The sequence below is a fragment of the Chryseobacterium oranimense genome (assembly GCF_900129755.1).
Classification (GTDB): Bacteria; Bacteroidota; Bacteroidia; order Flavobacteriales; family Weeksellaceae; genus Chryseobacterium; species Chryseobacterium oranimense.
Map to the genome: position 1 here is coordinate 1 of NZ_FQWT01000007.1, position 57,671 is coordinate 57,671.

Annotated in this window: 50 protein-coding genes, 2 tRNA genes and 1 riboswitch (1 of these 53 running past the window's edge); of the genes, 32 read left to right on the top strand and 20 right to left on the bottom strand. The window is 38.5% G+C overall.

Features of this window, described 5'->3' with window-relative positions; genetic code table 11:
• The first annotated feature begins 458 nt into the window (after nt 1-458).
• Nucleotides 459-626, top strand: coding sequence for a bacteriocin-like protein (locus BUB03_RS21715; protein ID WP_139258921.1), 168 nt, complete (start codon nt 459-461; stop codon nt 624-626).
• A gap of 165 nt (nt 627-791) precedes the next feature.
• Here BUB03_RS21715 and BUB03_RS17985 read toward each other — a convergent pair whose 3' ends face one another.
• From BUB03_RS17985 to BUB03_RS18040, 11 genes are all read right to left on the bottom strand, one after another.
• On the bottom strand, nt 792-3,239 hold the full coding sequence (locus BUB03_RS17985; RefSeq protein WP_228417930.1) for a DUF5686 family protein: 2,448 nt from the start codon (nt 3,237-3,239) through the stop codon (nt 792-794).
• 734 nt (nt 3,240-3,973) lie between these two features.
• Nucleotides 3,974-4,711, bottom strand: coding sequence for an ester cyclase (locus BUB03_RS21610; protein WP_175547513.1), 738 nt, complete (start codon nt 4,709-4,711; stop codon nt 3,974-3,976).
• A gap of 167 nt (nt 4,712-4,878) precedes the next feature.
• On the bottom strand, nt 4,879-5,649 hold the full coding sequence (locus BUB03_RS18000) for a helix-turn-helix domain-containing protein (protein ID WP_073065793.1): 771 nt from the start codon (nt 5,647-5,649) through the stop codon (nt 4,879-4,881).
• Nucleotides 5,650-5,875: 226 nt separating this feature from the next.
• Nucleotides 5,876-5,952, bottom strand: a tRNA-Asn gene (locus BUB03_RS18005).
• Nucleotides 5,953-6,218: 266 nt separating this feature from the next.
• Nucleotides 6,219-7,247 (bottom strand): ACR3 family arsenite efflux transporter, encoded by a 1,029-nt coding sequence (gene arsB / locus BUB03_RS18010; protein ID WP_073065796.1) that lies wholly within the window; start codon nt 7,245-7,247, stop codon nt 6,219-6,221.
• Nucleotides 7,248-7,406: 159 nt separating this feature from the next.
• The gene (locus tag BUB03_RS18015) at nt 7,407-8,018 is read right to left on the bottom strand and encodes an arsenate-mycothiol transferase ArsC (protein WP_073065799.1); all 612 of its coding nucleotides are present in this window, start codon (nt 8,016-8,018) and stop codon (nt 7,407-7,409) included.
• Between the two features lie 22 nt (nt 8,019-8,040).
• Nucleotides 8,041-8,514: a DUF6428 family protein gene (locus BUB03_RS18020; protein ID WP_073065802.1), complete on the bottom strand. Its 474-nt coding sequence runs from the start codon at nt 8,512-8,514 to the stop codon at nt 8,041-8,043.
• A gap of 57 nt (nt 8,515-8,571) precedes the next feature.
• Nucleotides 8,572-8,898, bottom strand: a complete 327-nt coding sequence (locus BUB03_RS18025) for an ArsR/SmtB family transcription factor (RefSeq protein WP_073065805.1) — start codon at nt 8,896-8,898, stop codon at nt 8,572-8,574.
• Between the two features lie 230 nt (nt 8,899-9,128).
• A tRNA-Asn gene (locus BUB03_RS18030) sits at nt 9,129-9,205 on the bottom strand.
• A gap of 81 nt (nt 9,206-9,286) precedes the next feature.
• The gene (rseP, locus tag BUB03_RS18035) at nt 9,287-10,768 is read right to left on the bottom strand and encodes an RIP metalloprotease RseP (RefSeq protein WP_073065807.1); all 1,482 of its coding nucleotides are present in this window, start codon (nt 10,766-10,768) and stop codon (nt 9,287-9,289) included.
• Between the two features lie 103 nt (nt 10,769-10,871).
• Entirely contained in the window at nt 10,872-11,312 is a 441-nt protein-coding gene (locus BUB03_RS18040) for a DUF6646 family protein (RefSeq protein ID WP_073065810.1), read from the bottom strand.
• 99 nt (nt 11,313-11,411) lie between these two features.
• Here BUB03_RS18040 and BUB03_RS18045 point away from each other — a divergent pair, with 99 nt between their 5' ends.
• Complete coding sequence (locus BUB03_RS18045; protein WP_073065812.1) at nt 11,412-12,167, top strand: nitrilase-related carbon-nitrogen hydrolase; 756 nt, start codon at nt 11,412-11,414, stop codon at nt 12,165-12,167.
• A 111-nt stretch (nt 12,168-12,278) separates the two neighbouring features.
• Nucleotides 12,279-13,100 carry a hypothetical protein gene (locus BUB03_RS18050; RefSeq protein WP_073065815.1) on the top strand — a complete coding sequence of 274 codons (822 nt, stop codon included), beginning with the start codon at nt 12,279-12,281 and terminating at the stop codon, nt 13,098-13,100.
• A 105-nt stretch (nt 13,101-13,205) separates the two neighbouring features.
• Here BUB03_RS18050 and BUB03_RS18055 read toward each other — a convergent pair whose 3' ends face one another.
• The 3 genes from BUB03_RS18055 to BUB03_RS18065 all read right to left on the bottom strand — a co-directional run bounded on the left by BUB03_RS18055 (nt 13,206) and on the right by BUB03_RS18065 (nt 15,355).
• Nucleotides 13,206-13,505, bottom strand: coding sequence for a thioredoxin family protein (locus tag BUB03_RS18055; RefSeq protein WP_040999599.1), 300 nt, complete (start codon nt 13,503-13,505; stop codon nt 13,206-13,208).
• A 61-nt stretch (nt 13,506-13,566) separates the two neighbouring features.
• Nucleotides 13,567-13,944 carry a rhodanese-like domain-containing protein gene (locus BUB03_RS18060; RefSeq protein ID WP_073065817.1) on the bottom strand — a complete coding sequence of 126 codons (378 nt, stop codon included), beginning with the start codon at nt 13,942-13,944 and terminating at the stop codon, nt 13,567-13,569.
• Nucleotide 13,945: 1 nt separating this feature from the next.
• The gene (locus BUB03_RS18065) at nt 13,946-15,355 is read right to left on the bottom strand and encodes an MBL fold metallo-hydrolase (RefSeq protein WP_073065820.1); all 1,410 of its coding nucleotides are present in this window, start codon (nt 15,353-15,355) and stop codon (nt 13,946-13,948) included.
• A 306-nt stretch (nt 15,356-15,661) separates the two neighbouring features.
• Between BUB03_RS18065 and BUB03_RS18070 the strand changes: the two genes are divergently transcribed.
• From BUB03_RS18070 to BUB03_RS18130, 13 genes are all read left to right on the top strand, one after another.
• Nucleotides 15,662-17,188 carry a helicase HerA-like domain-containing protein gene (locus BUB03_RS18070; protein ID WP_073065822.1) on the top strand — a complete coding sequence of 509 codons (1,527 nt, stop codon included), beginning with the start codon at nt 15,662-15,664 and terminating at the stop codon, nt 17,186-17,188.
• Between the two features lie 296 nt (nt 17,189-17,484).
• Nucleotides 17,485-18,708: a 3'-5' exonuclease gene (locus tag BUB03_RS18075; RefSeq protein ID WP_040999595.1), complete on the top strand. Its 1,224-nt coding sequence runs from the start codon at nt 17,485-17,487 to the stop codon at nt 18,706-18,708.
• Between the two features lie 257 nt (nt 18,709-18,965).
• Entirely contained in the window at nt 18,966-20,165 is a 1,200-nt protein-coding gene (gene lysA, locus BUB03_RS18080; RefSeq protein ID WP_175547514.1) for a diaminopimelate decarboxylase, read from the top strand.
• Between the two features lie 44 nt (nt 20,166-20,209).
• Nucleotides 20,210-20,629, top strand: a complete 420-nt coding sequence (locus BUB03_RS18085) for a hypothetical protein (RefSeq protein ID WP_073065827.1) — start codon at nt 20,210-20,212, stop codon at nt 20,627-20,629.
• Between the two features lie 231 nt (nt 20,630-20,860).
• A complete protein-coding gene (locus tag BUB03_RS18090; protein ID WP_073065830.1) occupies nt 20,861-22,594 on the top strand; it encodes a thiamine pyrophosphate-dependent enzyme in 1,734 nt (577 codons plus the stop codon).
• Nucleotides 22,594-23,838, top strand: coding sequence for an MFS transporter (locus tag BUB03_RS18095; protein ID WP_073065832.1), 1,245 nt, complete (start codon nt 22,594-22,596; stop codon nt 23,836-23,838). Before BUB03_RS18090 ends, BUB03_RS18095 begins: the two co-directional genes overlap by 1 nt.
• 117 nt (nt 23,839-23,955) lie before the next feature.
• Nucleotides 23,956-24,438 (top strand): energy transducer TonB, encoded by a 483-nt coding sequence (locus BUB03_RS18100; protein ID WP_073066132.1) that lies wholly within the window; start codon nt 23,956-23,958, stop codon nt 24,436-24,438.
• A 9-nt stretch (nt 24,439-24,447) separates the two neighbouring features.
• A complete protein-coding gene (locus BUB03_RS18105) occupies nt 24,448-24,867 on the top strand; it encodes an energy transducer TonB (protein ID WP_073065835.1) in 420 nt (139 codons plus the stop codon).
• Nucleotides 24,868-25,098: 231 nt separating this feature from the next.
• The gene (gene miaB, locus BUB03_RS18110) at nt 25,099-26,535 is read left to right on the top strand and encodes a tRNA (N6-isopentenyl adenosine(37)-C2)-methylthiotransferase MiaB (RefSeq protein ID WP_073066135.1); all 1,437 of its coding nucleotides are present in this window, start codon (nt 25,099-25,101) and stop codon (nt 26,533-26,535) included.
• Nucleotides 26,536-26,912: 377 nt separating this feature from the next.
• Nucleotides 26,913-27,662 (top strand): tetratricopeptide repeat protein, encoded by a 750-nt coding sequence (locus tag BUB03_RS18115; RefSeq protein WP_073065837.1) that lies wholly within the window; start codon nt 26,913-26,915, stop codon nt 27,660-27,662.
• A gap of 77 nt (nt 27,663-27,739) precedes the next feature.
• Nucleotides 27,740-29,026: a sigma-54 interaction domain-containing protein gene (locus tag BUB03_RS18120; RefSeq protein WP_040999587.1), complete on the top strand. Its 1,287-nt coding sequence runs from the start codon at nt 27,740-27,742 to the stop codon at nt 29,024-29,026.
• A 49-nt stretch (nt 29,027-29,075) separates the two neighbouring features.
• A complete protein-coding gene (lptE, locus tag BUB03_RS18125; protein ID WP_073065840.1) occupies nt 29,076-29,597 on the top strand; it encodes an LPS assembly lipoprotein LptE in 522 nt (173 codons plus the stop codon).
• Between the two features lies 1 nt (nt 29,598).
• A complete protein-coding gene (locus BUB03_RS18130) occupies nt 29,599-31,632 on the top strand; it encodes a hypothetical protein (RefSeq protein WP_073065843.1) in 2,034 nt (677 codons plus the stop codon).
• A gap of 55 nt (nt 31,633-31,687) precedes the next feature.
• Here the strand turns inward: BUB03_RS18130 and BUB03_RS18135 are convergent, their stop codons facing one another.
• The 4 genes from BUB03_RS18135 to BUB03_RS18150 form a co-directional block, all read right to left on the bottom strand.
• Nucleotides 31,688-32,296 carry a DUF4126 domain-containing protein gene (locus BUB03_RS18135; RefSeq protein WP_073065846.1) on the bottom strand — a complete coding sequence of 203 codons (609 nt, stop codon included), beginning with the start codon at nt 32,294-32,296 and terminating at the stop codon, nt 31,688-31,690.
• 126 nt (nt 32,297-32,422) lie between these two features.
• Nucleotides 32,423-32,797: a ribonuclease P protein component gene (gene rnpA, locus BUB03_RS18140; RefSeq protein ID WP_040999584.1), complete on the bottom strand. Its 375-nt coding sequence runs from the start codon at nt 32,795-32,797 to the stop codon at nt 32,423-32,425.
• Nucleotides 32,797-33,522, bottom strand: coding sequence for a tRNA threonylcarbamoyladenosine dehydratase (locus BUB03_RS18145; RefSeq protein ID WP_040999582.1), 726 nt, complete (start codon nt 33,520-33,522; stop codon nt 32,797-32,799). The genes rnpA and BUB03_RS18145 overlap by 1 nt, the downstream gene beginning before the upstream one ends.
• Nucleotides 33,515-34,138, bottom strand: a complete 624-nt coding sequence (locus tag BUB03_RS18150) for a TatD family hydrolase (RefSeq protein ID WP_073065848.1) — start codon at nt 34,136-34,138, stop codon at nt 33,515-33,517. Before BUB03_RS18150 ends, BUB03_RS18145 begins: the two co-directional genes overlap by 8 nt.
• A gap of 96 nt (nt 34,139-34,234) precedes the next feature.
• On the opposite strand from BUB03_RS18150, the gene BUB03_RS18155 reads away from it, so the two are divergent.
• From BUB03_RS18155 to BUB03_RS18195, 9 genes are all read left to right on the top strand, one after another.
• Entirely contained in the window at nt 34,235-34,864 is a 630-nt protein-coding gene (locus BUB03_RS18155; RefSeq protein WP_040999579.1) for a TetR/AcrR family transcriptional regulator, read from the top strand.
• A gap of 103 nt (nt 34,865-34,967) precedes the next feature.
• Nucleotides 34,968-35,963, top strand: coding sequence for an outer membrane protein assembly factor BamD (locus BUB03_RS18160; RefSeq protein WP_040999578.1), 996 nt, complete (start codon nt 34,968-34,970; stop codon nt 35,961-35,963).
• A 41-nt stretch (nt 35,964-36,004) separates the two neighbouring features.
• On the top strand, nt 36,005-36,328 hold the full coding sequence (locus BUB03_RS18165; RefSeq protein ID WP_027372958.1) for a DNA-directed RNA polymerase subunit omega: 324 nt from the start codon (nt 36,005-36,007) through the stop codon (nt 36,326-36,328).
• A 122-nt stretch (nt 36,329-36,450) separates the two neighbouring features.
• The gene (coaBC, locus tag BUB03_RS18170; RefSeq protein WP_073065851.1) at nt 36,451-37,656 is read left to right on the top strand and encodes a bifunctional phosphopantothenoylcysteine decarboxylase/phosphopantothenate--cysteine ligase CoaBC; all 1,206 of its coding nucleotides are present in this window, start codon (nt 36,451-36,453) and stop codon (nt 37,654-37,656) included.
• A gap of 37 nt (nt 37,657-37,693) precedes the next feature.
• Nucleotides 37,694-38,596 (top strand): type IX secretion system protein PorD, encoded by a 903-nt coding sequence (gene porD / locus BUB03_RS18175; RefSeq protein WP_040999572.1) that lies wholly within the window; start codon nt 37,694-37,696, stop codon nt 38,594-38,596.
• A 71-nt stretch (nt 38,597-38,667) separates the two neighbouring features.
• Nucleotides 38,668-40,317 carry a DNA repair protein RecN gene (locus tag BUB03_RS18180; protein WP_073065854.1) on the top strand — a complete coding sequence of 550 codons (1,650 nt, stop codon included), beginning with the start codon at nt 38,668-38,670 and terminating at the stop codon, nt 40,315-40,317.
• A 49-nt stretch (nt 40,318-40,366) separates the two neighbouring features.
• Entirely contained in the window at nt 40,367-41,833 is a 1,467-nt protein-coding gene (locus tag BUB03_RS18185; protein WP_073065856.1) for a DUF5687 family protein, read from the top strand.
• A gap of 3 nt (nt 41,834-41,836) precedes the next feature.
• On the top strand, nt 41,837-42,556 hold the full coding sequence (locus tag BUB03_RS18190; RefSeq protein WP_073065859.1) for an ABC transporter ATP-binding protein: 720 nt from the start codon (nt 41,837-41,839) through the stop codon (nt 42,554-42,556).
• 15 nt (nt 42,557-42,571) lie between these two features.
• Nucleotides 42,572-43,507 carry a Dyp-type peroxidase gene (locus BUB03_RS18195; RefSeq protein WP_073065862.1) on the top strand — a complete coding sequence of 312 codons (936 nt, stop codon included), beginning with the start codon at nt 42,572-42,574 and terminating at the stop codon, nt 43,505-43,507.
• 89 nt (nt 43,508-43,596) lie between these two features.
• On the opposite strand, the gene fumC is transcribed toward BUB03_RS18195, so the two are convergent.
• Nucleotides 43,597-44,991, bottom strand: a complete 1,395-nt coding sequence (fumC, locus tag BUB03_RS18200; RefSeq protein ID WP_073066137.1) for a class II fumarate hydratase — start codon at nt 44,989-44,991, stop codon at nt 43,597-43,599.
• 136 nt (nt 44,992-45,127) lie between these two features.
• Between fumC and BUB03_RS18205 the strand changes: the two genes are divergently transcribed.
• Together BUB03_RS18205 and BUB03_RS18210 are read left to right on the top strand one after the other, a co-directional pair.
• Nucleotides 45,128-46,735: a fumarate hydratase gene (locus tag BUB03_RS18205; RefSeq protein WP_073065865.1), complete on the top strand. Its 1,608-nt coding sequence runs from the start codon at nt 45,128-45,130 to the stop codon at nt 46,733-46,735.
• Between the two features lie 91 nt (nt 46,736-46,826).
• Nucleotides 46,827-47,111 carry a hypothetical protein gene (locus tag BUB03_RS18210; protein ID WP_175547515.1) on the top strand — a complete coding sequence of 95 codons (285 nt, stop codon included), beginning with the start codon at nt 46,827-46,829 and terminating at the stop codon, nt 47,109-47,111.
• A gap of 95 nt (nt 47,112-47,206) precedes the next feature.
• Here the strand turns inward: BUB03_RS18210 and BUB03_RS18215 are convergent, their stop codons facing one another.
• A complete protein-coding gene (locus BUB03_RS18215) occupies nt 47,207-48,076 on the bottom strand; it encodes a helix-turn-helix transcriptional regulator (RefSeq protein WP_073065867.1) in 870 nt (289 codons plus the stop codon).
• Between the two features lie 149 nt (nt 48,077-48,225).
• On the opposite strand from BUB03_RS18215, the gene BUB03_RS18220 reads away from it, so the two are divergent.
• The 5 genes from BUB03_RS18220 to prfA all read left to right on the top strand — a co-directional run.
• On the top strand, nt 48,226-50,304 hold the full coding sequence (locus BUB03_RS18220; protein ID WP_083539001.1) for a T9SS type A sorting domain-containing protein: 2,079 nt from the start codon (nt 48,226-48,228) through the stop codon (nt 50,302-50,304).
• Nucleotides 50,305-50,511: 207 nt separating this feature from the next.
• Nucleotides 50,512-53,343 (top strand): alpha-amylase family glycosyl hydrolase, encoded by a 2,832-nt coding sequence (locus BUB03_RS18225; protein ID WP_073065873.1) that lies wholly within the window; start codon nt 50,512-50,514, stop codon nt 53,341-53,343.
• 103 nt (nt 53,344-53,446) lie between these two features.
• Nucleotides 53,447-53,555, top strand: a riboswitch (SAM riboswitch).
• A gap of 97 nt (nt 53,556-53,652) precedes the next feature.
• Nucleotides 53,653-56,073: a TonB-dependent receptor plug domain-containing protein gene (locus tag BUB03_RS18230; protein WP_073065875.1), complete on the top strand. Its 2,421-nt coding sequence runs from the start codon at nt 53,653-53,655 to the stop codon at nt 56,071-56,073.
• 7 nt (nt 56,074-56,080) lie between these two features.
• Nucleotides 56,081-57,382: an APC family permease gene (locus BUB03_RS18235; protein ID WP_073065878.1), complete on the top strand. Its 1,302-nt coding sequence runs from the start codon at nt 56,081-56,083 to the stop codon at nt 57,380-57,382.
• A 124-nt stretch (nt 57,383-57,506) separates the two neighbouring features.
• A protein-coding gene (prfA, locus tag BUB03_RS18240; RefSeq protein WP_073065881.1) for a peptide chain release factor 1 crosses the window boundary here: on the top strand, nt 57,507-57,671 show its beginning. Its footprint extends 921 nt past the window's final position; 165 of the gene's 1,086 nt are visible here — the first part of the coding sequence; its start codon is at nt 57,507-57,509; the stop codon falls past the right edge of the window.

The following is a 57,671-nucleotide window of genomic DNA, read 5'->3' on the forward strand; positions in this document are numbered from 1 at the left end:
ACAGAAGTTAAGCCCACCAGCGCCGATGGTACTGCGACAAGCGGGAGAGTAGGCCGCCGCCAGTTTTTATTAAAAGTCTCATACAACATGTTTGTGTGAGACTTTTTTGTTTTTGGATATATAGATAGCTAAACCTATTCTATCCCATACCTATTCTATACCCAACCTAGCCTTTACCTGGACATCACTCATCACTCATTATCTTTACATAAGCAATATCTACAACTTCCGTTGAATCTAAATGTGACTAGTAAATTCGGGAGACTCATATATCTGAGATGCTTATAAAGTTTCGTCAATATTTCAAGATTAATCATTCATAATCAGGGAAGAAAAATATTTTTGCTAATATTCTAATTATTGTGAAATATTTATATATTTGTTTAGAGCCATAAAACAAATTAATTGCGAAAGCCGAAAAGCATAAAGAGTAGGCAAAAAAACTAAAACAAAATACTATGAAAAATCTTAAGAAACTGACAAAAAAAGAACTGAAGACTATCGATGGTGGTGCTTTGGCATGCCCTCCTCCTGCAACTACTTGTGGGGAATGGTGTTCGTGGACCCCACAGCAAAGGCTGAGATGTCCTAATATGATCATAGATCCGGATCCGTGCGGATGTTAGATAAATAAGTTATTGAAAAAAAGATCCCTGGTATTACCGGGGATTTTTATGTTAGTCATACTTAAAATATTTTTAAAGCAGCCAATCTTTACTAACGGTTTGCTTTTCTATTAAGCAATATAAGATAAAAAAATCTCCTTATCATATCGATAAGGAGATTGTATTTTAAAATCCGACCTGGAAGCCTGCTTTTATTCCAAATGTTGAAATATCCGGCCTGTCAAGGTAATTTCCTCTCCAGTTAAAGTCAACCCTGAATATTCTAAGGTTTCCGATTCCTATATTTTCAATTCCGAATCCGTATTCAAAATAAATTTGTTCGCTTGGTGCTGAATATTTGAATCCATCTACATTAATGGCTTTTGAAGCATCGCTTAAAGTTCCGTAAGCAGTTCTAATGAAAGCAATTTCTCTAAGCTTAAGTTTTTTAATCAAGGGAATAAAAGAGAGTATTTTTCCATTGAAATGATGCTCAAGATGCAACGTTGTGTAAGTGTCTGCCACAAACTCATAGTAGTTAAGCTGTGAAAATGTATTCTGTGCCAGGCTGTATGACTGGTTTCCAGGAATTACATTCTGCAGGGCCAGCGGAACTGTGTCAAAAGTTTTTCCGGCTTCAAAGTTTACAATAGTTTTCCCCCAGCTTCCAATTAGGATTGGCTTGTAGAACATAAACTGGAGCCTGTTATAGTTGAAATCACCGTTAAAAAGGCCTTCAATACCTCTGGTGTATTTAAGGATAATGGTAGGGGCCAGTGTTCCGTGCTCATAACGGTCAACTCCTGTCTGGGAGAACTTTGCTCCCGGTCTTGCAATTAAACTTAAAGTAACGTGAGAATCGTTAAGTGTTTTTCTCAGATCACCATTCCGGTAATACATTAGGCTGAATTTATCAGGATTGGCTGATTTTATGCTCTGCAATGTTCCGTCTACACGAACCTGGAAGTTTTTCCATGGCTCAATGGAAGCAAAAATGTTAGTTTTGTTAATGGAGCTCAAAGAAGCGTTTTCTCCTCTTGCAAAAAGAGTGGATGATGCAAAGGTACGTGCCATGATTCCATCATCAGTGGTAAGTTGCACACCCAGCTGCTCAATATCCCTCTTCGTACCGGCACCGATCATAAATCTGTTAACCCTGTTGAACATATAACGGCCTTCTGCACCATATTTAACCTGCTGATCTTTGAATCCATATGCAGTATAGAACTGAAGCCTCCAGGGATCGTTTTGCCCAAAGTAAGTTCTTGCTCCCAGTCTTATTCTGTCGCCTTCCACTTCGTTTTTACCGTAAATTGAAAAAATAGGACCGATATCAATGCCTTTAAATGCATTATAATATCCTGATGCAAGGGTTTCATAGATTTTAACGATACGGTTGAATTTTGGTGTCTGCTGAAGCCTGTCAAGCATCTCATAAACGCCTTGTTCTGATTTGGATAATGAATCTGGTCTTGCTTTTAACCAATAAGCATCATCTTTATCTACAAATTTGTCATCATACTCTTCCTGTTTCCGTGTGAAAACTTTATCATCAAGAGGCTTGTTGAAGTCGTATTGGGAATAATCCACCGTTCGTTTGGCAATAATACTTTTGGAGGTTCTTTTCTTTGCGAAAGGGGTAAGTTCTATTTCTGTAATAAATTTTTTAGGGAGGAAAGTATTCTCATCAGGGTTGTCATATTCCAGCTCTGTGGAAATGCTGTTGATGAAATTAACGTTGATCTTCTGTGTAGACTTTAATGTGGCTCCCAGAACAGCATAGTTGTCCGTGTCTATATAAAGATAGCCCTGGAATGCTAAAACATCCTTTCTTTTAGGCTGATATCTTATTTTGTAGGCATTCTCACCATGGATCGAAATGGTGTCTGTCAGATTATAATCATAGGTACTGAATCCGTTTGTCCCAACAGGGCTTGGGAATCCTATATCAAAATAATTTAATGTATTGTCGTAAATATTAATATCGCGGTAAAGATTTTTTGCCGTGATGGTGATTACCTGATTATCCTGGAATCCAGATGTTTTTTGGGCAACAAGTAATCTTTTTGTCTTTTTTCCCGGTTTGTTTTCTCCATAGTTTTCGTAGACGGATTCATTCAGGAAGATGGGAAGCCCAATCTTGCCGCTCGCTGTAGAGTCTGCGTAATCGAAAATAAAATCAAGTTTATTGAAGATCTTTTTACTCATAAAAGCGCTGTCCAGATTGTTTGCATCAAACTGGATCTTTTCATATTCTTTATAAGTATAGGTATCGAATTTCTCCAGGCCGTTATTTCGTTTCCTTTTCCATACCTCCTGCATAATAGCATAGGCAGGATTTTCTTTTTTGTTCTTGTATTTTGGTTTTTCGTTGTGGATGACGATTTCACCAATGCTGCTTACCTTTTCCTGTGAAAGCTGTACGAAAACATTGGCCGCATTTTCAGGGGTGATATCAACGGTTTCGGTGGAATAGGCCTTTTTCGAAAACCTTAGTTTATGAATAATACTGTCGGACTGAACGCTAAAGCTTCCCAGGGTGGTCTTTAGAAAGGGTTCGGTATTATCATTTATAAAGACATCTACACCGGAAATTTCTTTATTTGTTTTTGCGTCTGTAATTCTTCCATTCACTGTGTTTTGGGCGTATGCCAGGCAGGATATGAAGAGCAGAAAAAAAAGATTGTAATATTTAGAGTTGTTGTTTAACATCATTTGGTTCTTCAAGCAATTAGCACAAACAAAAAGCGTGCTGTTTATTTAAAAAAGATCATTTTTTTTAACGTTTTCTATGAAAATTCATAAAACAGCAAATGTAGCAAAAATAACAGTAAAAGATTATGATAATTAATGAGTTGATCATAACGGATTTTAATGTTAAAAAGCAATTGTGAATAAGGTTAGTATAAAGAGGGAAACTAACAACTTTTTCACATTTTTTCCGCAGCTTTTCACAGCTTGTTAATAAGATTTCAAGATGTTTTTAAGAAGTTATCCATACGTTATTCACGGAAATACAAACGTATTTCATCATCATGCTAATAGCTTGCTGATATTTTTTCCACAGGTTATTAACATTGTATTTTATTTATTATAAGCCAGTTAATGATAAAATTCATTTTTTTCCACAGTAATATGGTAACTATAATATTTTCTTCAGATGATTAATTATTAAAGAATTACTAACACTTTTGGTTTTTTGTGGATAATTTCAAAAAATATAATACACAGATCAAGATGATAAGAATTGATAAATAAATCTACTTTTGAGCTACAGAAAAAAGACTTACTTGTTTGTAAGTCTTTTCCGGCTTCTGAATCGAGAGCTTTCTTTGATTATGAAAGTTGTAAGTGAATAGTTAATGTTTCTATTCTTGAAAAGTTTGATATTGGCCACGTTCCATTTTTATATTCAATCTTGCGTAAAAATCTTTTGGATTAAATCCTGTTCTTTTGTATTCTTTCTGTACTGCCAATTTTGCTTCATTCAGCCTTTTCCGGTTCTCCCATTCTGCAACAGTAATGATAGTCAGGTTTCCGCTATCATCATAACTTTCCAGAACTTTATCGCTAATGAACCCTGAAAGATTTTTAATAAAAACTCTATTGTAAGCCATTCTTTCTTTGAATTCCGCAACGGAAGATTTTGGAATAAAAAATTTATCAATTAGAAAAAGGATATTTGGATCAGCGGGTTTCGGTGGAATTGGTAAGGCTTCCAATTGTTGTAGAAAGCTAAAACGGTCCGTTTCAATTTCGCTGAAAACAATTTTTTCATTTTTAAATATATAGGTTGCAATTCCGTTTACAGAAATCGTTTTATGGGTGGGGATAATGTTTTGAAACGGGAGTTGATGTGTTCCGGTAAATATTTGTTTAACGATCACTTTATTATCTTCAGCAATGATATCCTCAATTTTCCATTGGGCATCAGGAAAAGCGGTGGCTAATTCGGCAATTGGCTTTTTGAAGGCGGCTACACCCTTTGCTCCAACAGAATTGGTATAGATATCCGATATTAAAATGGGCAACTTTTCAAACTGTTTAGGATTAAGTATAGAGTCGTAAAGAAGCCGTATAGCTTCTTTGTTTCTGATAATGTTCATTGGCTGAGTATTTTTAAATGATCTGGTTTGTGAAAACAAAGACATGGTTTGGCTGAATAACAAAACGGATGTCAGAACTATTTTGAATTTTGGGCTCATCATTAAAGTAATTTATTGATGCAAAGTTCAAGACTTGTCTCCTCAAATCATTGTAAAAAATCATTGATTTACCAATAGGAAGCAGATTTGTAAAACTCTGTTGGTGTTTGGCCGGTGAAAAGTTTAAAATCTTTGTTGAAATGAGCCTGATCGTAGAATCCGGCATCAAAAGCAGTGTCCAAAAGCCGCCCGTCTGTCTTTAAAGGAATGGCCGCGGACATCCGGATAATGGATGCGAACTGTTTGGGCGAGGAACCGATGCTTTTTCTAAACCGTTTCTCAAAGGCATCGTTGCTGATGTGTAGCATCTCTGCTAATTCGTTTATTTTTATATCTCCTCTTGCCTGCTGAATTTTAGCAACGGCATTTGCTATCATGCTATCGGGATTTGGATTAATTAGTCTTTTTAATAAGAACTTTTCCACAATTTTTACTCTTTGAAAGTTGTTTTTTGCTTCACACAACATTTCCTCGGTATTTCTGACTTCGTCAGGATCCAAAATATCATCAAGCAAAATACTTTTCTCAAATAAACCGTAAAGAGGTTCTTTAAAAAATGCGGAGGCTCCGCTCTCTTTGAACATGACAATTAATGTGGAAGTATTCGGGGAATAATTGATAAGCCGTACTGATTTCCGGAGCCCTGAAATTATTGCTTTTGGCAGTATGATCCGCTCCGAATTCACAGTGTATGAGTTTTGTCCGCTAAAACAAAAAGCCATGGCTATTGAGCTTCCCGGTAATACTCTGTTCTGTATTTCCTCATGGCTTTCAATAATTTTGATAGCCTTTATAAAAGGCTCCAGTGCTTTTATTGGTTTATACTCAATTATTTCCATTCTGCTTACTTCTGGTATAGTGCTGTGATGCTAATTAACGCTTGGGTATTATGGATATTTTATTGATTGTCAGTTGTTTTTATGTAATAAATATAAGAATTTTCTTCGGTTTAAAGATTATACGGACATTTCATTATTTAAACACGATATAAAATGATAGAAAAGCTGTAAATGCTTAATTATATTGGAGTAAAATAAAAAAGACTTACAGAAATGTAAGTCTTTTTGGCTCCTCCTGCTGGGCTCGAACCAGCGACCCTCTGATTAACAGTCAGATGCTCTAACCAACTGAGCTAAGGAGGAATTTCCTTTGTTTAAGGTGCTGCAAATATAAAAGGAATATTAATATCAGGCAAATTTTATCCCCAATTAACGGTGTTTTTTAACTAAAAATGTTGAATTTCAGCTACAAATATTTTGGGTTATTTGTAGATTGAGCCTGAACATCTTTAATAAATGGGGGATTTGCACATTCGTTGCGGATTAATTTCCTGATTCCAGCTGATTCTTCACTAAATTGAAATAGTCTGCTTTACGATATTCCAGGTAGTTTATTGCATATTGTTGGGTTAATAATATTTCTTTTTTAACCATAAACTTATCCGTACAAGCAGTATCAAAACCGGCACTTCTACCAATGGTCCGATTACACCCACGAATGCCTGGGGAGAGTGTATCCCAAATACGGATATAGCAACTGCAATTGCTAATTCAAAGTTGTTTCCTGTTGCCGTGAAAGCTATCGAGGCATTTTTATCATAGGGAACATTAAATGATTTATTGATAAAGAAACTTACAAAAAACATCAGCACAAAGTAAACGATTAATGGTGCAGCCACTTTTAAAACATCTAATGGTAATTCAAGTATCTTATCTCCTTTAAGGCTGAACATTAAAATAATGGTGAATAAAAGGGCATACAAAGTCCAGGGGGATATTTTAGGAATAAACTTCCTGTTGTACCATTCTAAACCTTTTGATTTAATTAAAAAGTAACGGCTCAAAAAACCTGCTAGAAAAGGAATTCCTAAATATATCAAAACACTTTCGGTAACGTCTTTCATTGATACGGTTACATTAAAATTAGCCAAACCTAATTTTTCAGGCAAAACATTGATGAAAAGCCAAACCATAAAGCTGTAGCTCAATACCTGAAATATGCTGTTTAAAGCTACTAACAATGCACCATACTCACGATTACCTTTGGCTAAATCGTTCCATACAAGTACCATTGCAATACATCTTGCTAAGCCAATAAGGATTAAACCAATCATGTAATCAGGCTCGTTTCTCAGGAAAATAATTGCCAATAGGAACATTAAAACCGGACCGATAACCCAATTCAATAACAAAGAAATTCCAATTGTTTTTTTATCTTGAAAAACTTTAGGCAACAAGGAATAATCAACCTTTGCTAATGGCGGGTACATCATAATGATTAAACCAATGGCCAATGGGATATTAGTAGTTCCTACTGATAAGGAATTGGTGATATCAGAAATATTAGGAAAAAAATATCCTAAGCCTATTCCTAAAAACATTGCTAAGAATATCCAGAGTGTGAGAAACCTGTCAAGAAATTTTAATTTTGGCTGCATTTTATTATTTTAATCTATTCCTGCTATTTTACTTCTTCATTTCAAGCCTCCCACGAAGGTGCTGTGGTCTCAAATGTTGCAATACCGGTAGCAATACCCTGTTCGTATATATTAGATATTTCGGGATAATGTTCTTTTTCAATTGCTAATACTTCCATTCTATTTTTTTATTTGTGAAAAAACATAAAACATTTCAGCTCCAATCTGTACACTTCTTTCTTGATAAACTTTTGTTTGTTCAGGTGTGTTATCCGAAATTTTCGGGTCCTCAAAGGTGATAGGAATACGTGCGTCGGCACCGACAATGAATGGGCAGCCACCATCAGCCTGGGAACAGGTCATGATTGCAGCAAAACCGGAAGCTGGATTAAAAGGACTGTCATATCTTTTGGAAAAGCCTATGATTGGATGACTATTTTCACTGGACTTGACAGCGTAGACGGGGTTTTCAGTGCCGGAAATCTCCAGTATTGTAAACCCTTGTTCTTTCAGGGTTTCTATAACTTTAGGAAACATTGCAGTTTCTTCTGTTCCCCCGGAGTAACAAGTTACACCCGGAACTTTATAATAAATACCTGCAATTTGTGCCCAAACTTGTGATAAATGGCTCCTTCTTGAGTTATGGGTACAGATAAAATTGATATTGACATCTTTTTTTTCTTCCAGCTTTTTTTGAATAAAGTCAACCAAGGGTGCTAATGTCGCTTTTCTATCTTCATTAATTTCTTGATTCTTTAATAATTCTATTGTTTCTAATAATTTGGGATACATAGCTTATTTTTAGATTAAAATTTTAGCAACATCCAGAATTTGGTGTACATCCGGAATTTTGTTTAGATGAAAGTTCGGATAAGCTTATTTTTTGTTTTTCAGAAGGAATTCCACAGGCATCCTTGGCTAAACAGGCTGTTGTTTTGTTCTTAAGTATAAAATTTTTCCCGTTGAATTCTAAATCGAATTTACCAATAGTTGTATTTTGGTATTCAACCTCTATTTCATCATCTTCAATTCCTAATTTTTCTTCTGATAGCTTGATGATGTTTAGAAGTTTTCCGGGTTTTAAACGATGTTCAAAATCATCAGCATTCCACAGTTGAAAGTTTACAACCTTTTCATTTCGGATAGTTCCACCACAATCAATAAAATGTTTGTTTACAGTTCCTACTTCTGTAACATGGAAATGTTCAGGAACAAAAGTTCCGTCTTCTAATTGAAATTCAACATTCTCTAATGTTGGTAAAATTTCTTTGATCTCAGATAATTTCATTATTGTTTTATTTATTGGTTAAATGCTATATTGCGATAAATAAGATTAAAAAAAGGCTTAACAGCATTTTTGTTTTGTAACGGTCAGAATTATTTTTGAGAAATATTCTTTCAGTATCTCAAAAGTATTTTCATCTATACAGTAACAAATTGCGGTTCCTTCGATATTTCCTTTGATAAGACCGGCATTTTTTAATTCTTTCAGATGTTGAGAAACTGTTGCCTGTGCCAAGGGCAGTTCATTGACGATATCTCCACATATACACGTGTTTACTTTTAATAAATATTCGATGATGGCTACTCTTGCCGGATGTCCCAATGCTTTAGCAATAGTTGCTATTTTATTTTGATCATCTGTGAAGTGGTCTGTTTTTGTTGCTCCCATGTGGTTTTGTATATCGCAATATTACGATAAATATTTTAATAAAAAAATATATTGGCTTTGATTTTATACAGTATGTGAAAACCCTTTTTATATATCATGTAAGTGGCTATATATAAACCATATTTTAAGGTTATTCAAAAAGTAATAATTTTTGCTAGAATAGCAAGGAAATTATATCAACCCTGACCACATAAAAAAACACCTACATTGCTGTAAGTGTTTAATTTTATTGGCTCCTCCTGCTGGGCTCGAACCAGCGACCCTCTGATTAACAGTCAGATGCTCTAACCAACTGAGCTAAGGAGGAATGTCCTTTGTTTTAAGTGGTGCAAATATAGGACGAATATTTATACCGTACAAATATTTTTTAGAAAAAAATTCAAAAAAATTATAAACTGCCCGTAAGCGCCTTAAAGATATCGCTTCCGAAGATCAGTAACATCAATCCTAGAAGGAAGATAACCCCGATCATTTGCGCATTTTCCAATACTTTCTGAGGTACAGGTTTCCCCGTAATGACTTCCCATAAAGTGAATAAAACGTGCCCTCCGTCAAGTCCCGGAATAGGAATAAGGTTCAGGAATGCCAGCCATACAGAGAACATTGCCGTAAAACTCCAGAATAGGCTCCAGTTTACAGATACTGCTCCGTCTTTAGACTTTTCTACCGGCATATTCTTAATGATTGCCAGTGGACCGCCTACTTTCTTATAACCCTGAACTTTTTTATTGAAGACCAGTTTAAACTGTTTAACCTGGTAAGTTAAGCTTTCAATACTTCTTGTAAACCCTCTTCCGATAGACTCAATAAACGTAAAATGCTGTGTATTGGCAAACTTTTCAAGCTGCTTATAAGAAGCTATACCTAATGTCCCTTCCTTCGAAACCTGAAGGCTTAGCGGCTGTAATGCGCCGGCTCTTAATATCTCCATATTAATAACTTTACCTGCATTTTTTACAACAGCGCCCTGCAGCTCGTCATAATAATTGATTTTCTGCCCGTTTACAGAAACTACCTGATCACCTGTTTTTAATCCGGCTTCAGCAGTTTTAGGATTCACAATTGTATCAATTACAGGAGCATATCTTGGCGTAAGGAATGCTCTTGGATTTTCATCTTTAAAAGCAAGTGCCTTTCCGTCATCATTCGTATTAAAAGTAAATTCCTGTCCGTTTCTTAAAACGGTTACCTGGTCGCTCAATAGAATGTCCAAAGACAGCTTATCCAGGTTATTCTGAACCTTTCCGTCTACTTTTAAGATCTTGTCACCATCTTTAAATCCCATTGCCTTGGCAACATTGGTATAATGCATCGGAGTTTCCACTTTAGTAGTATCGAAAGAACTCTCGCCATTAAAGTAAGAAAGACATCCGAAAATGATCCACGCAAGGAAAAAGTTCACAGTAACCCCTCCCAGCATGATGATTAGTCTCTGCCAGGCCGGTTTGGATCTGAATTCCCATGGCTGTGCAGGTTTCTTCATCTGCTCTTTATCCATGCTTTCGTCGATCATTCCCGCAATTTTCACATAACCTCCGAAAGGAAGCCATCCGATACCGTATTTCGTTTGCTCGGGGTGCTTTCTCCAGTCGCTGTCCGGAAGCTTTGAAGTATCGATAGGAACTTCTGTTTCTTTTCCGTCTACTACGATAGTTTCTGTATCCGGAAGATTTTTGGAAAGAAATTTATATTGCCATTTTCCGTTGATTTTCTTCATTGAAAAGATCGAAAACCACGGATCGAAAAACAGGAAGAATTTCTCAGCCCTGGTCTTAAACCATTTTGCCGGTAAAAAGTGTCCAAGCTCATGAAGAACTACTAAAATAGAAATACTTAGTATGAACTGGAAAATCTTGATTGCTAATTCCATTAATAAATTTTAGATTTTAATTTGCAAAGGTAACAATTATCAAAACTATGCCAAATAAAAAAGCCCCTCTAAATGAGAAGCTTTGTCATATATTTCGTGAATTCTACAGGTTGAAAGAAACACCGATGCTGCCGTTGTTGCCTACTTCTGCAAAAACGCCCACTTTCTCGGTGAAAAAGTAACGGGCTCCGATATGAGCTCCGATCCCGAAATCCTTTCCAAGAACACCAACGTCAACGCCAGGATAAATGTCCCATTTTGCAGGAAGATCAAGCGCTTCATTAAGGTGGAAATTCAATCTTCCGAAAGCAAAAACACGGTTATCTTTATCATGATCCTTATAATTATCAAAATAAACATTCAGACCGGCTCCAACGGATATAAGTTGATTCAATCCGTAATCATAAGTTCCGGTAACTCCGGTTCCGTATCCCCAGGCACTTAATCCCGCCTGAACTTTTTGGTCACCTTTACCTGTGTAAGCCTGTGCGTGGGCTGCTGTTCCGAAAAAAGCGATCATCAGCACCAAAAACAATTTCTTCATAATTTTACTTTTTAAATTGATAATGGAAATATCCTCATCAAAAATAGAACCGAAATCAATGGAAAATCGTATTTTTATTGAAGTTTTTTAACAAAGTTTATGAAAATTGCAGGACTTAATTTAGATATTGTCTGGAAAAATAAAGAAAAGAATTTCCAATTCATCGAAGAACAGTTTAAAAGCCTTGAAGCTGATATTTTCCTGCTTCCTGAAATGTTTTCCACCGGCTTCTGCATGGATGCCGCTGAAGTCTCGGACAGAAATGAAGAATCCCTTGAGTTCCTGAAGAAAATCTCAAAAGAAAAAAATGCCGCAGTCTGCGGAAGTGCTCCGGTAGAGCAGGACGGAAATTTTTATAACAGAATGTATTTCGTTCAGCCCGGCTCAGAGCCTGTTTTTTATGATAAAAGACATCTGTTTTCTTTTTCGGGAGAAGATAAAGTATATACTCCCGGAGATAAAAGGATTATTGTAAATTATATGGGGTTCCGGATCTTATTGCAGGTCTGCTACGATCTCCGTTTCCCGGTTTTTGCGAGAAACAATGATGATTATGATGCTATTTTATATGTGGCCAACTGGCCTGAAAAAAGAGTAGGAGCCTGGGAACACCTGCTAAAAGCCAGGGCAATAGAAAATCTGTCTTTTGTTTTTGGTTTAAACAGAATCGGGACAGATGGAAATGGCCTTGTTTATCAGGAAAGCTCGCATTGTTTTTTTGCAGATGGGACAGAAATTTCACAAAAGAACGGAAATATCATTTCTGCGGAACTGAATAGTGATGAACTGAAAGATTTCAGGCAGCATTTCCAGTTTCTGAATGACAGAGATGATTTTGAGATCAAAATCAAATAATTCGGAAGTTAAGATTTGATCTTTATTGAATATTTTGAGATGTTTTTTATTTTTTTTAAAAAGTATATTGTATTTTTTTTAATTTTAAATAAATAATTAGAAAGAATATATATGAATAAAAAACTACTGTTTGCTATCTTCTGTGTTTTGAATTTGGTGATGAACGCGCAGGAAAATGCACGTAATCAAGAAAATGATATTGCTGAATTTCAATTGGAAGATGGGTCTTCATTTAAAGCAAACTCTGTGAATGCAGTTACTAAAACTATTAATATGGGACAATTGATAGTCCACAACAGAATATCAGCATTTCAATATACAACACAGGCGGGTGAGAAGACGAAAGAAATAAACTCTAAAGATGTAAAAAAGATTATTTATTACAATGGCGATGAAATTTCTCAAATTCAGGAAAAAATTAAAGTAAAAACGGTAGATAAGAAAGGAGGTCTTTCAAATGATACAGCCGAAACGTTCGAATACTTACTCTATGACGGTAAAATTAAATTATACAGTTCAAATGTATTTGAGTGTATGGGATTGAATGCATGTTATTATACCCATTCAAACTTTTATATTCAAAAAAGCGGTGAGCCTTACACGGTTTTGGCAGTAAAACAAAAGAGTCAGTTCAATTCTAAGATGGGATCTTCCATTGAAAATATCGTTGATGCTTTTAGAGCGGTTGCCGGAGATTGTGGTTCATTTAATCAGTATTTAAATTCTTTTGAGAAAGAAATGATGCAGGAAAAGCATTTGGATAAAACGTTACAAAAAGAATATCAGGAAATTTATAAAACAACTTTACAAGAAGTAAAAAAAGATAGAGAACAAACCAAAAGATTATTTTATATCGTTGGAGATAAAATACAAAACAGGCAGGCTGAAATTTACATTGGAATCATAAAAGAGTATGAGAAAAACTGTCCGTAAATACGCTGGTAATTTGTTATAAAAATCCCATTTCACGAATCTAAACGGATGCTATCTCAACTATCTGTGTGTATAAAATAAAAAAAACTGTGAAAAAATCACAGTTTAAGCATATTGTTTAAGCAGTTCCGTGAGCGTATTCACGTCGTGGACTCCGCTTTCTTTCCATAAAAGTTCTCCGTTTTTGAAGACCGCGAGTGTAGGAACACCTCTTACACCATATTGTGCTGCCAAAGCAGGGTATTGGTCTACATCTACTTTGATGATTCTTGCCCCTTCACCTACGTTTTCCTTTACTGTATTTAAAACAGAGGACTGTACTTTACAAGGCTGGCACCAGGTGGCAAAAAAATCAATAAGTACCGGTCTTTCCGAATTGATGATTTCCTGAAATTTTTGTGACATAGTTTTTGATTTTTTATTGAAACCGCTAAGATTTATTCATAAGTCCTGGCAGTATAATATTTTATTTTCCTGATTGTTTTTCATCCTGGATTGCTTTTACATTTTTCCAGGTTGTACCGTCATAGGCTTCCACACCGTTTTTCTTTAAGATTTCCATAGCCTGATCGGCCTGGATCCCTTTATTGCAGAATACAACAACTTTTTTGCCCTTAAGAGAGTCTATATTGTTCTGAATTTCAGCTAAAGGAATATTAATGGCTCCTTTTGCTGTTCCTGCCTCATACTGTTCCGGAATTCTTACGTCTACCAGTGTTACATCCGCACTATTCACTACTTCTTTGATGTTGGGTTTTGGTACTGTAGCTGTATGGTTTGATTTACAAGCTGTTAAAGCTAAAACTGACGCAAAAATATATCCAGAAATTGTTCTTTTCAACATCCTACAATGTTTTTGACTGACAAACAAAGTCCGTTGTAGGTAGTTTCTCTAACTTTTTGATCCCGTTGAAACCTCCTTCTATTTCAGTAAAATTTCTGATTCCGTGTGAGTTAAGAACGCTTGCAGCAATCATGCTTCTGTATCCTCCTGCACAGTGAAGAAAGAAATGTTCAGAATCATCAATGGTTTTTATCCAGTCGCTGATCGTGTCAAGCGGCTTGTTAAATGCATTGTCAACATGCTCGGCAGAATACTCGCTTAATTTTCTCACATCAATAACAGTAGCATTTTCCGTGAATTGTTCAGCAAATTCAGCAGGAGAAATCCTTTTGATCTCATCCGTTTCTTTACCGGCATTTTTCCATGCAGCGAAACTGCCGTTCAGATACCCTAAAACATTATCGAAACCGACTCTGCTTAATCTTGTGATTACTTCCTCTTCCGTTCCTTCATCAGTCACCAGTAAAAGCGGGTGCTTTACATCTACGATCATATTTCCTACCCAAGGGGCAAAATCTCCCTTAAGGCCTATATTAATAGAGTTCGGAATGAATCCTTTATGAAATTCTGCCGGGCTTCTTGTATCTAAAATTAAAGCCCCTGTTTCTTCTGCCAAAGCTTCGAAATCTTCTGCAGCAACCGGATTCAGTCCCTTGTTCATTACGACGTCCAGGCTCTCATAACCTCCTTTATTCATCGCAACGTTCATTCCAAAATATTTCGGCGGAGCGGTAAGGCCATCAAGCACTTCTCTGATGAAAGATTCTTTATCAGGCTGATTCAGTGCATAATTGGTTTTTTTCTGGTTGCCCAATATATCCACCGTCTCTTTCTGCATATTTTTTCCACAGGCAGAACCTGCGCCATGAGCGGGATAAACCGTAATGCTGTCGTCCAGTGGCATAATTTTGCTCTGGAGACTGTCATAAAGAATTCCTGCAAGATCTTCCTGGGTAAGATTGGTTGCCTTCTGTGCAAGATCCGGTCTTCCAACATCGCCTAAAAACAATGTGTCCCCGGTAAAGATTGCAGTTTCAGTACCGTTTTCGTCAATTAAAAGGTAGGTGGTACTCTCCATCGTATGTCCGGGAGTATGCAGTGCTTTTATTTTTATTTTCCCAATCTCAAAGATCTGGTTATCTTCAGCAATAATGGCCTCAAATGCAGGCTGAGCAGTGGGTCCGTAAACAATGGGAGCCCCTGTTTTTTCACTTAGATCCAAATGTCCTGAAACAAAATCAGCATGGAAATGAGTCTCAAAAATATACTTTAAAGTGACGTTGTCTTTTTCAAGGCGATCCAGATAAGGTTTTACCTCTCTCAGCGGATCAATGATGGCAGCTTCATTTTCTGATACAATATAATAGGCACCCTGAGCCAGACAGCCCGTATATATTTGTTCAATTTTCATTGGGTCTTTTTTAAATTTTAGATAAAGATACGAAGTATTAGATGAAATGTAAACGAATTGTTAAATTCGGACGATAGTTTCTTTCAATATTCATGGCGGTCAACTATGAAAACCCTTATTTTCAACTGAAAAACGAAGGATGGTGAGCAGTGATTGTACAGACTGTTTTTTATCATGTTTAAGAAATGAAAATAATTATGTAGTGCTGATATCTACGAAGATGGCGTAATATTATTTTGTATTATTACTTTATTAGTCCAATATTTTATAAAAAATTTTATATTTATAAGTTTAAAAAAAGATCAGATGGCAGATAAAACACAATTTATTGAAGAACTAAATGCAAAATACACTCCTAAAGGAGATCATATTATACTCGGAAAAGGAATGCTGGACGGTGAAGTGGTGCCGGAAGTTAATGTTACCATTCCTTTAAAAACAATTAACCGTCACGGTCTTATTGCAGGGGCTACAGGGACAGGTAAAACAAAAACGCTTCAGGTATTTGCAGAACAGCTCTCCCATGCAGGAATTCCTTCATTGGTTTTGGATATTAAAGGAGATTTTTCCGGAATTGCAGAAGCCGGCCAGATGAATCCGGTCATTGAAGAAAGATATGCAAAAACCCAGCTCCCATATAATCCACAGGCTTTTCCGGTAGAGCTGATGACCATATCAGGAGGAAAAGGAGTGAAGTTAAGAGCTACCGTTACAGAGTTCGGTCCTGTTCTATTAAGCAAGATCCTGGAACTGAATGATACCCAGCAGAGTATTATGTCTATTGTCTTTAAATACTGTGACGATAAAGGACTTCCGTTAATTGACCTTAATGATTTGAAGAAAGTCTTGCAATATGTAACGGATAATGCCCAGGGAAAAGCTGAACTGGCAGCTAACTACGGATCTATTGCCCCGGCTTCACTGGGAGCGATCCTGAGATCTATTGTGGCTCTGGAACAGCAGGGTGCCGCTGATTTTTTTGGCGAATTGAGCTTTGATGTTCATGACCTTCTTGAAACCAGAGATGGAAAAGGGGTGGTCAATATCTTAAGAGTAGCAGAAATTCAGAATAAGCCACAGCTGTTTTCTACGTTTATGCTTTCGCTTTTTGCTGAAATTTATATGACTTTCCCGGAAGAAGGAGACAGCGGAAAACCCAAACTTGTTCTTTTCATAGACGAAGCCCACCTGATATTCGATGAATCTTCAAAAGCTTTGTTGTCCCAGATAGAAACCATGGTAAAACTTATCCGTTCCAAAGGAGTGGGAATTTATTTTATCACACAGATTCCAGGCGATGTTCCGGAGAATGTACTGTCCCAGCTTGGTCTGAAGATACAGCATGCTTTGAGAGGTTTTACCGCAAAAGATAAAAAAGAAATTACTAAAGCAGTAGAAAACTATCCTACAACTGAATTTTATGATGCATCAAACCTGATCCAGAATCTCGGGATCGGGGAAGCCTTTGTAACAGCTTTGGATGAAAAAGGAATTCCTACACCGCTTGTTCATACCTATCTGATCTCTCCGGAATCAAGGATGGATGTCCTGAATGATGCAGAAATTTCAGAACTGACAGGAAACTCTTCTTTAGTGGCTAAATATGAACAGCCTGTTGATAAGGAATCTGCTTATGAGATCCTGACCAGCAGAATGGAGCAGGCCGCCCAGAACCCGGCACCTTCCCAGAAAACAAAACCTGTGAAAGAAGAGCCGGGAATGTTTGAGCAGGTGCTTCAGAGTAAGGCAGGAAGAACTTTTACCAGCACTTTAATGCGGGAAGGAGCAAAAGCCCTTCTCGGAATGTTCGGATTGGGTGGAAGAAGAAGGTAAAAGTGAATTAAAATTTCTGCAGAAATAATTTGCTATGTAAAGACTATCAGCTTTTTATTGCCTTTTGCCGGCTGTTATTAATCTGGATATGGGCGATATAAAAGCTGTTTTTACTTTTTTTGATATATTTTTTGTTATTTTCGCAAAGCTGCCTCTGTCGGTGAAAATTAGATAACAGTGATGCAGTACAGTCTTTCAGTGCCAATGGCACAGGTTATGTATTAAGCCTGATGGCACTGGTTTTCAGCAGTTGATTTAAATAGTAATGATAAAAACAGGAGTATAACTAGAATTCAATGTATTCGATTATTGATATAGAAAGTAATGGTGCAGGTTACAGAAATGAATGCATTATAGATATAGCCATCTACAGGTATGATGGTCAAAAGATTACTGACCAGTTCATTTCTCTTGTTAATCCCGAAAGTGATATCACTCCTTTTGTACAGAAGCTGACAAGCATCACTCCTAAAATGGTGAAAACAGCTCCGAAGTTTCATGAAATAGCAAAAAGAGTTATTGAAATCACCCAGAATACCACTTTGGTGGGTCACAATATTGATTTCGATTACAGGATGCTGCGCCAGTCTTTTAAAAGACTCGGGTATGACTTTCAGATCAATACTTTAGATACCATTCCTTTAGCAAAAAAAATGATCCCGGATGAAGTGAGCTATTCATTGGGAAAGCTGGTGAAATCCTTGGGAATTCCGCTTACGAACCATCATAGGGCAGAAGGGGATGCAAGGGCAACATTGGAGCTTTTCAAGCTTTTAATTTCTAAAGATACAGAAAATGAGATTATTCAAAAGCAGCATGACGAAACCAATGCAAAAACCTATATCAACAAGATCAAGGTTCTTACCCAGGATCTTCCGAACGAAAAAGGGTTTGTGTATTTCCAGAATGAAGCGGGGAAAATTATTTTATCAGATTATGTTCAGGATATCAATAAGTTCTCCAAAAAAGTCTTCAATTCCAAGTCCCCAAAATGGGAACAGATCCAGAAGGACGTTGAGCAGATCAATTATGAACTTACGGGAACGGATATTATTGCAAAGCTGATCCTTAATTCCAAAAACATCAAAAAAAGGGAAGTATTTCCCTTTGGACTTTACTTCAGGAACAATAAATATATCGTTGAAAAAAATAAGCTGAATAAGACTGAAAGACCTATCCTTAAGTTCAGGTCATTTACCCAGGGAACAAAAGCGGTTCAGTTTATAGGGCTGCAGGAAGAATTCAATGATGTTAATGTTTTTATCAGAAAAATAGATTTCAGAAAAAGGAATGAGCTTTGGCTCGGCCAGGGAAGAAAGCTTGGAGAGAAACTGTTTCTGATCATTGAAAACGGAAAAGTAGTCTCTTATGGCTTTTATGAGCTGTTTACGCAGATCCAGACCATGAGTAAGCTTTCAAAACTGAAAATTGATTTACCTCTTCCTTCCACAGATCTGCATAATGATCTTCAGCTTGCGCTGCTTCGCGGTGATTTTGAGACGCTGCCGTTACCAAAATAAAAGGAAATTTATCCTTTACGGATTTTCATAAGAATCTGCTTTTCAAATCATTTTTCCTGAAATGAAAAATAAATAGTATTTTTGCAAAAAATAAATAGAAGCAATGCAAAATTTTAAACAAAATAAAACTGGAAAAAAGGGAGCTGTAAAGTTCTCTAAGGTTTGGAATATTTAAAAGACTTGTCTTGCATAAAAAATAATCAATGTGGCAGGCTCTTTTTCGAAGAATCTGCCTTTTTTTATGTTAAAATGAAATTATGAATTCAAAAGAATTATTAAAGATTGCCAATGAGTTTGGCACACCGGTGTATGTTTACGATGCGGAGTCCATCAAAGTTCAATACGAAAAACTTACATCTTCTTTTTTAAAACATACTAAGTTCTTCTACGCAGCGAAGGCTTTAACCAACATCAACATTCTTAAGTATGTCAGGAATCTGGGTGCCTCTTTGGATTGTGTATCTATTAATGAGGTTAAACTTGGATTAAAGGCGGGGTTTCCGAAAGAAAGAATATTATTCACCCCTAATTGTGTTGACCTGGCTGAAATAGAGGAAGCAATGGCTTTCGGAGTTCATATTAACATTGATAACATTTCTATTCTTGAGCAGTTCGGGAATAAATACGGAAATACCTATCCTATTCTTGTAAGGATCAACCCGCATATTTTTGCAGGGGGAAACTATAAAATTTCAACGGGGCATATCGACAGCAAGTTTGGCATCTCCATTCACCAGGTTCGTCATATCGAAAGAGTGATGAAAAGTACCAACCTTAATGTGGAAGGGCTTCACATGCATACGGGAAGCGAGATCAAGGATCCAGATGTTTTCCTTCAGGCATTGGACATTATGCTTGAGCTTTCCGAGCATTTCCCTAACCTTAAATACCTGGATATGGGAAGCGGATTCAAAATCCCTTACCAGGATACCGAAGAGGAAACGGATGTGAGAACACTAGGTAAAAAAGTAGAAAAAGTGATTTCTGAGTTTTCAAAATCTACAGGAAAAAAATTCGAACTATGGTTTGAACCGGGGAAATTTCTGGTAGGAAAAAGCGGTTACCTTTTAGTAAAAGCCAATGTCATCAAGCAGACAACAGCTACTGTTTTTGTAGGTGTAAATTCAGGGTTCAACCATTTAATCCGGCCGATGTTTTATGATTCTTACCATATGATCGAAAACCTGTCGAATCCTAAAGGAGCCGAAAGAATTTATACCGTAGTAGGAAACATCTGCGAAACGGATACATTTGCCTGGGACAGAAAGCTGAATGAAGTAAGAGAAGGTGATATCCTGGTTTTCCACAATGCCGGAGCCTACGGTTTTGAAATGAGCTCGAATTTCAATTCTAGATTAAAGCCTGCCGAAGTATTGTTCTTAGACGGAAAGGCACATTTGATCCGTAAAAGAGATGAATTTGAAGATCTGCTGAGAAACCAGATAGAAATTTTGTAGATTTAATTGGAAGATTGTAAATTTAAAGAACAAAAAATCAGCATATGAAAAAAATAATTTCAGTTCTGGCAGTTCTTGCTTTTACACATTCTTTTTCACAGACTTTTGTGAAAATTAAATCCGATAAAAATGTACTGGATAGCGCCTATAAGGGTGGGCAGGAAAAATTTGACAAAGATTTGGCTCTTAGTCTTCAGCAAACCGGAAACAGTTTTCAGGTAACAGGAGATTTTGTACTGAATTTTAATGTCAGTGAGAAAGGAGAAATTTCTGATATAAAGCTTTTACCTGAACTTTTCGACAAAACATTTGAAATAGAAGTGAAAAGAGATCTTGCAAGGGTACAGAAAAACTTTGCAAAAAATAAAGAAGAGAGAGTTTCTTTAGGTTTAAATTTCTCCAGAAATATTCCTGACCAAGATGGACGAGCTAGCTTTGCTCCTAATACTAACACAAGTAGATAGTCTCTTTAATAATTAATATAAAACTCCGCTCTTATGGCGGAGTTTTTTGTTGGCTGAAAGAGAATCATAAATCATATATTTTACTATTCCAGTATGTTGAAATTTTAATACTGTACAAACGCAGAATTATAATTTATTAGCTAAATTTGAGAAAAGGGTATGATTTTTTAATGTAAAATATATTTATTCACTTCAGTTTTCTAATCTAATAAACACCAAAAAATACTAATTATGGCCAAAAACATAGCAGAGCAGATTGTTGAAATGCTCGAAAATGCCAATGTGAAAAGAATTTATGCGGTAACTGGCGACAGTCTCAACCATCTTAACATTGCAGTTAAAAAAAGCAGCATCGAATGGATTCATGTAAGGCATGAAGAAGTAGGAGCCTATGCAGCAGCGGCTGAAGCAGAGCTTGACGGATTTGCCGTATGTGCGGGAAGCTGTGGTCCGGGACACGTTCATCTTATTAACGGAGTGTATGAAGCCCACAGATCTCACGTTCCGATGCTTGTCATCGCTTCCACAATCCCAAGCGATGAAATGGGAATGGATTATTTCCAGGAAACCAATACCATCAAACTGTTTGATGACTGCAGCCACTATAACCAGATGATCACAAGACCCGAACAGGTACAGAGAACATTACAGACGGCAATCCAGCACGCTATTTCGAAGAAAGGAGTAGCAGTAATAGGACTTCCGGGAGATGTATCAGAGCTTGATGCTGAGGAAGGATCAACTTCTACCCAGATATTCAGGACCAATCCCATCATAAGACCTTCCGATGATGAATTGAAGCAGCTGGCAGGCTTAATTAACGAAAGTAAAAAGGTAACCCTCTATTGCGGAATTGGAGCAGAACAAGCAAATGCTGAGGTAGTAGAATTATCAAAATTTTTAAATGCTCCTGTAGGGTACTCTTTTCGCGGAAAAATGGCTATTCAGCCTAACAATCCCAATGAAGTAGGGCTTACAGGACTGCTTGGGTTTCCATCAGCCTATCATGCAATGCATGAAGCAGATCTTGTTATTCTTTTGGGAACCGATTTCCCTTATCAGAAATTCATGCCGGTAAAAAATAAAATTGTCCAGATAGACGAAGCCCCGGAACGACTGGGGAGAAGGGCAAAGCTGGAGATGGGACTGGCGGGAGATGTAAAAGAAACCATTAAAGCCTTATTGCCTTTACTTGAGGAAAAAACGGATGCTCATTTTCTCAATGAACAATTGGCATTTTATGAAAAAGTTAAAGAAAGCCAGTTCGCTTACGTAAAAGACTTTGGAAAAGAAGATGCCATTCAGCCCGAATATGTTGCCCATACTTTAGACCGTTTGGCTAAAAAAGATGCTATTTTCACGGTAGATACAGGAATGTGCTGTGTGTGGGGAGCAAGATTCATTACCGGAACCGGAGAAAGGAAAATGTTAGGCTCGTTCAACCACGGATCAATGGCTAATGCTATGCCAATGGCTATAGGGGCTTCTTTGACTTATCCGGGTAGAGAAGTTATCGCCATGTGTGGTGACGGAGGACTTTCCATGCTTTTGGGAGACATGGCAACGATCTTTCAGTACAAACTGCCGGTGAAGCTGATCGTTTTTAATAACAGAACCCTTGGAATGGTAAAGCTGGAAATGGAAGTAGGCGGTATGCCGGACAACCAGACCGATATGATTAATCCTGATTTCGCAATGGTAGCACATGCGATGGGTTATCCCGGGAAAAATGTCCATAAGCCCGAAGAAGTAGAAGATGCGATTAAGGAATGTCTGGTCTACAACGGACCTTACCTTCTGAATATTTTCACCAATCCGAACGCCCTGGCTCTTCCTCCTAAAATTGACTTCGACCAGGTAATGGGAATGACAAAATCTATGGCCCAGCTGATGCTTGGCGGTAAGATGGAAGAAGTCCTGGAGACCGTAAAAACAAACTATAAACACATTAAAGGACTTCTGTAATGAGTGTATCCTTAAAAAGGTTTTATATAATCGCCTGGTTATTCGGGCTCGTATTTTATTTTCTGGATTACGTGGTCCGCTCTGCACCGGCCGTAATGATTCCTGAGCTCGTCAGCAATTTCAGTACTACGGAACTGAAGCTTGTCAGCCTCATCGGGACCTATTATTATACCTATTCTACCTGCAGCCTTATTGCCGGAATTGCCCTGGATAAGTTCGGTGGCAAAAGATCGCTTTTCGCAGGTGCTTTAATTCTGGGAATAGGCTGTCTGTTATTTCTGGCATCCGCTTATTCAGGTGGTGTGGCAGGAAGATTGTTGCAGGGAGCGGGGTGTGCTTTTGCATTTCCTGGATGTGTCTATCTCGCGAGTAAAGGGTTTTCCTCAAAATCTCTCGCGACAGCTGTTGGATTTACACAATGTATCGGAATGCTTGGTGGAACGGCAGGTCAGTTTGTAGTAGGACCGTGGGTGGAAGAAGGTGTCAATACAGATACTTTCTGGCTTTGGTCAGGTATCATTACCGTTATTACGGCATTTTGTCTGTTCCTGGTTATTCCCGGCGAAAAACAGTCGGAAGTACAGTCTGAGGAAACCGTTAAAAAAGTAGGTTATTTGGAACCTTATAAAATCGTTTTTAAAAATCCTCAATCCTGGTTGTGTGGTCTTATTTCCGGTCTGCTGTTTGCGCCCACCACTATATTTGCAATGACCTGGGGAGTTGCTTTCTTTGAAAAAGATAAAGGATTTATGTTTCATGACGCGGCTATTACAAGTGCAATGGTAGCTTTCGGCTGGGTTTTCGGATGTCCGCTTTTAGGCTTTATTACAGATAAACTGGGAAGAAGGAAACCTGTTCTGATTGGTGGTGCAGTCCTGATGATCCTAAGTTTTCTACAGCTTATCTATCTGCCGGAACTGTATTCTGCTAAAGTCAGCATGTTTATTTTCGGGCTTGGATCCGGAGCTGCCATGATACCTTATTCTATTATTAAAGAGACCAATCCGGATTATGTAAAAGGAAGTGCAACCGGTGCTATTAATTTTATCACCTTTGGCGTGACTACACTGGTAAGTCCGCTATTCAGCAGATGGTTCGGCAAAAACCTGGAAGCTTCTTCAGGAGAAATGCATTTCCAGCATTCCATACTATTCTGGATTGCAGGAATTGTGTTGGCAGTTCTGATTTCCTTGATGCTAAGAGAAACTGGAAGCAAAGCACGGCTTCAGCCTTCAAATACATAAAAACAGATTTCAGAATATGATAAAAACTTCGGGTGACAGCCTGAAGTTTTTCTTTTTGGTAAAGCATTTAAATAACTAACTTTGTTATAGCAATTTTAATAAACAATGAACCGGCCTATGAAAGTTTTTACTTTACTTATAGCACTTTTTATAGCAAATTTTACATTTGCCCAGGATATTGAGGAAAGAGATGATAATCAGATAACAGAAACCAATAAAAATCTCTTAAAAATAGATATCAAAGAACCCCTTTTGCAGGTTGCAGTAAAAAACTGTAATGATTTCAAAGCGGCTGCGTTTGAAGGCGGTGTGGCAGTTTATAAACAAACCCTTCAGAAATTCATGTACGATTATCTGAATTCAGATTTCTATGTCCTGAATGGTGATTTTACATTCACCCTTACTGTTGATGAGACCGGAAAAGTAACTAATATCGAAGGAAGCCCGAAAGTAGCCAACAGCACTTACTTTTTTGATGATATGAAATATGTGGTAAGACGCATCAAAAAAAACTGGATTCCGGCTTCATGTGACGGAAAGCCGGTTACCTCACAGATCAAACTGAAAATGAATTTCTCCTCCATAGCTACAGACTTATAACATGATCAGATGAAAAAATATTTTCTACTATTGCCTTTACTGCTTATAGGTTTTAAAGGTTTTTCGCAACAAACAACTGCTCAGTATCAATATCAGAAGGATGAGGATTTTCAAAAAGCTGAATTTCCGGGAGGGGAAGATGCTTTTAGAAAAGAATTTCTGAATATGGCGTATGCTTATGTCGATATGGCTTTATATGCTATTAAAGGAGAGGTTGCTTTTATATTCAATATTGATCCTAAAGGTAAAATTGATAAAGTGGACATCCTTCCCAGGTTTAAAAACAGTGAAGCATTTATTGATGATATGAAATATGCTGCTAAAAAAGTAAAAGGAAAATGGAAGGCAGCTACTAAAAATGGTGTGCCCGTCGATTACAAATTGATAATGAAAATTAGGTTTGATAATAATACATATGACCATGATTAGAGTACTGCTTTTTTTCTTGTAATTCTTATAAATAGCCAGCTCTTTATTCTAATATTCCAATTAAACAGAAGATTATATTACCTATGAAATTTTCTGTTAATTTTGAAGAAAGATAGTCCTGCCATTCTGTCACAATATTTTGTATCTTTGCAGACTAATCTGTTTGGGATTTAAAATTCATTATGATGCTTTGAATTTAAATGCCGGGCATTGAACTTTAAAACGATTATTGTGCAGGAAAAATATATAGACGAAACAAAACAGGGAGAAGCTTTTGCAATCGCTGAAAGGCCTGAGAATTCTAAAAAACTCTTTTTGGAAAGCTACGGCTGTCAGATGAACTTTTCTGATTCTGAAATTGTTGCCTCTATCCTTAATGAGCAGGGATACAATACGACCCTGAAAGTAGAAGAAGCAGACCTTATCCTTTTAAATACATGTTCCATTCGTGAAAAGGCGGAACAGACCGTAAGAATGCGTCTGTCCCAGTTTAAAAACCTGAAAAAGGAAAAGCCAAACATGACGGTTGGCGTATTGGGATGCATGGCGGAAAGACTAAAAACCAAATTTCTGGAAGAAGAACAGCTGGTAGATCTTGTAGTAGGTCCTGATGCTTACAGAGACCTTCCTAACCTTCTGAAAGAAACCGAAGACGGAAGAGATGCTATTAATGTGATCCTCTCAAAAGAAGAAACGTATGCGGATATCAATCCTGTACGTTTAGGAGGAAACGGAGTTACGGCTTATGTAACCATTACCAGGGGCTGCGACAATATGTGTACCTTCTGTGTAGTTCCTTTTACCAGAGGAAGAGAAAGAAGCCGCGATCCGCATTCTATTATTCAGGAATGTAAAGACCTTTTAAATAACGGATATAAAGAAATTACCCTTTTAGGACAGAATGTAGACTCTTACCTATGGTATGGAGGAGGTCCTAAAAAAGATTTTGCCAAAGCTTCCGAAATGCAGAAAGCTACAGCCGTCAATTTTGCACAGCTTCTTGACCTTGTAGCCAAAGCAGTTCCTGAAATGAGGATCAGATTCTCCACATCAAACCCTCAGGATATGAGTCTGGATGTATTCAGAATGATTGCAAAGCACGACAATATCTGTAAATATGTTCACCTTCCGGTACAAAGCGGAAGCAACAATATGCTGGAAGCAATGAACAGGCAGCATACCCGCGAAGAATACCTGGATTTAATTAAAAAAGCAAAAGAAATCGTTCCTGATATTGCTTTTTCACAGGATATGATCATCGGTTTCTGTAATGAAACAGAAGAAGATCATCAGGACACTCTGAGCCTGATGAAAGAGGTAGAATATGACTACGGTTATATGTTTGCCTATTCAGAAAGACCCGGAACGCCGGCCCATAAAAAAATGGAGGATAATATTCCTGCTGATGTAAAGCAAAGACGTCTGGCTGAGGTAATCGCCCTTCAGGGAGAACTTTCCAGAAAAAGAATGCAGTCTTACGTAGGAAGGATCCACCAGGTCTTAATTGAAGGAACTTCTAAAAAGAACAAAAACCAGTGGAAAGGAAGAAATTCCCAGAATGCAGTTTGTGTCTTTGATATGCTTGAAGGGCAGAAAATTGGTGACATTGTGGATGTTTTTGTCTATGATAATACCCAGGGCACACTTTTAGGGAGAACAGCGGAATAAATTCAATAAAAAGCTGGATGATCCTGCTTTAAAAAAATGTACTCGCGGGAAAATGATCAGTATTGAATACTATCAGAGAAGATCGGGATTGGACTGTAAAGGTGAGAATTGGCCATTATAGAAAAACTCTAAAAGAAAATATCTTCCGAAAGTAAAATGAACGGTGATATTACCGTAAGATTTTTAGTAAATTGTGAAGGAAAAACAGGACTGTTCAGAGTTCGGCAGATGAACACCGGTCTGAAGTAGACAGAACCAGATAAAAAAACTGGAAGAAAAGCTTCTGCGGTTCACAAAATCGCTGGAAGGCTGGATTCCTAAAGAGATAAAAGGGTTTAAAGCAGACTATTATCAGTATTTAACCTATAAAATTGAAGATGGAAAAGTTTCAGAGGTATTACCTTAGCTTTTTATTGCTTATCGTTTACACCAATACTATTGCGCAGGTCAACTGTAATGCAGTAGAGGGTGAGAACTGCAAAAAAGCTTGTGAGCAGTACAACTGGGCTTCGGACAGGCAAGACAGCCGGGAATCCCGGGAAGCTTTTGATAAAGCGGTGGGTCTTTGTCACGATTTCTCCAGTTCCTATATGGAGAAAGTCGTTCCTTATCTTAAAAACGAAGATTTCCTGACCTGGAAAATACTTATAGATAAAGCTGTAGCTGTAGACCCTAAAATGTATTTAGGGTACAGAGATTGGTCGAAGTTCCAGTTTTTGTGGGATTATAAAGAGGCTATCCGGGATTTAAAAGAATTAAAAAAATATTATTCTGATGACCTTGGGAGATCTTTAAACGGAGACTATCATTGGGATGTGGTGAGAGCTATGCCTTACAGTGCTTTAGGTCAGAAAGAAAAAGCAGCCGGCTTCATTGAAAATCCTTTAACATCCAAAGGGTATTTTAAAGGGACGGATGATCATTATCAGCTGGGAGTTACCTATTTTGAGCTGGGCAGATACGACAAAGCCTTAGAAAATTTCGAAAAACAGAGCAAGGAGAACAACTTTGCCGGGAATATATATTTTAAAAGTAAAGTTTCTAAAATAAGAAACAAAGATTATTTGGATTTAAAAAAGTTAGCATTAATGACTTATGATGAAGGAAAGACCATGAAAGATGTCTAGCCCATCACTTCAACAAAATCTACAGAAAACAGATAGAAGAGCTGTAGATTATTAAATCAATAATCAAAAATTTACTTATGAGCAACGACTTACAAAACATAAAAAACCGCTTTGGAATTATCGGGAATTTCCCGGCACTCAACAGGGCTTTGGAAAAAGCAATCCAGGTGGCACCAACGGACATTTCCGTTTTGGTCATAGGAGAAAGTGGGGTCGGAAAAGAATTTATTCCAAAAATCATCCACTCTGAATCTAAAAGAAAGCATCAGCCCTATATCGTGGTCAATTGTGGTGCGATTCCTGAAGGAACCATAGATTCTGAACTGTTCGGACACGAAAAAGGAGCATTTACCGGAGCTACGGCAACCAGAAAAGGATATTTCGAGGTAGCGGACGGCGGAACGATTTTCCTTGATGAGGTTGGGGAGCTTCCCCTGCAGACGCAGGTCCGTCTTTTGAGAGTCCTGGAAAGTGGGGAATTCATGAAAGTAGGTTCCTCCCAGGTTCAGAAAACCAATGTGAGAATTGTGGCAGCAACCAATGTTAATATGATGAAAGCTATTCAGGACAGCAGATTCCGTGAGGATCTGTACTACCGTCTGAATACCGTTCAGATTGACATGCCTCCTTTGAGAGAAAGAAAAGGAGATATCCATTTGCTGTTCAGAAAATTCTCAATAGATTTTGCTGAAAAATACAGAATGCCGGAATTGGAGCTGGATCCAAGTGCCGTTCATTATATTGAAAATTATAGCTTTCCCGGAAACGTCCGCCAGCTGAGAAATCTGGTAGAACAGATGACCGTAGTGGAAAGAAACAGGCAGATTACCGTTGAAAAACTGGCCGAATACATTCCTATGGAAACTCATCTTCCAATGGTGGTGAATAATCAGAGTGCCCAGAAGCAGAATGATTTCGGAAGCGAAAGAGAAATTATGTACAAAATTCTCTTTGATATGAGAAGTGATATCAATGATTTAAAATCTTTAACTTCAGAGCTGATTAAAAACAGGGGAACAGCAGATTTAAGCAATCAGGAAAAAAATCTGATCAACAGGATCTATTCTGCAGAACAAACACAGCCTGTCAGCCAGAATTCATTGCTGTATTTTGAAGATAAGTCTCCTGTAGTACAATCCGCACCTACTATTATTTCAAATTCGGATGACAGTTACGAAGATGTTGAAGATATAGAAATAGAAGAAAACCGTCCGGAATCCCTGTCACTTCAAAATAATGAAAAAGATTTAATAATCAAAGCGTTAGAGAAGCATAAAGGACGTAGGAACAGAGCGGCAGACGAGCTTGGGATTTCGCAGAGAACCCTTTACAGGAAAATAAAACAGTATAACTTAGAGGATTAAAAAGTAGGGTTTGTAAAGAGACATCAGAGTCTGTAAATCAAAAAAAGGTATGAATAAATTAAAAATAATATTTGGATTTGTAATCCTTTCACTTTTTCATCAGTGCTATTCCTTTACCGGATCATCATTGACGGATGAAAAAACCGTCCAGATCAATGAATTTCCGAATAATGCAGCGCTTGTGAATCCTACCCTTTCCCAGCAGTTTTCTACAGACATCCAGAACAGATTCCTGCAGAGAACCACATTAAAGGGGACGAAATCCAATCCTGATATTCTGATAGAAGGTGAAATTTCTGATTATAATTTCTCATCTGCCACCATCAGCTCCAATACACTGACGAATCCTTCAGGAGGTGTGGTACAGCAGGCACAGGGCAAGCTGACGATCAGTGTAAAAGTACACTATGAGAACAAAATACATCCGGATTCCAGCTTTGACAGAACTTATACGGATGAAGCGGTTTACAACAACGACCTGACCCAGAGCCAGATAGAAACTACCCAGGTAAAGCTTGTAACAGACAGAATTATTAATAAAATATTTAACGATATTGTAGCCAATTGGTAAGATGAATCCCAGAGTTTTAGAATTATTAAAAAGCCCTAAAAATATACAGTCAGAAGATCTTGGTCTTTTGAAAGAGGAGATCAATACCTTTCCCTATGTTCAGAACATCAGGGCGCTTCATTTGTTTGGGGTACACCTTTATGATAAAGAAAACTATCAGAAGGAACTTTCCACAACTGCAGCTTATACCACCGATAAAAAACTTCTTTACCAGCTGATTAACGGTAAGGCTCAGCGTGAGTCCAGGCCGGAAATCACAGAAGATAAGCAGCCTTCTAAAGCACTCGAAAAGCCGGTTAAATATTCCTATAAGAATAAAGCTTTCCCTATAAAAAGAGAGGAATCTTCCGAAAGCAGACAGGACAAATATGAAGAGGCGGCACAGATGGTAAAGCCTGTACAGGAAATCAAACATATTCACGTCAACGGAGAAAGAAACAGGATCCTGTTCGAAGGAGAAGAAAATTTCCTTGATGAAACCAATTCCGAAGTGATTGATCTTGAATCTACTCTGGAATCCGGTGTGATAGTGACTCAAAAAGCTGAATCCGTTGCTGTTCCTGATCAGGAAAGCATTGCGCAAACAGAAAATCAAAACATAGGAGAGCAGGAAGATTCAGAGGCTGGAGCAGAATTTACCCCCGAACTGATTGTTGAGGAAAATAAAATAGAAAGCCCTGCTGAAGAACAGGTCATCAATAAAGAAAGTGAAGTAAGTTTCCACGAAGTAGAAACATTGGCTCCGGAAACAGAAACGTCTCCGGAAACAGAAGAAAACAATCCTGTGGAAGAACCTGTAGCCACTGAAACACAGGTAGATTCTGAAACAATTAATGAAGATAATAGTATAAACGAACCCCATGCAGAAATTAGTTTCCACGGAATGGATGAGTTTATGCCGGATGTTAAAATTCAGGTAAATACTGATAACGAAACCGTAGCGCCTGAAGTTTCCAAGCCAAGTGTGAATAAACATGAGGAAGAAATGAGACGTCTGATTGAAGAAGTGGAGAAAAAAATGAAAGAAGCCCAGTCTGCTCCGCAGGTGAAAAACGAAGAGCCTGAAGTTGCCGATCATGAGATCAGTTTTGCAGAAACACAAAGCTTCCATTTCTGGTCCACAGAAAAAGAAGAGCCGAAGATTGAAAAACCTGCGGCAGAAGAGGTAAAAGATTCTTTGGAGCAACCGGTAGAGCAACAAGAGCCTGTAGAAGCTGAGGTAAAAAAAGAAGAAAAGCCTGAAATGCCTGTACAGCCTGTTTCTTCATGGAAGCCAATGAGCCTGGACTCTCACTTACCCGATTCTATGATCAGCAAGGAAACCAAAGTTTCCACACCGGATAAAGAAACTCCAAAACAGGAAGAGATTCCTGTTATAGAAGAAAGACAGGAAGAAGTCGCCCCACAAATTGTTGAAGAGCTTCAAAAAGAAACTGAGGCAGTTCAAAAAGAGGAACTTCCTGCTGCTGAAAAAGAAACACCTGAAATTGTAGAAGAAAAAAATGAAGAAGTTAAAAATTCAGAAGAAAGCCTTGAAACAAGAGAACCTAAAGAAGAAGTTCCGGTTATGAATGTTTCTTTCTTTGGGGCAGATATTTCAAGTCTGGCAGTAGACAAAACGGCAAAAGAAGAGCCTGTGGAGGAAATTAAAGCTGAAAATTCAAAGCAGGCTCCTGCGGACAGTAATGTTCCCGGGTTTATCAATACCTGGCAGAGCTGGCTTAAGATCAACAGACCGGCAGAAGAACCTGTTAAGAAAGAGAAGATCCCCGTTCAGGAGAAAGTGATTGAAGCTTTTATCGAAAACAATCCGAAAATCAGCCAGTTAAGGGACGAAAGTACCTACGTTGTCAAAGAAAAGAATGACGATATTTCCCACCTTATGACCGAAACACTGGCCAATCTTTACTTCGAGCAGAAACTTTACACTAAAGCCATCAAGGCTTTTGAAATTCTGATTAACAAAAACCCTGAGAAAAAGGAATATTTCCAATCCAGAATACAGGAAATAAAAGATTTCAGAAGTAAAGGCTAAAAGGGTTTAAAAAAGATATTGAAAGGCTGATCACAGAAGTGTCCAGCCTTTGTTTTTATATATCATCAGCAATATTTTTACCGCCTCGTAGTTTCCGCCACGCTTTCCGTCCGAAAATAACTACAAGAATAATCAGGATTATGGCAAAAACAGCTGCAATAACAGGAGCTGCCATTGCCAGGACAGACATAACCCCTGCTCCCGCAGTTTCAGTAGTTCCTACGACAGAATTGCCTAAACCTCCCGTAGTGGCAGTAGAAGCCGCCCGGATCCCTGCAAAGCCGGAACTGATCGTAGCTGCTGTTCCTCCTCCTGCAATTAATGCAAGTGCCCACTGGGGAAAAGTTCCCAGATCTGCAAACTGGCTGGCAAATAATACCGAGCCCGCTACAGTCGCTAAAGGGACTGAGATCGTATCCAAAAGATGGTCCACAAACGGGATGTAATATGCTAAGATTTCAGCAATAGTGGCAATTCCGGTGGTAATAAGAGCAGGAAGCCCCGAAAGCCACTCAAAATTCTCACTCATCGGAATCCAGTGAAAATAAGATGCGAGACTTACCGCAAACATGGGCAGAAAAACCCTGAAGCCCGTCGCCGCTGCCAATCCTATACCGATAAAGGCACTCAGGATGTAAGAAAAATAGGGAACATGATCTAACATTTTAATTTTCAGATTTATTGTTTCCCCTAAAATTACAAAAACTATGCAAGATTTTGTAAAGAATTTAATGACAAGTTACACAAGAGTTTAATTGGTAAATTGTTACATTGACAGATTTTTACATGATCAAGATTTCTTCTGCATCTGGCAAAGCTTGATAAACTGCTCTTCCACTTCCTGGAACTTGGCAGGCATTTCAGAAGAAACCCAAAACATCATGGCCAAGGTCTTTTCTCCAAAAGCTTCTTTAAATAAATCCTTATTCAGGCGATAACACTCCCTTAGAAGCCTTTTCACACGGTTTCTGTGTACCGCCTTCTTGAAATATCTTTTAGAAACGGAAACTCCAAACTTGTGACTTTCCACCGGCAGATTGGGCTTGTCTTTAAGGATAATAATTCTCAAATTTCCACAGCTCCTCCATTTACCTTTATCAAAAAGTAAAGCAATCTCAGTATTTTTTTTGAGTTTTTCTTCTCTGGAGTATGTAAAGTTCTGCATTAATCTTTTTTCACTAAATGATTGATAACTTCAGCTGCGGCATACAGCCCGAAGATCGCAGGAATATAGCTGATGGTGCCGTAAAAGGATCTTTTATAGTTGGTTCCATCAGTCATTTTAAGGCTTTCCTCCTTTTGCAGTTCATTAGAGAATACACATCTGAAGCCCTTATTGATCTTTTCCTTTTTAAGTCTTTTTCGTATCTGTTTGGCAAGATAACAGTTCTGTGTTTTACTGATATCCCTTACCATCACTTTGCTGGGATCAGTTTTCCCGCCTGCTCCCATAGAACTTACGAGTTTTATTTTTCTTTTTCTGGCTGCCTTTATTAAACACAGTTTTGGAGTTACGCTGTCGATGCAGTCCAGGATATAATCAAACTTATCAGAATCAAGAACTTCATCCATTCTTTCCGGATTGAGAAATTCATTGATCTTAACTAAATTGATTTTCGGGTTGATATCAAGAAGCCTTTCTGCCACTACTTCCACTTTATGCTGTCCTACAGTTGAATGTAGCGCAGGAAGCTGTCTGTTGATATTTGTAATATCTACCGTATCGCCGTCTACGATAGTCATATTTCCTACACCCGCTCTGGCCAGAAACTCTGCCGCAAAAGATCCTACACCACCTAAGCCTATTACCAATACCTTTGCTTTATTCAGTTTTTCCAGTCCTTCCTCTTTGATCAGGAGTTCTGTTCTCTCCAGCCAATACTTATCCATTCTTTATCGTGTCTAAATTTTCTAAAATATGTTCGTTCAGTTTTTCCAGAGAAATACCCTTTAATTCCGAAACTTTTGAATAAAGTTCTTCAATGTTAAAAGCTTCATTGTCAGTTTCTAAAAACATCCTGTCCAAAGGTGTATTCCTTACAATATCCTGCAAAGATAAATTATACAAAACAGCTTTTCCAAAACTCAGATAAAAATTATGAGCTAGAAGATCTTCAGCAATCTGTTTTTTTTTGTTGAAACCATGAATAATCATAGGCTGCCCGGATTTTTTCCTGAAAGAAATAACTTCATAAAATTTTCTTACACAATGAATAATAATGGGTTTTTTTACTTCATTGGCAATCATGATCTGCCTTAAGAAAACTTCTTCCTGAATTTTCTGATCCACGGAAACCAAAGAATCCAGACCGCACTCTCCAATGGCAAAACAGTTTTGAAGCATCATACTCCTCATCCATGAAAACTGCTGTTCCAGGTTGTTAACATCAATATCATTGGGATGAATCCCTATAGAATAAGGGAAATCAGGCGGAATTCCTTTCGCAAGATTATAAATTCCGTTTCTGATATATTTTTTATGATGGTGAAAATCAAAAAAATCCATTCACAAAAGTACAATTATTCAGAATTAATTTGAAATTATTAAACGAACGTTTATAAATTTGTTAAAAATTTCTTAACTTTACTCAAAGTGCACTTCATGAGAAAAAAATTTACAGAAAAACAGATCCACATTCTGGATATTGCTGAAGAGCTTATCGCCAAAAAGGGGTACGACGGAACCTCTGTAAGGGATATATGCTCCAAGGCGAACATTAATGTGGCGATGATTTCCTATTACTTCGGATCCAAGGAAAAAATGATGTCTTATCTCTATCAGTACCGTGTTCTGAAAACAAGGGAAAATTTTTCCGAATTTGCAGACACCATTAAGGACGGCAAACCTGAAATGCAGCTGAGAGAGATCATAAAATACATTGTTTCCCAATTATTCAAATACAACTATTTCCACGGATTTGTAACCCAGGAGCTGAGACATACGGAAAACTTAAAGGATGAACTGCTGGATTTTTATCAGCTGTTTGTAAAGAAACTGGATGATGTTATCAAAAAAGGAGTTGCTTCAGGAGTATTCACCTTTACACCGAAGCCTGAAGATATCCTTACCATGATCATTGGTTCTACGTTATTCGTGATCAGAAATAAGAATTTCTATGAGTTGTATGTGCCCAGCAAAAATGAAGAAGCCTATGCAAAAGAAGCCGAGAAAAAAGTAAGGATGAATCTTTTACTCAGCGTTTTTGCTATTTTGGGATACGCTGCAGACTAAATTTACGTTAAATATTCATAAAAAAAAATCTATTGACAAAAAAGTTATATTTTTGCAAATTAGTAAATCGGCTGTATAATCCGAAAACTGTTGAATTTTTTATATGAAAAAATATATTTTAGGTCTTTTTGCAGTGGCAGTTGTTTCCTCTTGCGTAAGCCAGCAGGAAAGAGCAATGAAGAGTGCTGACAAGAATTTTATCTTAAAGGCAGCCAATGAAAATTTTGCCAAAAAGAAGTGGAAGAATGCATTGGCTCTGTATGACAGGCTTACTAACCTTGTTGCAGGAACAGATGATTTTCCTAATGTAGGTTTCAATACAGCTTATGCCAATTATTATGACAAAAGCTATAAGCTGGCAGGACACCAGTTTAAAAACTTTGCCGTAAGTTTCCCTAAAGATCCAAGAGCAGAAGAAGCAGCTTATATGTCCGCATTATGCTACTATGAAGGCTCTATGGACTATAACCTTGACCAGTCTACTACAGAAACGGCAATCAATGAACTTCAGGATTTCCTGACGAATTATCCGAATTCTGAAAGATCTAAAAATATCAGCCAGCTGATTGATGAGCTGTCTTACAAACTGGAGTTCAAAGCATATGAAAATGCCAAACAGTACTTCAAAATGGCTGAATACAAAGCAGCCAACGTAGCTTTTGATAACGTACTGGAAGATTTCCCAAGTACTAAACTTCGTCCGAAGATTTATGATTACATCATGAAATCACGTTATGAACTGGCTTTAAAATCTGTATATGATCTTAAAGATGAGCGTATAGAAAGTGCACTCGCTTATACAAGACTTGTAGAAAAAGAACTTCCTAATACAGAATATTCTAAAACAGCAGTTGATCTTAGGACAAAGCTGATGAAAGAAAAAGAAAATTTTGCAGTTGTAAAAAAACAGACAGAAGCAAGAATTGCGGCATTAACGGCAAGACAGAAAAAAGAAGCGGATAAGATCGCAGAAAAGAACAAAGCGGACCAGCAGGTGAAGGATCAGATCAGTAATGAAAAGAAGGCAATGCAGATCCAGAGGGACAGTGCGGCACTTCAGACTCCTCCGCCGGCAGCCACTTTCAAAATTCAAAGATAATTCGTAAATTTGTCATCTTAAAATAAAATAATTTTCTCAAAATGAGTGTAAAAGATACAAAAGCAGAAGTAAATACTATTACTTACGATAAAGACAAGATTGAAGATAAAGTAGGTTCAATCTATGAAGCTATTGTTATCATGGGAAAGAGAGCAGAGCAGATCAATGCGGAGATCCGTACGGAACTTCACAATAAATTGGACGAATTCGCTGTGCACAATTCTACATTGGAAGAAGTTTTCGAAAACAGAGAACAGATTGAAATCTCAAAACATTACGAAAAACTTCCTAAGCCTACTTCTATTGCTATCGAAGAATGGCTGAATGAAGATATCTATTTCAGAAAAACAGAAGACAGAAAATAAACATTGTGTTTTTTATATATGAAGGTCATAAGGGAATTCGTTTCTTTTATGACCTTTGTCTGTTTATATCCGTCTTTGTGCAAAAAAAGAAGTAATTTAGGAGTTCAAAAAATTAAAACTAAATGAGTGTTTCCGGTAAAAAGATACTTATCGCTGTTTCAGGTGGAATTGCAGCCTATAAAATCCATTTCCTGATCCGGGATTTTGTGAAAAAAGGAGCAGATGTCCAGGTGATCATGACCCCCGATGCAGAACAGTTTGTAACAAAATTAAGTCTTTCAACCCTTTCCAGAAAGCCTGTATATTCAGATTTTTATGGAGATAACGGTACCTGGAACAGCCATGTGGAAATGGCCCTGTGGGCCGATGTAATGATCGTTGCCCCTTGTACAGCCAATACATTAGCCAAAATGGTTCACGGCATGTGTGACAATCTGGTAATTGCAACTTATATGTCTGCGAAATGCCCTGTATTTATTGCTCCTGCAATGGATCTTGATATGTACGCACACCCTTCTACCCGACAGAATATTGAGCAGGCAGAAGATTATGGACATATCATCATTCCTGCTGAAACTGGTGAACTGGCCAGTGGTCTGGTAGGACAGGGAAGAATGGCAGAACCTGAAACCATCTTTAAAACTGTTGAAAAATTCTTTACTTCCGGGAATCAACCGAGAAGTTTAGAAGGAAAAACTGTACTGATTACTGCGGGGCCTACCTACGAAGCCATTGACCCTGTAAGATTTATAGGTAATCATTCTTCCGGTAAAATGGGATTTTCTCTGGCAGAAGAAGCCTCAAAAAGAGGTGCTAAGGTTATTCTGATCTCCGGCCCGAGCTCTCAGGCAACTGATGATAAAAATATTGAACTCCATAAAGTAACCTCTGCCAAAGAAATGCTGAATAAAGTATTTGAATTTTATGACCGCGTAGATATTGGTATTGCCAGTGCTGCCGTAGCCGACTATGCTCCAAAAGAGGTCGCCAAAGAGAAAATAAAAAAGAATGATGACAGCTTAACTATTGAGCTGGTTAAAAACCCCGATATTCTTAAAACAATGGGTGAAAAGAAAACCCACCAGTTTCTTGTAGGATTTGCGCTGGAAACCCAGAATGAAGAAGAAAATGCTAAAGGAAAACTGGAAAAGAAAAACCTCGATATGATTGTCTTAAACTCACTTCGTGACGAGGGGGCAGGCTTTAAAAATGATACTAATAAAATCAAAATATTCACCAAAACAGGGAAGAAGGAATTCGATCTGAAATCCAAGGATGAAGTGGCCCGGGATATTCTGGATTTTGTTGAGGCTCAACTTTTAAAATAATTTTAATAAATTTCCGTTCTCAATTTTTAATTAGATAATGAAAAAAATCATAAGCCTATTCTTACTGCTTTTTATATACAATCTGAGTTTTTCCCAGGAACTGCTTGCTACCGTACAGATTAACTCCCAGCAGTTGGGAGGAAGTAACCAGCAGGCCTATAAAGCCCTGGAAAAAAGCCTTAGGGATTTCATCAATAATACCAGCTGGACAGGGAAAAAACTTCAGAATTTCGAAAAGATCAAATGTAATTTTGCAGTTGTTATCGCTGAAAGAGATGGAAACCGGTTCAAGGGAAGTATTGTGATCCAGGCAGTTCGCCCGGTATTCAGTACCACCTACGAATCACCGCTTATCAACCTTCAGGACCAGAGGTTTTCCTTTGAATATGTTGAAAATGAGAACCTTGTGTTCAATGAAAGACAATTCTCCGGCAAAAACCTGATTGATGTGATAAGTTTTTATGTTTATGTGATCTTAGGTTATGATGCGGACAGCTTCCAGTCGTTGGGAGGCACACCGTGGTTTGCAAAAGCCCAGCAGATTGCCCAGAACTCTCAGAACAGAAACTATGAAGGCTGGAACGTCATCAATGAACCAAGGAGCCGTACCATCCTGATCAATGAAATTATCAATCCAAACTGGAGCCAGCTGCGTTCCACTATGTATACCTATCACAGAGCGGGACTGGATAATTTATTCAACCAGGATCAGACAGCCGCTAAAAAAGTGATTTTTGATGCCCTCATGCAGCTTAAAAGATATGAAAACTCTTTCCAGCAATCCTATTACTTCAATCTGTTTCTTGATAATAAAAGTGATGAGATCTTCAATATCTTCAATTCAGGAAATAATGGAGGACTTGTTATGAATGATCTTAAAGAGCTGATGATGATTTTTGCCCCTAAATATTCGGAGAATAAGTGGAGTAAGTGGAAATAAAAATCCTTCGCTTTAAGTTTTTGAATACTTAATTCTATATTTGCATTACCTAAAGTAATCAGCTATTATCCATGCTTTCGAGAATTTACATTAAAAATTTTGCCTTGATTGATACCCTGGAAGTATCATTGAATAACGGTCTGCAGGTAATTACCGGAGAAACCGGAGCAGGAAAATCTATTATTCTGGGGGCTTTAAGACTGATTCTCGGCGAGAGGGCAGAAACAAAATCTATTGCCCAATCAGAAGAAAAAAGCATTGTAGAAACAGAATTCGACTTAAATAATCAATTCAAAAAATTCTTCGTTGAAAACGATCTCGATTACGAGCATCACACCATCATCAGGAGGGAAATTCTTCCTTCCGGGAAATCCCGGGCATTTATCAATGATGTGCCCGTAACGTTGGATGTCCTCAAAGAACTGTCTTCAAAACTGATTGATATCCATTCCCAGTTTGAAACCTCGAACCTTTTTACTTCAGAATATCAGTTTAAGATTATTGACGGGCTTTCTGAAAATAAAAAAATGATTGAAGACTATCAGAACGAATTTTCAGATTTCCAGAGCTTAAAAATACAGCTTAAAAAACTTCAGACCCAGCTTTCGGAAAACAGGAAAGAGAGTGATTATAAAGAGTTTTTGCTGAACGAGCTGGAAGAAGTTAAACTGGACGATGTAGATTATGAAGATCTTCAGAACCAGCTTTCCATCCAGGAAAATGCAGAAATGATCTCTGAAAATCTTGTACAGATCCTTTCAAGGTTTCATCAGGAAGAAGTCGGGATACTTTCGTTCTTTCATGAAGCGAAAAATAAACTTTCAAAAATATCAGAAGTCTCAAGTAGCTTTTCCGAACTTGACGAAAGGCTTGAAACCTCTTTCGTAGAGCTAAAGGACATTATTTCCGAACTTGAAAACGAATCCGAAAAAATAGAGATCAATCCGGCTAACCTTGCTATCCTGGTTGAGCTTAATAATAAAATCAATTCTTTATTTCTAAAGCACAATGTTTCTGATATTAATGAGTTGAAAGAGCTGAGAGACCAGCTGGCCGGTGAACAGAAAGGAGCTTCAGAACTTGAAGACCATATTGCTGAGATCGAAGACAATATTTCTAAAAAAGAGAAGACACTTCAGGCTCTTGCAGAAAAGCTTTCAAAGAATAGAAAGAAATCAATTCCTGTTTTCATTAAAAAAACTGAGGGACTTCTCAAAAAATTAGGTCTTGAAAAAGCCAGGGTTGATATTGAACTTCAGGACGTATCCGAATTTAATGCATTCGGGAAAGAAAATATCCAGTTACTTTTCCAGGCTAACTCAGGGTTCCCGTTAAAGCCCATTCAGACAGCTATTTCCGGTGGTGAAAGATCAAGGGTAATGCTGGCGGTGAAGAAAATTATTGCAGAAAGTGATGAGCTTCCAACCCTGATTCTTGATGAAATTGATACCGGAGTTTCAGGAAAAGTAGCGGAAGAAATCGGAAACCTGATGAGAGAAATGGCTGCAGATATGCAGCTTATTGTTATCTCCCACTTGGCACAGGTCGCGGCTAAAGGAAACAATAATTATAAAGTTGTAAAACGTGATATTTCCGGCAAAACCCAATCCACAATCATTCCTCTGAACAGCGAAGAAAAACTCAATGAGATTGCCCAGCTTCTTTCCGGAAGCAAAATTACTGAGGCGGCACTGGCACAGGCAAAAGAATTAATTGGCTAAAAAACTGTAACATATTTTACATTATATTTACTAATATAAAAACTAAAATATGTTTCTAAAGTTCCTAAGGCTTGAAATCAAAAGCTTTTTCCGTGGTACTTCTGTAGGCGTAAACCTTTTCATGAAGATTCTGCGCTTTATAGCGATACTCTATTTTATGGCATGCCTTGCAGGAGGTGCTTTTGCAGCCTTCTTTTATGTGAGGGATGAAATGCACCAGGACCCTTTGATAGTGATTTCAAAACTTTTAATCATAGCATGGGCTGTAGATCTCATCTTAAAGTACATCTGGCAGGAAATGCCCACCCAGAACATCAAACCGTTCCTGACGCTGAATATCCCCAAGAATACACTCGTCAATTATATGCTGGTGAAAACCTTTCTTTCGGCCCTGAGCTGGCTGAATTCCCTGTTTTTCATCACATTCTCCATTATTGCGTTATTCAACGGGTATAGTGTTGTTGGGATTCTCACTTGGTTTATCGGGATTTCTTTGCTTTTCTATCTTAATAATTTTATCAACATTTTGTTTAATGATAAAGAAACCATTGTTATTATTATAGGCTGTATTCTGGCTGCCGTTGCCGGTCTTGCTTATTATAATATTGTTCCGGTACTTTCTTATTCAGAGAAATTTGTGTACGGCTTTTATCATCGTCCTTATTTAATTGCAATTCCGGCTGTTCTGTTTTTCGGACTGTGGAGAATAGTCTTCAACTATGTCCGCAAGGAGTTTTATCTTGATCAGGGGCTTGAAGCTAAAAAACAATTCGGGAAAACGGAGAATATTGCCTTTTTAAACAAATATGGCGTTATCGGAACATTTATCAATAATGATATTAAAATGCTGAGACGCAATAAAGTAACCAAAGGGATCCTGATCGGAAGCTTTTTCTTCCTTTTTTACGGAATGCTGATGTATACTTCTACAGCATATAAAACTCCTGCGATGATGATGTTCATGGGATTGTTTGTGACAGGAGGTTTTCAGTTTCTTTTCGGTCAGCGGGTACCTGCCTTCGACAGCTCATATTATCCCCTGATGATGACGCTGAATGTTCCTTACAAAGAGTATCTTAAGGCAAAATGGTGGCTGATTAATATTGTGACGGCAGCTTCGGTGGTTATTGCTTTATTTTATGCCTATTTCGGCTGGGAAGTTTATGTCACCTTTTTTGCGGCAGGGCTTTATAATATTGGAGTAAATTCTCAACTTACTCTTTGGTCGGGAGCATACAATAAAACTCAGATCGATCTGAATTCAAAAGAAAAAAGAATAGGTCAGAAAGGCAGCTTTAATCTTAAGTCTATGCTTCTTCTGATTCCTAAAATGCTGCTTCCGATGGGTGTTTTTGCCCTTACAAAATACTTCTTTGGAATTACGGCCGGGGTTGTGAGTATTGCAATTTTAGGACTTGCAGGATTTTTATTCAGAGAAAAAATATTCGATATCATCGTTAAACAATACAAAAACGAAAAGTACAGTACGCTGGACGCATTCAAAAATAAAGGCTAAACTATGATTACTATCAATAACTTATCCAAAACATACGGAACTGCTACAGTTCTTAATATTGATCATCTTGAAATTCCTAACGGAGAAACATTCGGGCTTGTAGGAAATAACGGGGCAGGAAAAACGACTCTTTTCAGTCTTATGCTAGACCTCATACAGCCGACTACCGGTTTTGTGAGTATCGAAGATATCAAAGTCAATGAGTCCGAAGCCTGGAAAAACAAGGTCTCTGCTTTTGTAGATGATACTTTCCTCATCGGTTATCTTACCCCTGAGGAATATTTCTATTTTATCGGAGAGCTGAGAGGGCAGAATAAAGCTTCCATTGATGAATTTCTGAAGCCATTTCATGATTTTTTTAACGGAGAGATCCTCAATTCAGGAAAATACGTCCGTGATCTATCCAAAGGAAACCAGAAAAAAGTAGGAATCGTAGGAGCTGTTATCGGAAATCCGGAGATTATTATCCTGGACGAACCTTTTGCCAACCTGGATCCTTCCACCCAGATCAAACTGAAAAATCTTATTAAGGAACTTTCAAAGCAGGAAGGCGTTACTTTTCTGATCTCGAGCCATGACCTTTCCCATACTACGGAAGTCTGCAACAGAATCGTTGTGGTGAACAAAGGAGAGCTTGTGAAAGATATCAAAACCAATCCCGAGACATTGCGTGATCTGGAGCAGTATTTTGCAGATCAGGTTTCTTCGCCTTCACCAGTTTAATTCATTTCAGGAACAATGAGCATAGAATCACAGAACGTTACGGACTATCCTAACAGCAATACCATTTTTATGGTGTGGACACTTAATGACAGCCCTCAATTGAAAACTATTTTTCAGCAGCTTTGTGCCCTGGTTCTCAATCTTAATAATTCGGTTTTCAACAGATTTCCGGACAGCAGGGCAAGCTGTGTAATGGGAATTGGTTTTGAAGCCTGGAAAAAACTGGAACTTCCGACACCTTTGCCCAAGGAACTGGCTAATTTTGATGAACTTAAAGGAGTAAAGCATACAGCTGTTTCTACACCGGGAGATCTTCATTTCCACCTGAGAGCAGATAATAAAAGCCTTATTTTCGATATGGCAATAGAGATCTCGAAGCTTTTGGCTCCTTTTGGAGAAAGTATTCTTGAAATTCATGGTTTTAAATACTGGGATGCCCGTTCTATTCTCGGTTTTGTAGACGGGACGGAAAATCCGCATGGGGAAGACCGTGACTATTTTGCCAAAATAGGGGATGAAGATCCTCAGTACAAAGGCGGAAGTTATTTATTTGTACAGAAATATCTCCACAACATGGATGCATGGAAGGGACTTTCTACAGAGGAGCAGGAAAAAGTAATCGGAAGGTCAAAAGAAAATGACATTGAAATGTCTGATGATGTAAAGCCGTCCAATTCCCATATCGCTTTAGCCAATATTGAAGGCGAAAATGGGGAAGAACTTAAAATTGTAAGGGATAATATGCCTTTCGGCAGTCCTTCTTCCAATGAATTCGGAACCTATTTCATTGCCTATTCGAGTACCTTCAATACAACAAAGAAAATGCTGACGAATATGTTTATTGGAGATCCGCCGGGCAATTACGACAGGATTTTGGATTTCAGTACAGCGGTTACCGGGACACTTTTCTTTGTCCCTACCAGAAATATGCTGGATGAATTTTCCGGATAATTAAAAATAATGAACGGAATTATTAACAAAAATAAAAAGCCTCAGAATTCCTGAGGCTTTTCTACTATTTAATCTATAATTCTAAAAATTTATTTCAGGCTTCCTACCATATCTTCAGGCTTCACCCATTCATCAAACTGTTCCGCGGTCAAAAGACCAAGGTTTACAGCTTCTTCTTTTAAAGTTGTTCCGTTTTTATGGGCTGTTTTTGCAATTTTTGCTGCATTTTCATAACCGATATGGGTGTTCAGTGCAGTAACAAGCATTAATGATTTATCTACCAGTTCTTTAATTCTCTCATGGTTCGGTTCAATCCCTTCTGCGCAATGATCGTTGAAGGAGATGCAGGCATCGGCAATTAACTGGGCAGACTGAAGAAAATTGTAGGCCATCACAGGCTTGAATACATTAAGTTCATAATTTCCCTGAGTTCCTGCAAAAGAAATTGTTGTATCGTTTCCGAGAACCTGGGCGCAAACCATCGTCATTGCTTCATTTTGTGTAGGATTCACTTTTCCTGGCATGATGGACGATCCCGGCTCGTTTTCAGGAATATGAATTTCCCCGATTCCGGAACGTGGCCCCGAAGCCAGCAAACGGATGTCCTGAGCTATTTTAAACAACGAAACGGCCAACTGTTTTAATGCTCCGTGAGATTCTACAATCGCATCGTGTGCTGCTAGAGCTTCAAATTTATTTTCCGCCGTAATAAAAGGATGATTGGTGAATTTGGCAATATATTCAGCCACCTTTACATCATAACCTTTCGGAGTATTAAGCCCGGTTCCTACAGCTGTTCCTCCCAAAGCAAGCTCAGAAAGATGGGGGAGCGTATTTTTTAAAGCCTTTAATCCGAATTCAAGCTGTGCTTTGTAGCCTGAAAATTCCTGTCCAAGAGTAAGCGGAGTAGCATCCATAAGATGGGTTCTCCCGATTTTGACGATATCTTTGAAAGCTTCTGCCTTTTCAGCAAGCGTATTTTTTAGTTTTTCAACAGCCGGGATCGTTACCTCCACTACTTTTTTATAAGCGGCAATATGCATGGCAGTAGGGTAGGTGTCGTTGGAAGACTGGGATTTGTTTACATCATCATTCGGATGGATTTCAGATTTGTCGCCTAAAGTCCCTCCATTGTTAACATGAGCCCTGTTGGAAACCACTTCATTTACATTCATATTCGACTGTGTTCCTGAGCCCGTCTGCCAGATCACCAGTGGGAACTGATCATTCAGCTTTCCTTCAAGGATTTCGTCGCATACTTTGGCAATCATATCTCTTTTCTCTGCGGAAAGAACTCCAAGGTCAGTATTGGTATAAGCTGCTGCTTTCTTTAAATAAGCAAAAGCTTCAATGATTTCGTGAGGCATAGAACCTTCCGGTCCGATCTTAAAATTATTCCTTGAACGTTCAGTCTGTGCTCCCCAAAACTTATCTGCGGGCACCTGAACCTCTCCCATAGTATCCTTTTCGATTCTGTAATTCATTGTGATTGAAATTTTTATAAAGTTAATCATAAACGCAGAATCACGCAATTTATAATCATTATAAATATCAATACAGATGACTGATTTTACTCATGCTTTTTTGAGGATGCCGTATTTTTGCACAAACAAAAATTGAATGGATTTTAGATATCAGGATCCGTATCCGATCCAGAAAGACGATACGGTGTACAAAAAGCTTACATCAGATTACGTAAAGGTTGAAAAATTAGGAGAAAGAGAAATTTTGACCATTGATCCTAAAGGTCTTGAACTTCTGGCTGAAGAAGCAATGGCAGACGTTTCTTTTATGCTCCGTTCTTCCCACCTTGAAAGCCTGAGAAGAATCATCGACGATCCGGAAGCTACTGATAATGATAGATTCGTTGCCTATAACCTGCTGCAGAACGCTGCTGTTGCTGTTGAAGGAGCTCTTCCTTCATGCCAGGATACAGGGACGGCGATTGTAATGGGGAAAAAAGGAGAAAATGTATATACCGGGGTTGATGATGGTGAATACTTAAGCAAAGGAATTTACAATACCTATCAAAAAAGAAACCTCAGATATTCCCAGGTAGTCCCTTTGACGATGTTTGAAGAAAAAAATTCAGGTTCAAACCTTCCTGCACAGATCGATATCTATGCTAAAAAAGGAGATTACTACGAGTTTTTATTTTTAACGAAAGGGGGAGGTTCTGCCAACAAAACATTCCTTTATCAAAAAACCAAATCATTACTGAACGAAAAATCTCTTGAAGAATTCGTTAAAGAAAGAATTTCAGATCTTGGTACAGCGGCATGCCCGCCTTATCACCTGGCGCTGGTCATTGGAGGAACTTCTGCTGAAGCGAACCTGGCTGCTGTGAAAAAAGCCTCTGCCAAATATTACGATCACCTTCCGACAGAAGGAAATGAAGCCGGACAGGCCTTCAGAGATCTTGAATGGGAAGCCAAAGTTCAGAAAATCTGCCAGGAAAGTGCCATAGGGGCTCAGTTCGGAGGAAAATACCTTACTCATGATGTAAGAGTAATCAGGTTGCCTCGCCACGCTGCTTCCTGCCCGGTTGGAATGGGTGTTTCGTGCTCTGCAGACAGGAATATTAAAGGAAAAATCACCAAAGACGGGATCTTTCTTGAACAGCTTGAACAGGATCCGAAAAGATTTTTACCAGCTACTCCTCCTCACTTGGAAGAAGCTGTTGAAATAGATTTAAATAAGCCAATGCCTGAAATCTTGGCTGAACTGTCTAAATATCCTATCAAAACAAGACTGAAACTGAACGGTACCCTTATCGTAGCCCGAGATATCGCTCACGCAAAAATTAAAGAGATCATCGACAGCGGGAAACCAATGCCTGAATATTTCAAGAATCACCCGATTTATTATGCAGGACCTGCAAAAACTCCTGAAGGAATGGCCTCAGGAAGTTTCGGACCTACCACTGCCGGAAGAATGGACGTGTACGTTGATGAATTTCAGAGCCACGGGGGAAGTATGATCATGCTGGCCAAAGGAAACAGGAGTAAGGATGTTACCAATGCATGTGCCAAGTACGGAGGATTCTATCTTGGATCAATCGGCGGACCTGCTGCGATACTTGCCAAGGACAATATTGTGTCTGTAGATGTGGTAGACTTCCCGGAACTGGGGATGGAAGCAGTAAGGAAGATCGAAGTAAAAGATTTCCCTGCATTCATTATTACGGACGATAAAGGCAATGATTTCTTTGCCAATCTCGCCCATTAATTAGTTTAAAATCAAAATAAATTATAAAATAGGGCTTCTATCTTTTGTGTACAAAACAAAAAAGTCCTATTTTTGCCTAAAATCTTAGAGAATGATAACTATTTTATCAGCATTTTGGCCGTTCTACCAGTTCCTTTGGACTATATTCTTTGTAACGATGTTCCTAGTAGGATTCTGGTGTATCTTTATGTTCTTCGGTTTGGTAATCCCGATGTGGTTGACTGAAGGTCTGAAAGAATATTTCGGAAAAGTAAAACCTTTCGATCCTGAAGACATCAGAAGAAAACAGGTTAACGAGCAGGAAGGTGTAGAAGTAATCTTCAGCAATCCTAAAGGTAACGGACCTTTCATCCACGATCACGGACATCATCATTAATTGATTGTCATTACTTTTTCACCTGAATTCTGAAAAAGTAATATCAAAGCAAAACAACATATACAAACCGCTTAATTTTTTAGGCGGTTTTTTTATTACCCGTTTCTCAGCTGTTCAGGAGAAACCCCGAATTTTTTCTTGAATGCACGGGTGAAATTCTGTACATACTCATAACCGCATTCAATGGCGATTTCTTTGATCATGATGTCTTTATCAATAATCATTTTCTTTGCTTTAAGCATTCTCAGTTCCGAAATATAATCCGTAACGGTCATGTGATACTGATGTTTAAATTCTTTTCTGATCTTATTCTGGCTGATACCCGTCAGCTTTCCGATGTCTTCAGCTCTTATATTTTTGTGATAATTCTCATCAATAAATTTTTTAACAATAAAAGAAATTCCCGGTTCTTCCTTTGTAGTGTTTTTTTCATTGAACTGCTCAAAAATCAGGATGAGAAGTTTAATAATCTTGGCTTCAACAAATAACCTCTGCATCATTCCTTTTTTTGAATAACTGATCAGCTCATTTAAAATCATATGCATTTCTACGGTCATATAGGGAGGAGTTTTTTTGTGGAGAAAAATATAATTGTTCCGGATCATGTTTTCCAGAATTTCTGCATTTTCTCTGCTCGATTCAGGATCAATAAGGTTAAAGATGTACTGATAGTTGATCTGTATCTGGAAATATTTTATAGTTTCCGGGCTTTCCGTCCACAGTTCTGCTGTGCTTTCCCTCGCAGAATAGTGAAGTATATATTGATTTTTTTTAAACAGCAATTTCATATCACAGTCATTAGCTTCTAACCTGATATTGGGGCTTAGCAGAAAAAGAAGGCTGAAGCTCGCTTTACTCTCAATCATATGTAATCTTGAAAATTTTTTGGGCTGAGGCTCTTCCTGCATAATCATCTTGATGTTCTCGGAGCTGAAAAGCAATCCACTTCTGGAGGAATTCTTCATACACAATGATTTAAGGGATGATATTTTTTGAAATAAAGCTCTGACATCGGATAACAAAAAGTTTGGAAATGATAACTCAGGGTTGGGAATGAAAGGTAATTTTGTGCAAAATTAAATTAAATTTAGAATAATTAAAAATAATATTAAATATGTTTCAAAATTTACATTTTGCGATGCGTAAAATAGGTACAGGTTTAGCTTTGCTTACTATCGCAGGAAGTTACCTGTATGCCCAGCAATGGGAAGATGTAGGAAGTGCGGCGGGAATTTCAGCAGCCGGAAGCAGTTATAATAACCTGGCCGTAGACCAGACAGGAAATTATTACCTTTCTTATTATGACACTTCTGTTGCTAAAGGATCTGTGCAGAAATTCAATGGAACTTCATGGTCATATGTGGGAGGCTCACTTGGAATTACTGAAGGAATGGCAACATTTAACTCCCTGTCGTTAGACGGTTCCGGAAATGTTTTTTATACCAGCCAGATCGGTTATCCGGGTTCGGGAATTGCAGCACAGCAGTTCAACGGAACTTCGTGGTCATCGCTTCCCAATGTTACAACATCAGCAGCTAACTATCATGCTTCTGCAGTTTCTCCCTCCAACGTGCTTTTTACATTTGGCGGTCAGAATTCAGGAACAGTACAGCGTTATATAAACGGAGCCTGGGAACAGGTAGGAAATACAGGATTTTCAAATGGGGCTACATTTGCAGAAATGGTTATAGGATCTGATCAGAAAGTGTATACCTGCAGTATATCCGGAGGTGTACGGGTGTATCAGAATAATACTTCAGCGGCGGCTACGGAGGCATGGAGCCTGGTTGGGGGAAGTATTGTAGATGCCGCTTCATCTTCAGAACAGTATACCTCAGATATTGCTATAGATGGGAATAATAATCTGTATGTAGCTTATGTTTCCAGTTCAGCTAACGGGCAGAAACTGAACGTTAAAAAATTTGAAGGAAATGCATGGGTGCAGCTTGGACAGGCTAATTTTTCCGCTGGAAAGGTACAGCACGTAGCTATAGCGGTAACCCAGTCCGGACAGCCTTATGTGGTCGCCAGCCGCTTCGAAAATGATGATCTGTTAAGAAATACAGTATATAAATTTGATGCTGCTATACAGGATTGGGTGACTTTAGGCGGGAATTTTATTTCTGATGGTCAGGCAAAATATAACGACCTGGCCATAGACAGGGTAAATAATTATTTGGTACTGGCTTACACGGAAGATGTCACCAAAGTGAAAAGAATCCCGCTGGACGGTGTTCCTCCAGGCTGTACTAATACAGATCCGGGCAGCAATGCCGGAGATACAGGCTGTGTTACTTTTACTTACCGTGGACAGCAGGTTACCTATGCGACTGTAAGAGGTGGTGACGGGAATATATGGCTGCAGCAAAATCTGGGAAGCTCTCAGATTGCCTTTGCCATGGGCGATGAAAATTCCTATGGAGACCTTTTCCAATGGGGAAGATGGGATGACGGGCACCAGCTTAGAAATTCAGCGACAGCCGCTCCGGTATCACCAAATTCACCGGACGGATTAGCCGGCTTGAATGCTTTTATCATTGGCTCACCTTCATGGTGGGGAACCTTTGAGGCTACGGATAAATGGACTGCTTCAGATCCTGCAAACGTATCCAAGTATGTAGGGGCAGACCCTTGCCGGGCAGTAGGGACAGGCTGGAAAATGCCATCGCAGGCAGAATGGGCAGGTATTGTGAATGCCGAAAATATTGCCAATCCGGGAACTGCTTATAACAGTCACCTGAAACTTCCCGCATCCGGCTACAGAAGCTCTTCCAGCGGGGCACTTACGTTTGCAGGACAGAGAGGGTATTTCTGGAGCTCGGATACATCAAATTCAGGAGGGAAATACTTATATATCGGTTCTACCCTTGCCAATCCTTCTTCAGGAGTGATGAGAGGGCAAGGCTCTGCTGTAAGATGTATAAAAACGGCTTCCGCTCTTGGAACATCTGATATCATAAAAAATACTGAAACAGTGGGAATGTATCCTAACCCTACCAACGGGATCCTTAATCTCAAATCAGATTCACTGATTGAAAGTATAAATGTCATTAATATGGCAGGGCAAAGGCTTAATAATGTGCAGTTTATTAATAATCAAATCAATATGAACGGACTTCCGGATGGAATTTATATTGTAGAATTAAAATTAAAGAACGGCCGGGTTTTTTCTAAGAAAATTGTTAAAAACTAGGTCCTGTACCGTTTTTGTTGACCAGCAAAGGCTTTTTTAGCAAGCTTTCGTTGTGAAATAACATGATTAGTTTATTTTAAAAAATAGTTCATTACAATTACTTTTCCTGCAAAGACCCGTGAGTTTTTTCACGGGTCTTTTTATGTGAATAAAAAAATGAAGGACTTAAAGAAAAATAAATCCTATATTCGATAAAAAATAAGATAAATGAAAAAATTATATTCCTTTATTTACCTGTTTATTACAGTGTTGGTTTTCGGGCAAATCAATTATACGGTTACTCCGAATCCATTTAATGAAACAGATGTTATTACTTTAACGGTGCCGGGAGACCAGATTGATGAAACTGCCTGGGGTGTTTCAAACAATGCCGTTTATATCTGGTCTTGGTCACTGGATACCAATTACCAGAACAGCCAGGATTGCCCTACCAATGGCAGCTGGAATAATTCCAATGAACTGAATAAACTGACTTACAATTCAGGAACCGATACATATTCGATCACCTTTACTCCAACCACTTTTTATGGAAGAACAGGAATCGGGAGATTGGGGTTTTTGTTGAAAGATAAAACCGGGGCTCACCAGACATCGGATACTTTTGTGAACGTTGGAGTTTTAAGTTTAAGCCTGACGAATCCGGCAGCCAACAGCTTGACAACCGTTCCGGCAGGAAACTCGATTAATGTTACTGCAACAACGAATGTAGCGGCAACATTTCAGCTAAAAGCAAACGGAACCGTCATAAACTCTACCTCTGTACCTTCACAATCCTACAATTTCAGTTATACGGTAACCCAGGATGCCAATATGGAACTGATTGCAACAGCCAATTCCAATACCAAGAACGCCACGTTCATGCTGCAGATTCCAAGAAATGTAGTTTCTGAAGCCATTCCGGGCTGGATAAGACAAGGGATAAATTACAGTACAACAGATCCTACCAAAGTAGGCCTTGCTTTGTATGCTCCTTATAAAAACTTTGTGCATGTCATCGGTAGTTTTAATAACTGGACGGTGAATGATACCTACTTGATGAAGAGAGACACCACAAACCCTGATCTTTACTGGATTGAGCTGACAGGATTGACTCCACAACAATTGTATACCTTCCAGTACAGAACAAACGATATGAAAATTGTGGCAGATCCTTTCTCTCCTCAAATTTTGTCTTCTTATGATGATCAGTGGATTTCAAGTACAACCTACCCGAATTTACCTCCGTTCCCTGCCGGACAGAATTTTGAGGTATCCATGTTCAAAACAGGGCAGGTGCCTTACAACTGGCAGGTAACCAATTTCCAAAGACCGGCCAAGGCAGACCTGGTGGTGTATGAATTATTGCTGAGAGACTTTACCCAGGAAAAAAACTGGCAGTCGCTGATCAATAAGATCTCCTATTTAAAAAACTTGAATATCAATGCTATTGAGCTTCTTCCTATTATGGAATTTGAAGGAAATCTTTCCTGGGGCTACAATACTTCTTTCCACTATGCGCTGGATAAAGCTTACGGAACTCCTGAGAAATTCAAAGAATTTGTTGACCTGTGTCACCAGAACGGAATAGCGGTGATTTTAGATATTGCGTTCAACCACGCAACAGGACGTTCGCCATTAGCAAGACTCTGGAATATTGATCCGGATGGAGACGGTTATGGTGATATTGCTGCCAACAACCCTTATTTTAACCAGGTTCCGAAGCATTCTTATAACGTATTTAATGACTTTAACCACACCAGCCCCGCAACACAATATTATGTTGAAAGAAGCCTTCAGCAGTGGCTCACGGAATATCATATTGACGGATTCCGTTGGGACCTTACCAAAGGATTTACCCAAAGCTGCTCGGAAAACGATGAAGCCTGTACCAATGCTTACCAGCAGGACAGGGTAGATATTATGAAGAACTATGCTGACAAGCAATGGGCTATAGACCCGAACTCCTACATGATTTTCGAACATTTGGGAACAGATGCAGAAGAACAGCAGTGGGCCAATTACAGAATTGCCGAAGGAAAAGGAGTAATGCTTTGGAACAAGCAGACCGATCCTTACAACCAGAACACAATGGGGTATAAGGAAAACAGTAACTACGACAGGATGAATCATACCCTTCACGGCTTCACCAATATGTCTGCGGTGGGTTATGGAGAAAGCCATGATGAAGAAAGATTAATGTTTAAAAATCTTGCATATGGTGCTTCTAACGGGGCTTACAATGTAACCAACCTGAATACAGCCCTTGAAAGAATGAAAACTTTCGGAGCTACATTCTTCACGATTCCCGGTCCGAAAATGATCTGGCAGTTTGGAGAGCTTGGCTATGAATTCAGTATCAACCGATGTGCAGACGGTACCATCAACAGCGGATGCAGAACCGATGAAAAGCCTGTTGCCTTTACTTTAGGATATGATACCAATCCAAACAGAAAATCAGTGTATGATACCTGGGCCAAAATTATCAATATAAGAAATACCTATCCTGTTTTTAAATCAAAAACATACAGTGTAGAATCGAATAACCTTGCCAATGATCCAGAAGGCTTAATTACAAGGATTTATGTATATGACAATTCAATAGCAGGGGTAAAGAACATCGTAGTTTTGGGCAATTATACCACTTCTGCACAGAATGTAGTTCCTTACTTTCCTTATACAGGTCAATGGCAGAACCTGATGGATAATTCTGTTTCGACTGTTGCCTCTACTACTGCCCCTATTACATTGCAGCCTGGTGAGTTCCGTATTTTTGGAAACTATGCAGGAGCTTTGTCAACATCCGATGTGAATGCTGCCAACAAACTGTCACTTCAGATTGCTGATAATCCTGTAAAGAACGGTTGGGCAAAACTCATTTATCACAAAGTCAAAAACGGGGAAATCTCTGTTTTTGATATGAGCGGTAAGAAAATGGATTCATTCAAACTCAATAATGAAAGTGGAACCTATGAGCTGAAAGCCAATTATCCTCCGGGAACCTACCTGGTTCATCTACGGTCTGAAACAGGCATGGCCAGCCAAAAGATGATCATCAAATAAAATAAAGAGGGATAATGATAGATTATCCCTCTTTTTTATTGACAGCATAGAAAATATAAACCTGTTTTTTGAAAATTAAAAATATTAGTCTACTTTTGCAGTAGATTTATCAAGAAAGGTGGAGGGATTTGGCCCTATGAAACCTTAGCAACCTGCACGGCTCTAAAAAGTGTAAAGGTGCTAATTCCAACCCGGTATGGGGAAGATGAGAAAAGTCAACATTCTGACAGTAATTCCATTTCTTGAAGTCTTTTATACCTGCGGATGAGGTCCGTGGAAAATATTTATGATTAATTTACAAGGACAAAGATGAAAAAATTAAGCCTGTCTGTTATCCTCCTGGGAGCTGTTCTGGTCAATGCCCAGGAACAGGAAAAAGGAACCCAGATCGAAGATGTAATTATTGTAGGAAACCGGAATGCCAAAAGAACCAAACTGGAAACACCGGTTCCCGTAGATGTTATCAATATAGAAAAATTGCAGAAATCCGCCCCGCAAACGACGGTTCAGGATCTGCTGAATTATGTCATTCCTTCCTTCAACTCAGTAAGACAGTCGGCTTCGGACGGAACGGAGCATATTGACCCGGTGACTTTAAGAGGCATGGGGCCTGATCAGGTATTGGTGCTTATCAACGGAAAAAGAAGACATACCACTTCACTGGTCAATTATCAGAATACAGTGGGAAACGGATCTGTCGGCACTGACCTCAGCACCATTCCGGTAATTGCTATTGACAGGATTGAAGTATTAAGAGACGGTGCAGCTGCACAATATGGTTCCGATGCCATTGCGGGAGTTGTCAATATTATCCTTAAAAAAGATATTGGAGCTTCAGCAACAGCTTCCTACGGAATCAGTGGAAGAAACGATGGGGAAACCTATCAGGCCGGAATCAATTATGGATCTTCCCTGGGAAAGAAAGACGGCTATGTGAATCTTTCATTGCAGTTAAGCCACAGGGGAAAGACCACCAGAACCCAAAACCACGATCTTGATATCTTCGGAAGTAATTTTGCGTATGAATTTGCAGATGATCCTGTGGCCGCGAGAGCAGAAGATGACAGAATTATAAAGGAAAGAGGACTTACCCGCGATGATTTTAATTTCCAGATCGGGGACGCACAGATCAGGCAGGCACAATTGTTTTTTAATTCAGAATATCCGTTAAGTGACAGCTTTAAACTGTATTCCTTCGGAGGTTTCAGCATTAAAGAAGGAAAAGGATTCGGCTTCAGGAGGTTGCCGGGAGAAACAGATAATGTGGTTGCTGCTATTTATCCAAACGGTTTTCAGCCCGTTCTGGGATCGCAGGTATATGATTTTTCTTATGCCGTGGGAGCCAGATATAACGTCAACAATTGGCTGTTCGATTTAAGCAATACGTTCGGAAGCAATACCTTCAACTATAATGTAGACCATACCAACAATGCTTCATTGGGTACAAAATCTCCTACAAGCTTTTATGCAGGAGCACATAGTTTCCTTCAAAATACAATTAATCTGGATGTTTCTAAGAGCATCAATCAGTTTAATGTAGCCTTTGGAGGAGAGTTCCGTTTTGAGCAGTATCAGATCAAATCAGGGGATGAAGCTTCTTACACCCGGTATGACATCAACGGAAATCCTGCGGTCCCGGGATCTGAAGTGGAAGGAAATGGAGGCTCACAATCATTTATTGGTTTTTCACCGGATAATGCACTGAAAAAATCAAGACATTCTGCAGCGGTTTATGCAGATGTTTCCTATGATCTGGCTAAAAAATTAAATATAGATCTTGCCGGAAGGTTTGAAAATTATTCAGATTTTGGAAATACCCTGAACGGGAAGCTGGCGGTGAGGTATGAATTCATAAAAGACTATGCAATACGGGCAGCTGTGGGAACCGGTTTCAGAGCTCCATCTCTTCAGCAGCAGTATTTTAATAATTCCTATGCGGATATCTCCACTTCCGGGTTAGGAATCGTCACCAAAGGAATTTTCCGGAACGACAGTGATGCGGCCAGAGCCCTGGGATTTGATAAGTTAAAGCAGGAAACCTCGGTCAATGCAAGTGCAGGATTTACCCTCAAACCTGCAAACCGGCTGTTTATTACGGTAGATGGCTATTGGATCAGGGTAAAAGACAGAATTGTGATCACCAGTAATATTGAAGATCCAAGGCTGGCCCAGTACAATGTGGAAAGCGGGAGGTTCTTTGCCAATGCTATAGATACGGAAACTAAAGGCGTAGATGTTGTTGTTACCTACGACTGGAAACTGGGTGGTGGAAATTTAAATATCAGCCTGGCAGGAAATTATACCGAAACCAGGATTACGGATTTTCATTTCCCGGAAAACCTGGTTCCTTCACAGGATGAATATTTCGGACCGGACCAGGTGAATATCATTGAAACCCTTTCTCCAAAAACAAAAGCCTCCCTTGGTCTGAATTATGCCGTTGGGAAATTCAATTTCATGGTAAGAAATACGTATTTTGGTCAGGTCATACGGGATGGGTATCCTTTTGGGAAAGTCCAGAGCTTTTCTCCGAAAGTTGTTACCGATGTAAGTGTAGGCTATGATATTACGAAAAGTATCAACCTGACGATAGGTGCCAATAATGTCTTTGATGTATTCCCGGATCGTCAGATCTATGAAAATTCATACTATGGAGTATTTAAATATGCGCCGGTTCAGATGGGAACACTGGGGAACTATTTCTTCGGAAGGCTTAATTTTAATTTTTAACGGTTAAATGAGTACTGCTACACACCAGATCGGCTGGAAAACGGCTGCCGCTATCGTTGTCTCCAATATGATAGGGACAGGGATATTTACTACTTTAGGCTTTCAGCTGTCTGATATTACCAATACCTACAGTATTTTTCTGCTGTGGATTATCGGCGGGATTCTTGCCCTTTTCGGGGCGTTTTGCTATGCTGAGCTTGGATCTTATTTTAAAGGAAACGGAGGAGATTATATTTATCTGAAGGAGACCTACCATCCCGTATTCGGATATCTCGTCAGCTGGATTTCCCTGATTATCGGGTTCTCTGCACCGGTGGCCCTGGCTGCACTTGCGATGTCAAAATACCTTTCAGCTTTTAATTATACTTTTGGAAACGGCTTTGCCACTGCTGTGATTTTCATTGTGGCGGCAGCATTGTCATTCAGCCTCAAAGCATCAAGCAGGTTTCATAATTTTTTTACCTTTATCAAGATCGCATTTATTATTGTGCTCGTCATTCTGGGTGTAGGACTTTCAGGATCTGATGCGGGAAACAGCCTGGAATTCAGCAGCAGCTGGCAGGACGAGATCATGCTTCCTGCGTTTGCCACATCACTGGTTTTTGTTACCTACTCTTATACCGGCTGGAATTCTGCCTCTTACATTGCAGGAGAAATAAAGGATGTCCAGAAAAATCTTCCCAAAGCTCTGATTGTAGGAACTGTTTTCGTGACACTGAGCTATCTTTTGGTGAATTTTATTATGCTGAAACATGCTCCTGTAAGCCAGCTGGCAGGAAAAGAAGACGTGATGGGAGAAGCAGCTCGCAATATGCTGGGCGTAAGCTTTGGTAAAATTGTCAACATCTTTATTGCTTTACAGCTTATAGCCACCATAAGCGGTTATCTGTGGGTAGGCTCAAGACTCACACAGGCTTTCGCGAAAGAAAACCATCTATGGAGGTACCTTGCTGTCAATAACAAGAAAGGAATTCCGGTGAGGGCTATTTTTGCTCATGCTGTAATTGCAACAGTAATTATTTTAACGGGAAGTTTTAAGGAGATTTTTGTGTATACAGCCTTTATTCTTCAGCTGTTTGCCAGTCTTTCCATTTCCACCGTTTTCTTTCTTAAAAAAGGGCAGCGAAAAATATTCAAATCCAATATATTCTACATTTTTCCTGCTGTTTTTCTGCTTTTCAGCATTTATATCCTCTATTTTACCCTTATCCATAATCCTAAAGAAAGTATTATAGGGCTTGGGATCGTGGTTTTCGGACTGATTTTATATTTTATTGACAGAAAGTTTTTTAAAAAGACTGCGGAATAATTTAAGTCTTGCCATTCCTAGTCTTATACATCTTAATGATCAGAAAATTAGTGAATCTTAGGGATCAAAGGAATTTTAATTTGAATTAATAAATTCATATCTTTGCACTCTCAAAAATTGCAGAATGTCTAAATCATTAATTCCAAAACTAGAAGCTATTAAACAAAGATATAATGAGGTTGCAGACCTTATTATACAGCCTGATGTTATTTCAGATCAAAAAAAATATTCTTCTCTGAATAAAGAATACAGTGATTTGGGTAAGATTGTGAAAGTTTACGATCAGTAC

What these genes read in the sequence shown, in the direction of transcription:
- BUB03_RS21715 (WP_139258921.1), top strand. Translation starts at nt 459, where the DNA reads ATGAAAAATCTTAAGAAACTGACAAAAAAAGAACTGAAGACTATCGAT.
- BUB03_RS21610 (WP_175547513.1), bottom strand. Translation starts at nt 4,711, where the DNA reads ATGAACATTATCAGAAACAAAGAAGCTATACGGCTTCTTTACGACTCT.
- BUB03_RS18000 (WP_073065793.1), bottom strand. Translation starts at nt 5,649, where the DNA reads ATGGAAATAATTGAGTATAAACCAATAAAAGCACTGGAGCCTTTTATA.
- arsB (WP_073065796.1), bottom strand. Translation starts at nt 7,247, where the DNA reads ATGCAGCCAAAATTAAAATTTCTTGACAGGTTTCTCACACTCTGGATA.
- BUB03_RS18015 (WP_073065799.1), bottom strand. Translation starts at nt 8,018, where the DNA reads ATGTATCCCAAATTATTAGAAACAATAGAATTATTAAAGAATCAAGAA.
- BUB03_RS18020 (WP_073065802.1), bottom strand. Translation starts at nt 8,514, where the DNA reads ATGAAATTATCTGAGATCAAAGAAATTTTACCAACATTAGAGAATGTT.
- BUB03_RS18025 (WP_073065805.1), bottom strand. Translation starts at nt 8,898, where the DNA reads ATGGGAGCAACAAAAACAGACCACTTCACAGATGATCAAAATAAAATA.
- rseP (WP_073065807.1), bottom strand. Translation starts at nt 10,768, where the DNA reads ATGGAATTAGCAATCAAGATTTTCCAGTTCATACTAAGTATTTCTATT.
- BUB03_RS18040 (WP_073065810.1), bottom strand. Translation starts at nt 11,312, where the DNA reads ATGAAGAAATTGTTTTTGGTGCTGATGATCGCTTTTTTCGGAACAGCA.
- BUB03_RS18045 (WP_073065812.1), top strand. Translation starts at nt 11,412, where the DNA reads ATGAAAATTGCAGGACTTAATTTAGATATTGTCTGGAAAAATAAAGAA.
- BUB03_RS18050 (WP_073065815.1), top strand. Translation starts at nt 12,279, where the DNA reads ATGAATAAAAAACTACTGTTTGCTATCTTCTGTGTTTTGAATTTGGTG.
- BUB03_RS18055 (WP_040999599.1), bottom strand. Translation starts at nt 13,505, where the DNA reads ATGTCACAAAAATTTCAGGAAATCATCAATTCGGAAAGACCGGTACTT.
- BUB03_RS18060 (WP_073065817.1), bottom strand. Translation starts at nt 13,944, where the DNA reads ATGTTGAAAAGAACAATTTCTGGATATATTTTTGCGTCAGTTTTAGCT.
- BUB03_RS18065 (WP_073065820.1), bottom strand. Translation starts at nt 15,355, where the DNA reads ATGAAAATTGAACAAATATATACGGGCTGTCTGGCTCAGGGTGCCTAT.
- BUB03_RS18070 (WP_073065822.1), top strand. Translation starts at nt 15,662, where the DNA reads ATGGCAGATAAAACACAATTTATTGAAGAACTAAATGCAAAATACACT.
- BUB03_RS18075 (WP_040999595.1), top strand. Translation starts at nt 17,485, where the DNA reads ATGTATTCGATTATTGATATAGAAAGTAATGGTGCAGGTTACAGAAAT.
- lysA (WP_175547514.1), top strand. Translation starts at nt 18,966, where the DNA reads ATGAATTCAAAAGAATTATTAAAGATTGCCAATGAGTTTGGCACACCG.
- BUB03_RS18085 (WP_073065827.1), top strand. Translation starts at nt 20,210, where the DNA reads ATGAAAAAAATAATTTCAGTTCTGGCAGTTCTTGCTTTTACACATTCT.
- BUB03_RS18090 (WP_073065830.1), top strand. Translation starts at nt 20,861, where the DNA reads ATGGCCAAAAACATAGCAGAGCAGATTGTTGAAATGCTCGAAAATGCC.
- BUB03_RS18095 (WP_073065832.1), top strand. Translation starts at nt 22,594, where the DNA reads ATGAGTGTATCCTTAAAAAGGTTTTATATAATCGCCTGGTTATTCGGG.
- BUB03_RS18100 (WP_073066132.1), top strand. Translation starts at nt 23,956, where the DNA reads ATGAAAGTTTTTACTTTACTTATAGCACTTTTTATAGCAAATTTTACA.
- BUB03_RS18105 (WP_073065835.1), top strand. Translation starts at nt 24,448, where the DNA reads ATGAAAAAATATTTTCTACTATTGCCTTTACTGCTTATAGGTTTTAAA.
- BUB03_RS18115 (WP_073065837.1), top strand. Translation starts at nt 26,913, where the DNA reads ATGGAAAAGTTTCAGAGGTATTACCTTAGCTTTTTATTGCTTATCGTT.
- BUB03_RS18120 (WP_040999587.1), top strand. Translation starts at nt 27,740, where the DNA reads ATGAGCAACGACTTACAAAACATAAAAAACCGCTTTGGAATTATCGGG.
- lptE (WP_073065840.1), top strand. Translation starts at nt 29,076, where the DNA reads ATGAATAAATTAAAAATAATATTTGGATTTGTAATCCTTTCACTTTTT.
- BUB03_RS18130 (WP_073065843.1), top strand. Translation starts at nt 29,599, where the DNA reads ATGAATCCCAGAGTTTTAGAATTATTAAAAAGCCCTAAAAATATACAG.
- BUB03_RS18135 (WP_073065846.1), bottom strand. Translation starts at nt 32,296, where the DNA reads ATGTTAGATCATGTTCCCTATTTTTCTTACATCCTGAGTGCCTTTATC.
- rnpA (WP_040999584.1), bottom strand. Translation starts at nt 32,797, where the DNA reads ATGCAGAACTTTACATACTCCAGAGAAGAAAAACTCAAAAAAAATACT.
- BUB03_RS18145 (WP_040999582.1), bottom strand. Translation starts at nt 33,522, where the DNA reads ATGGATAAGTATTGGCTGGAGAGAACAGAACTCCTGATCAAAGAGGAA.
- BUB03_RS18150 (WP_073065848.1), bottom strand. Translation starts at nt 34,138, where the DNA reads ATGGATTTTTTTGATTTTCACCATCATAAAAAATATATCAGAAACGGA.
- BUB03_RS18155 (WP_040999579.1), top strand. Translation starts at nt 34,235, where the DNA reads ATGAGAAAAAAATTTACAGAAAAACAGATCCACATTCTGGATATTGCT.
- BUB03_RS18160 (WP_040999578.1), top strand. Translation starts at nt 34,968, where the DNA reads ATGAAAAAATATATTTTAGGTCTTTTTGCAGTGGCAGTTGTTTCCTCT.
- BUB03_RS18165 (WP_027372958.1), top strand. Translation starts at nt 36,005, where the DNA reads ATGAGTGTAAAAGATACAAAAGCAGAAGTAAATACTATTACTTACGAT.
- coaBC (WP_073065851.1), top strand. Translation starts at nt 36,451, where the DNA reads ATGAGTGTTTCCGGTAAAAAGATACTTATCGCTGTTTCAGGTGGAATT.
- porD (WP_040999572.1), top strand. Translation starts at nt 37,694, where the DNA reads ATGAAAAAAATCATAAGCCTATTCTTACTGCTTTTTATATACAATCTG.
- BUB03_RS18180 (WP_073065854.1), top strand. Translation starts at nt 38,668, where the DNA reads ATGCTTTCGAGAATTTACATTAAAAATTTTGCCTTGATTGATACCCTG.
- BUB03_RS18185 (WP_073065856.1), top strand. Translation starts at nt 40,367, where the DNA reads ATGTTTCTAAAGTTCCTAAGGCTTGAAATCAAAAGCTTTTTCCGTGGT.
- BUB03_RS18190 (WP_073065859.1), top strand. Translation starts at nt 41,837, where the DNA reads ATGATTACTATCAATAACTTATCCAAAACATACGGAACTGCTACAGTT.
- BUB03_RS18195 (WP_073065862.1), top strand. Translation starts at nt 42,572, where the DNA reads ATGAGCATAGAATCACAGAACGTTACGGACTATCCTAACAGCAATACC.
- fumC (WP_073066137.1), bottom strand. Translation starts at nt 44,991, where the DNA reads ATGAATTACAGAATCGAAAAGGATACTATGGGAGAGGTTCAGGTGCCC.
- BUB03_RS18205 (WP_073065865.1), top strand. Translation starts at nt 45,128, where the DNA reads ATGGATTTTAGATATCAGGATCCGTATCCGATCCAGAAAGACGATACG.
- BUB03_RS18210 (WP_175547515.1), top strand. Translation starts at nt 46,827, where the DNA reads ATGATAACTATTTTATCAGCATTTTGGCCGTTCTACCAGTTCCTTTGG.
- BUB03_RS18215 (WP_073065867.1), bottom strand. Translation starts at nt 48,076, where the DNA reads ATGAAGAATTCCTCCAGAAGTGGATTGCTTTTCAGCTCCGAGAACATC.
- BUB03_RS18220 (WP_083539001.1), top strand. Translation starts at nt 48,226, where the DNA reads ATGTTTCAAAATTTACATTTTGCGATGCGTAAAATAGGTACAGGTTTA.
- BUB03_RS18225 (WP_073065873.1), top strand. Translation starts at nt 50,512, where the DNA reads ATGAAAAAATTATATTCCTTTATTTACCTGTTTATTACAGTGTTGGTT.
- BUB03_RS18230 (WP_073065875.1), top strand. Translation starts at nt 53,653, where the DNA reads ATGAAAAAATTAAGCCTGTCTGTTATCCTCCTGGGAGCTGTTCTGGTC.
- BUB03_RS18235 (WP_073065878.1), top strand. Translation starts at nt 56,081, where the DNA reads ATGAGTACTGCTACACACCAGATCGGCTGGAAAACGGCTGCCGCTATC.